Source organism: Streptomyces sp. NPDC058373 (genome assembly GCF_042723275.1).
Classification (GTDB): domain Bacteria; phylum Actinomycetota; class Actinomycetes; order Streptomycetales; family Streptomycetaceae; genus Streptomyces.
In genome coordinates this window covers 6764-62469 of sequence record NZ_JBHXJE010000034.1, presented here as the reverse complement: position 1 = coordinate 62469, position 55706 = coordinate 6764, and the positions used below count along the sequence as shown (strand labels likewise).

Annotated in this window: 49 protein-coding genes and 2 pseudogenes (1 of these 51 cut by a window edge); 20 read left to right on the top strand and 31 right to left on the bottom strand. The window is 73.3% G+C overall.

What is annotated here, in order from left to right; all coding sequences use genetic code 11:
- From ACFWMZ_RS19775 to ACFWMZ_RS19745, 7 genes and pseudogenes are all read right to left on the bottom strand, one after another.
- On the bottom strand, window positions 1–334 hold the beginning of the coding sequence (locus ACFWMZ_RS19775) for a methyltransferase (protein WP_383203107.1). Its footprint begins 437 nt before the window's first position; only the first 334 of its 771 coding nucleotides appear in the window; it begins with the start codon at window positions 332–334; its stop codon lies beyond the left edge, outside the window.
- Between the two features lie 36 nt (window positions 335–370).
- The gene (locus ACFWMZ_RS19770; protein ID WP_383181022.1) at window positions 371–799 is read right to left on the bottom strand and encodes a MazG-like family protein; all 429 of its coding nucleotides are present in this window, start codon (window positions 797–799) and stop codon (window positions 371–373) included.
- A 27-nt stretch (window positions 800–826) separates the two neighbouring features.
- A complete protein-coding gene (locus ACFWMZ_RS19765) occupies window positions 827–1741 on the bottom strand; it encodes a PhzF family phenazine biosynthesis protein (protein WP_383203104.1) in 915 nt (304 codons plus the stop codon).
- 84 nt (window positions 1742–1825) lie between these two features.
- Window positions 1826–2047, bottom strand: a pseudogene (locus ACFWMZ_RS19760) (lamin tail domain-containing protein); the annotation flags it as partial.
- 55 nt (window positions 2048–2102) lie between these two features.
- The gene (locus ACFWMZ_RS19755) at window positions 2103–2882 is read right to left on the bottom strand and encodes an SDR family oxidoreductase (RefSeq protein WP_383181015.1); all 780 of its coding nucleotides are present in this window, start codon (window positions 2880–2882) and stop codon (window positions 2103–2105) included.
- Between the two features lie 64 nt (window positions 2883–2946).
- Window positions 2947–4452, bottom strand: coding sequence for a hypothetical protein (locus ACFWMZ_RS19750; RefSeq protein ID WP_383203101.1), 1506 nt, complete (start codon window positions 4450–4452; stop codon window positions 2947–2949).
- A 1307-nt stretch (window positions 4453–5759) separates the two neighbouring features.
- Window positions 5760–6773 carry a Gfo/Idh/MocA family protein gene (locus tag ACFWMZ_RS19745; protein WP_383203099.1) on the bottom strand — a complete coding sequence of 338 codons (1014 nt, stop codon included), beginning with the start codon at window positions 6771–6773 and terminating at the stop codon, window positions 5760–5762.
- A gap of 226 nt (window positions 6774–6999) precedes the next feature.
- Between ACFWMZ_RS19745 and ACFWMZ_RS19740 the strand changes: the two genes are divergently transcribed.
- The 3 genes from ACFWMZ_RS19740 to ACFWMZ_RS19730 are packed head-to-tail and all read left to right on the top strand — an operon-like array spanning window position 7000 to window position 10603.
- Window positions 7000–8364 (top strand): multidrug effflux MFS transporter, encoded by a 1365-nt coding sequence (locus ACFWMZ_RS19740; RefSeq protein WP_383181003.1) that lies wholly within the window; start codon window positions 7000–7002, stop codon window positions 8362–8364.
- Window positions 8361–9503: a serine hydrolase domain-containing protein gene (locus tag ACFWMZ_RS19735; protein ID WP_383203118.1), complete on the top strand. Its 1143-nt coding sequence runs from the start codon at window positions 8361–8363 to the stop codon at window positions 9501–9503. Before ACFWMZ_RS19740 ends, ACFWMZ_RS19735 begins: the two co-directional genes overlap by 4 nt.
- A gap of 41 nt (window positions 9504–9544) precedes the next feature.
- The gene (locus ACFWMZ_RS19730) at window positions 9545–10603 is read left to right on the top strand and encodes a small ribosomal subunit Rsm22 family protein (RefSeq protein ID WP_383181000.1); all 1059 of its coding nucleotides are present in this window, start codon (window positions 9545–9547) and stop codon (window positions 10601–10603) included.
- 24 nt (window positions 10604–10627) lie between these two features.
- On the opposite strand, the gene ddaH is transcribed toward ACFWMZ_RS19730, so the two are convergent.
- Window positions 10628–11443: a dimethylargininase gene (gene ddaH / locus ACFWMZ_RS19725; RefSeq protein ID WP_383203096.1), complete on the bottom strand. Its 816-nt coding sequence runs from the start codon at window positions 11441–11443 to the stop codon at window positions 10628–10630.
- 141 nt (window positions 11444–11584) lie between these two features.
- Between ddaH and ACFWMZ_RS19720 the strand changes: the two genes are divergently transcribed.
- A complete protein-coding gene (locus ACFWMZ_RS19720; protein WP_383203093.1) occupies window positions 11585–14713 on the top strand; it encodes a Tn3 family transposase in 3129 nt (1042 codons plus the stop codon).
- A 66-nt stretch (window positions 14714–14779) separates the two neighbouring features.
- Here ACFWMZ_RS19720 and ACFWMZ_RS19715 read toward each other — a convergent pair whose 3' ends face one another.
- Genes ACFWMZ_RS19715 through ACFWMZ_RS19705 form a run of 3 tightly spaced genes read right to left on the bottom strand, consistent with a single transcriptional unit; the run spans window position 14780 to window position 15787 of the window.
- Window positions 14780–15106 carry a DUF1048 domain-containing protein gene (locus tag ACFWMZ_RS19715; protein WP_043230017.1) on the bottom strand — a complete coding sequence of 109 codons (327 nt, stop codon included), beginning with the start codon at window positions 15104–15106 and terminating at the stop codon, window positions 14780–14782.
- 1 nt (window position 15107) lies between these two features.
- Window positions 15108–15464: a DUF1048 domain-containing protein gene (locus ACFWMZ_RS19710; protein WP_053711997.1), complete on the bottom strand. Its 357-nt coding sequence runs from the start codon at window positions 15462–15464 to the stop codon at window positions 15108–15110.
- Complete coding sequence (locus tag ACFWMZ_RS19705) at window positions 15461–15787, bottom strand: PadR family transcriptional regulator (protein WP_383180987.1); 327 nt, start codon at window positions 15785–15787, stop codon at window positions 15461–15463. The genes ACFWMZ_RS19710 and ACFWMZ_RS19705 overlap by 4 nt, the downstream gene beginning before the upstream one ends.
- A gap of 373 nt (window positions 15788–16160) precedes the next feature.
- Between ACFWMZ_RS19705 and ACFWMZ_RS19700 the strand changes: the two genes are divergently transcribed.
- The 3 genes from ACFWMZ_RS19700 (at window position 16161) to ACFWMZ_RS19690 (ending at window position 18849) form a co-directional block, all read left to right on the top strand.
- A complete protein-coding gene (locus tag ACFWMZ_RS19700) occupies window positions 16161–17078 on the top strand; it encodes a recombinase family protein (protein WP_383203089.1) in 918 nt (305 codons plus the stop codon).
- Between the two features lie 268 nt (window positions 17079–17346).
- Window positions 17347–17979, top strand: coding sequence for a TetR/AcrR family transcriptional regulator (locus ACFWMZ_RS19695; protein WP_383180981.1), 633 nt, complete (start codon window positions 17347–17349; stop codon window positions 17977–17979).
- Between the two features lie 141 nt (window positions 17980–18120).
- Entirely contained in the window at window positions 18121–18849 is a 729-nt protein-coding gene (locus ACFWMZ_RS19690) for a bifunctional DNA primase/polymerase (protein ID WP_383181049.1), read from the top strand.
- Window positions 18850–19254: 405 nt separating this feature from the next.
- On the opposite strand, the gene ACFWMZ_RS19685 is transcribed toward ACFWMZ_RS19690, so the two are convergent.
- From ACFWMZ_RS19685 to ACFWMZ_RS19670, 4 genes are all read right to left on the bottom strand, one after another.
- On the bottom strand, window positions 19255–20229 hold the full coding sequence (locus tag ACFWMZ_RS19685; protein WP_383181046.1) for a hypothetical protein: 975 nt from the start codon (window positions 20227–20229) through the stop codon (window positions 19255–19257).
- Window positions 20230–20374: 145 nt separating this feature from the next.
- A complete protein-coding gene (locus ACFWMZ_RS19680; protein WP_383203087.1) occupies window positions 20375–21220 on the bottom strand; it encodes a heme ABC transporter ATP-binding protein in 846 nt (281 codons plus the stop codon).
- The gene (locus ACFWMZ_RS19675; protein WP_383180975.1) at window positions 21217–22341 is read right to left on the bottom strand and encodes a FecCD family ABC transporter permease; all 1125 of its coding nucleotides are present in this window, start codon (window positions 22339–22341) and stop codon (window positions 21217–21219) included. Before ACFWMZ_RS19675 ends, ACFWMZ_RS19680 begins: the two co-directional genes overlap by 4 nt.
- A complete protein-coding gene (locus ACFWMZ_RS19670; protein WP_383203084.1) occupies window positions 22338–23381 on the bottom strand; it encodes a hemin ABC transporter substrate-binding protein in 1044 nt (347 codons plus the stop codon). Before ACFWMZ_RS19670 ends, ACFWMZ_RS19675 begins: the two co-directional genes overlap by 4 nt.
- 108 nt (window positions 23382–23489) lie before the next feature.
- On the opposite strand from ACFWMZ_RS19670, the gene ACFWMZ_RS19665 reads away from it, so the two are divergent.
- The 3 genes from ACFWMZ_RS19665 to ACFWMZ_RS19655 all read left to right on the top strand — a co-directional run bounded on the left by ACFWMZ_RS19665 (window position 23490) and on the right by ACFWMZ_RS19655 (window position 27488).
- Window positions 23490–24944, top strand: a complete 1455-nt coding sequence (locus ACFWMZ_RS19665) for an HtaA domain-containing protein (RefSeq protein WP_383203081.1) — start codon at window positions 23490–23492, stop codon at window positions 24942–24944.
- Window positions 24945–25064: 120 nt separating this feature from the next.
- Window positions 25065–26612: an HtaA domain-containing protein gene (locus ACFWMZ_RS19660; protein WP_383203078.1), complete on the top strand. Its 1548-nt coding sequence runs from the start codon at window positions 25065–25067 to the stop codon at window positions 26610–26612.
- 219 nt (window positions 26613–26831) lie between these two features.
- The gene (locus ACFWMZ_RS19655) at window positions 26832–27488 is read left to right on the top strand and encodes a PhzF family phenazine biosynthesis protein (RefSeq protein WP_383203075.1); all 657 of its coding nucleotides are present in this window, start codon (window positions 26832–26834) and stop codon (window positions 27486–27488) included.
- An 88-nt stretch (window positions 27489–27576) separates the two neighbouring features.
- Here ACFWMZ_RS19655 and ACFWMZ_RS19650 read toward each other — a convergent pair whose 3' ends face one another.
- Window positions 27577–28287: a heme oxygenase (biliverdin-producing) gene (locus ACFWMZ_RS19650; RefSeq protein ID WP_383203073.1), complete on the bottom strand. Its 711-nt coding sequence runs from the start codon at window positions 28285–28287 to the stop codon at window positions 27577–27579.
- Window positions 28288–28475: 188 nt separating this feature from the next.
- A complete protein-coding gene (gene map, locus ACFWMZ_RS19645; RefSeq protein WP_383180957.1) occupies window positions 28476–29333 on the bottom strand; it encodes a type I methionyl aminopeptidase in 858 nt (285 codons plus the stop codon).
- 82 nt (window positions 29334–29415) lie between these two features.
- Between map and ACFWMZ_RS19640 the strand changes: the two genes are divergently transcribed.
- The 3 genes from ACFWMZ_RS19640 (at window position 29416) to ACFWMZ_RS19630 (ending at window position 30753) form a co-directional block, all read left to right on the top strand.
- Entirely contained in the window at window positions 29416–29667 is a 252-nt protein-coding gene (locus tag ACFWMZ_RS19640; RefSeq protein ID WP_383180954.1) for a hypothetical protein, read from the top strand.
- 79 nt (window positions 29668–29746) lie between these two features.
- Entirely contained in the window at window positions 29747–30463 is a 717-nt protein-coding gene (gene npdG / locus ACFWMZ_RS19635) for an NADPH-dependent F420 reductase (RefSeq protein ID WP_383180951.1), read from the top strand.
- A gap of 101 nt (window positions 30464–30564) precedes the next feature.
- Window positions 30565–30753, top strand: a complete 189-nt coding sequence (locus ACFWMZ_RS19630) for a hypothetical protein (protein ID WP_383180949.1) — start codon at window positions 30565–30567, stop codon at window positions 30751–30753.
- Window positions 30754–30759: 6 nt separating this feature from the next.
- Here the strand turns inward: ACFWMZ_RS19630 and ACFWMZ_RS19625 are convergent, their stop codons facing one another.
- Window positions 30760–31560, bottom strand: coding sequence for a site-2 protease family protein (locus ACFWMZ_RS19625; RefSeq protein ID WP_383180946.1), 801 nt, complete (start codon window positions 31558–31560; stop codon window positions 30760–30762).
- 224 nt (window positions 31561–31784) lie between these two features.
- Window positions 31785–32651, bottom strand: a complete 867-nt coding sequence (gene panB / locus ACFWMZ_RS19620) for a 3-methyl-2-oxobutanoate hydroxymethyltransferase (protein WP_383203070.1) — start codon at window positions 32649–32651, stop codon at window positions 31785–31787.
- Window positions 32652–32983: 332 nt separating this feature from the next.
- Between panB and ACFWMZ_RS19615 the strand changes: the two genes are divergently transcribed.
- Window positions 32984–34009, top strand: coding sequence for an endonuclease/exonuclease/phosphatase family protein (locus tag ACFWMZ_RS19615; RefSeq protein WP_383180940.1), 1026 nt, complete (start codon window positions 32984–32986; stop codon window positions 34007–34009).
- A gap of 76 nt (window positions 34010–34085) precedes the next feature.
- On the opposite strand, the gene ACFWMZ_RS19610 is transcribed toward ACFWMZ_RS19615, so the two are convergent.
- From ACFWMZ_RS19610 to ACFWMZ_RS19590, 5 genes are all read right to left on the bottom strand, one after another.
- Complete coding sequence (locus tag ACFWMZ_RS19610; RefSeq protein WP_383203067.1) at window positions 34086–35843, bottom strand: NAD+ synthase; 1758 nt, start codon at window positions 35841–35843, stop codon at window positions 34086–34088.
- Between the two features lie 101 nt (window positions 35844–35944).
- Window positions 35945–37552: a multicopper oxidase family protein gene (locus ACFWMZ_RS19605; protein WP_383203064.1), complete on the bottom strand. Its 1608-nt coding sequence runs from the start codon at window positions 37550–37552 to the stop codon at window positions 35945–35947.
- 92 nt (window positions 37553–37644) lie between these two features.
- Complete coding sequence (locus ACFWMZ_RS19600; RefSeq protein WP_383203061.1) at window positions 37645–38211, bottom strand: hypothetical protein; 567 nt, start codon at window positions 38209–38211, stop codon at window positions 37645–37647.
- Between the two features lie 93 nt (window positions 38212–38304).
- A complete protein-coding gene (locus ACFWMZ_RS19595; protein ID WP_383203059.1) occupies window positions 38305–38928 on the bottom strand; it encodes a DUF305 domain-containing protein in 624 nt (207 codons plus the stop codon).
- Window positions 38925–39593, bottom strand: coding sequence for a DUF3105 domain-containing protein (locus tag ACFWMZ_RS19590; protein WP_383180925.1), 669 nt, complete (start codon window positions 39591–39593; stop codon window positions 38925–38927). The genes ACFWMZ_RS19595 and ACFWMZ_RS19590 overlap by 4 nt, the downstream gene beginning before the upstream one ends.
- Before the next feature lie 176 nt (window positions 39594–39769).
- On the opposite strand from ACFWMZ_RS19590, the gene glnA reads away from it, so the two are divergent.
- On the top strand, window positions 39770–41131 hold the full coding sequence (gene glnA / locus ACFWMZ_RS19585; RefSeq protein ID WP_003947745.1) for a type I glutamate--ammonia ligase: 1362 nt from the start codon (window positions 39770–39772) through the stop codon (window positions 41129–41131).
- A gap of 58 nt (window positions 41132–41189) precedes the next feature.
- Here glnA and ACFWMZ_RS19580 read toward each other — a convergent pair whose 3' ends face one another.
- Complete coding sequence (locus tag ACFWMZ_RS19580; protein WP_383203056.1) at window positions 41190–41468, bottom strand: hypothetical protein; 279 nt, start codon at window positions 41466–41468, stop codon at window positions 41190–41192.
- 469 nt (window positions 41469–41937) lie between these two features.
- Between ACFWMZ_RS19580 and ACFWMZ_RS19575 the strand changes: the two genes are divergently transcribed.
- Together ACFWMZ_RS19575 and ACFWMZ_RS19570 are read left to right on the top strand one after the other, a co-directional pair.
- Complete coding sequence (locus tag ACFWMZ_RS19575; RefSeq protein ID WP_383203053.1) at window positions 41938–43191, top strand: helix-turn-helix transcriptional regulator; 1254 nt, start codon at window positions 41938–41940, stop codon at window positions 43189–43191.
- A gap of 14 nt (window positions 43192–43205) precedes the next feature.
- Complete coding sequence (locus tag ACFWMZ_RS19570; RefSeq protein ID WP_383180916.1) at window positions 43206–43580, top strand: hypothetical protein; 375 nt, start codon at window positions 43206–43208, stop codon at window positions 43578–43580.
- Window positions 43581–43644: 64 nt separating this feature from the next.
- On the opposite strand, the gene ACFWMZ_RS19565 is transcribed toward ACFWMZ_RS19570, so the two are convergent.
- Window positions 43645–44268: a TetR/AcrR family transcriptional regulator gene (locus ACFWMZ_RS19565; protein WP_383180914.1), complete on the bottom strand. Its 624-nt coding sequence runs from the start codon at window positions 44266–44268 to the stop codon at window positions 43645–43647.
- A gap of 161 nt (window positions 44269–44429) precedes the next feature.
- On the opposite strand from ACFWMZ_RS19565, the gene ACFWMZ_RS19560 reads away from it, so the two are divergent.
- Window positions 44430–45986: an MDR family MFS transporter gene (locus ACFWMZ_RS19560; protein WP_383203115.1), complete on the top strand. Its 1557-nt coding sequence runs from the start codon at window positions 44430–44432 to the stop codon at window positions 45984–45986.
- A gap of 220 nt (window positions 45987–46206) precedes the next feature.
- On the opposite strand, the gene ACFWMZ_RS19555 is transcribed toward ACFWMZ_RS19560, so the two are convergent.
- Entirely contained in the window at window positions 46207–46803 is a 597-nt protein-coding gene (locus ACFWMZ_RS19555) for a pyridoxamine 5'-phosphate oxidase family protein (protein WP_383203050.1), read from the bottom strand.
- Window positions 46804–47081: 278 nt separating this feature from the next.
- Here ACFWMZ_RS19555 and ACFWMZ_RS19550 point away from each other — a divergent pair, with 278 nt between their 5' ends.
- Window positions 47082–50090 carry a bifunctional [glutamine synthetase] adenylyltransferase/[glutamine synthetase]-adenylyl-L-tyrosine phosphorylase gene (locus ACFWMZ_RS19550; protein WP_383180905.1) on the top strand — a complete coding sequence of 1003 codons (3009 nt, stop codon included), beginning with the start codon at window positions 47082–47084 and terminating at the stop codon, window positions 50088–50090.
- A 693-nt stretch (window positions 50091–50783) separates the two neighbouring features.
- Here the strand turns inward: ACFWMZ_RS19550 and ACFWMZ_RS19545 are convergent.
- The 4 genes and pseudogenes from ACFWMZ_RS19545 to ACFWMZ_RS19530 all read right to left on the bottom strand — a co-directional run.
- Window positions 50784–51228 (bottom strand): annotated as a pseudogene (locus ACFWMZ_RS19545) (TetR/AcrR family transcriptional regulator C-terminal domain-containing protein); the annotation flags it as partial.
- 38 nt (window positions 51229–51266) lie between these two features.
- The gene (locus ACFWMZ_RS19540) at window positions 51267–51680 is read right to left on the bottom strand and encodes a hypothetical protein (RefSeq protein WP_383180902.1); all 414 of its coding nucleotides are present in this window, start codon (window positions 51678–51680) and stop codon (window positions 51267–51269) included.
- A 116-nt stretch (window positions 51681–51796) separates the two neighbouring features.
- Window positions 51797–52849, bottom strand: a complete 1053-nt coding sequence (locus tag ACFWMZ_RS19535; protein ID WP_383203048.1) for a phosphatase PAP2 family protein — start codon at window positions 52847–52849, stop codon at window positions 51797–51799.
- A gap of 68 nt (window positions 52850–52917) precedes the next feature.
- The gene (locus tag ACFWMZ_RS19530) at window positions 52918–53991 is read right to left on the bottom strand and encodes a LacI family DNA-binding transcriptional regulator (protein ID WP_383180897.1); all 1074 of its coding nucleotides are present in this window, start codon (window positions 53989–53991) and stop codon (window positions 52918–52920) included.
- A 328-nt stretch (window positions 53992–54319) separates the two neighbouring features.
- Here ACFWMZ_RS19530 and ACFWMZ_RS19525 point away from each other — a divergent pair, with 328 nt between their 5' ends.
- The gene (locus ACFWMZ_RS19525) at window positions 54320–55600 is read left to right on the top strand and encodes an extracellular solute-binding protein (RefSeq protein WP_383180894.1); all 1281 of its coding nucleotides are present in this window, start codon (window positions 54320–54322) and stop codon (window positions 55598–55600) included.
- Window positions 55601–55706 lie beyond the last annotated feature (106 nt).

Sequence of the window (55706 nt, the reverse complement as noted above, 5' to 3'; positions counted from 1 at the left end):
CGGTGCACAGCACCAGGTCGGCCGGGCCGTGCCCGGTCCCCGCGGCCTGCTCGGCGAGGAACTCCACCCGGCCGGCGAGGCCCCGCTCGGCCGCCAGCGCCCGGCCGCGCGCCAGGTCGTCCTCGTCCAGGTCCAGGCCGGTCCCGGTGGCGCCCGGCGTCGCGGCGAGCACCCGGAGCATCAACTCGCCCCAGCCGCACCCGATGTCCAGCACCGTGGCGGGCTGGTGGGCGGCGAGGCGGGCGGTCAGGTCGGCGGCGCGGGGCTCGCCGAGGGGACCGTGGAAGGTGAGGGCGCGGGGGCGGGGCGGGCCGGCGGGGTCGGTAGAGGTCATGGGCGCACGGTAGTGAGGCGGGGCGGGCGACGCCCCTCATTTACCGGCGGTGGGCGGGGGAGGGGGCGTCCCGGTCGGGGCGTCCGGCGGGCGGGTCCCGGTGCGCGCGGCGGTCCGGGCCAGGTGCGCGGCGAGGACCGTACGGGCGTCGGGGGAGAGGGTGCGCAGCGCGACCATCGCCGTCACGATCACGTCGCACAGCTCCGCCCGGACGTCGTCCCAGTCGTGGCTGACCCCCTTGCGCGGGTTCTGCCCGATCGCGCCGATCACCGCCTGGGCCACCTCCCCGGTCTCCTCGGCGAGCTTCAGCATCCGCAGCAGCAGCGCCTCACCGGGCGGTTGGCGGTTGTGCTGCTCCAGCCAGGCGTACAACACCTCGACGGCGTCCCAGGGTTCGGCGGGACCGGCGACGGCGGGGGAGGGCCGGGCCGCCGGAAGGGGCGTGTCCGTGTCGTGGGCGTCCATGGCCCGACCCTGCCACGCCCCGTCCGCTCAGGCGGCCGGTTCGGGCAGCGGGACGCCCGTACCGGCGACGCGGACGCGGGGGTCGCCCGGGACCAGGGTGACCGTCAGCAGGCCGGGGCGGCCCATGTCCTCGCCCTGGTGGAGGGTGAGTTCGGCGGCGTCGGGGACGAGGCCCGCCTCGCGGGCGTAGGCGCCGAAGGCGAGGGCGGCGGCGCCGGTCGCCGGGTCCTCGACCACGCCGCCGACCGGGAAGGGGTCGCGGACGTGGAAGACCAGCGGGTCCGCGGGGTCACGCCAGACCAGCTGGAGGGTGGTCAGACCGGTGCGCCGCATCAGGTCGCGCAGGCGGGTGAAGTCGTAGTCGAGCCGGGCCAGGCGGTCCCGGGTGGCGGCGGCCAGCACCAGGTGACGGGCGCCCGCGTAGGCGACGCGGGGGGCGAGGGCCGGGTCGAGGTCGGCGCGCTCCCAGCCGAGGGCGGCCAGCGCCTCGGTGAGGTCGGCGTCGGGGTACTCCTCGGTGTGCGGGGCGACGCTGGTGAGGGTGGCGCGCAGCGCGCCGTCCCGCTCGTCGACGGTGACCGGGACCGGCCCCGCCTGGGTGTGGAAGAGGTAGTCACCGGTGCCGTGGCGCTCGCCGAGGGCGACGGCGGTGGCCACCGTGGCGTGGCCGCAGAAGGGCACCTCGGCCTGCGGGCTGAAGTACCGGGCGCGGTAGGCGCGGACGCCGTCCCCGCCCTCCTGCGCACCGGTGGGCGGCGGGGTGAGAAAGGCCGTCTCGCTGTAGCCGAGGCGGGCGGCGACGGCCAGCATCGTGGCGTCGTCCAGCCCGGCGGCGTCCAGGACCACCCCGGCGGGGTTGCCCCCGGCCGGGTCGTGGGTGAAGGCGGCGTACCGCAGGACCGCGGGCTCGGCGGTCGGGGCGGGGGTCTCGGCGAGGCTCATGGCCGTGCCAACCGGGGGCGCCCGGGGGCTATTCCCGGGCCGGGCGGGCCTCCTGAGCCGCCCGCCCGGGTCCCGCATACCGGCTCAGTGGCAGTTCTTGGTGCCCTTGTCCTTCTTCGTCCACGAGCAGGAGCCGCGGAGGGGGCCGCTGGGCTCGATCAGGCGGGCCTCGTCGCCGTCGTTGTTCCACACGTAACTCCTGCGGTTCCAGTACACGGCGCCCGAGACGTCCTTGCCGGTGCCGGTGCGGACCTTGACCGTCTTGCCGGCGCCGATCTTGTAGCTGCCGAAGGTGTGGTGGAGCCCGCCCTGGTGGGCGGCGGCCGGGCCCGCCGCGAGGAGGGGCGCGGTCCCCCGTGGATCAGCCCCGCCCGATGTACGGCATCCCGCTCGCCATCACCGTGGCGAACTGCACGTTGGCGTCGAGCGGCAGCTCCGCCATGTGGCGTACGGTCCGCGCCACGTCGGCCACGTCCATCACCGGCTCGGCGCGCACCGAACCGTCGGCCTGGAGGATCCCCGCCCGCATCCGGTCGGTCATGTCGGTGGCGGCGTTGCCGATGTCGATCTGGCCGCAGGCGATCCGGTACGGACGGCCGTCCAGCGACAGGGACTTGGTCAGCCCCGTCATCGCGTGCTTGGTCGCGGTGTACGCGATCGAGTGCGGGCGCGGGGTGTGCGCCGAGATCGAGCCGTTGTTGATGATGCGCCCGCCCCGCGGCCGCTGCTCCTTGAAGTGCCGGAAGGCCGTCTGGGCGCAGAGGAAGGCGCCGTTGAGGTTGACCTCGACCACCTCGCGCCAGGTCTCGTACGCCAGCTCCTCCACCGGGACGCCCCCGCCGCCGAAGAGCCCGGCGTTGTTGAAGAGCAGGCCCAGCGAGCCGAACCGCACCGCGGCGGAGGCGAAGAGCGCGTGCACCTCCTCCGGCCGGGTCACGTCGGTCGGCACCACCAGGGCCCGCCCGGCGGCCTCGCCCGCCAGCGCGGCGGTCTCCTCCAGCCGCGTCCCGTGCCGCCCGGCCAGCGCCACCGACCAGCCGTGGGCGAGGAGTTCGAGGGCGACGGCCCGGCCGATGCCGGAACCCCCGCCCGTCACGACGGCGGTCCGGCCCGGCTCTGCGTTCTGCTGTGCGTCAGTCATGGGCCGCAGCGTAGGGCGCCGCAGGCCCGGCGGCCGGGGCGGACGGCGCCCCGGCCCCGTCACCTCACCGGTCGCGCGCCCCACCCGGCGGCGGCGTCCAGGCCGCGCCGTCCACCGGCGGCGGGACCAGCCCGCCGAGCCCCCGCACGGTGTAGGCGCAGTCCGTGTACGTGTAGCCCGGCTCGATCCTCGTGCCCGAGGAGTGGCTGCGCACCGCGTCGGAGGTGGAGCCCCGCTTGTACAGGAAGTGGTACGTGCCCGCCGGGAGCGAGAGCCGCTGCTTCGGGTACGAGGTGCCCTTGTCCTTGCAGGCGCCCGCCTTGCCCGCCGCCGCACTGCTGTACGCCTCGCAGCCCGCGCACGCCTTCAGGGTGACGCGGCCGGTGACCGGACCGGTGTAGAGGACCTCCACGGTGCCGGGCCCGCCGTTGGAGACGACCAGCTCCATCCGGGCACCGCCCGGCGTCCCGGCCGGGGGCAGCTTCCGCCCGGCCGCCGGACGCTCCTCGGCGATCTCGGCCGCGATGGCCGCCTTGCGGGCCTTGTCGCGGTTCTTGTTGTCCTTGTAGGTGTCGGCGAAATCGGCGAACGTCTTCGCGGCCTCGGCGAACTCCCCCTCCTCGAACTCCTCGACCCCGCAGGCGTACGTCCCCTTCTCCACCCCCGAGCGGGCCTTGTCCGAGACGCCGGTCACCGACTCGGCGGGCAGCTTCTCGCTCAGCGCGTCGAGGGCGCGCAGCCGGGAGGTGTTGTCGCAGGCGGCGTCGGAGAGCGCGCCGGTCCGCTCGGAGGCCTCGGTCAGCAGCGCCGGACCGACCTGCCCGGCCTCCTTGGACTCGGGGAACTCCGCGAGGAGTTCGGTCAGGTGGTCGCCGCCCGTGCCCGCCTGGCCCTCGCCCACCAGACCCATGCCGCAGGCGTACAGCGAGTCGGCCAGCGGTCTGTCGGGCCAGGTCGCCAGCTTGCCGAGCGCCTTCTCGCCCACCGAGTCGGGCAGGCCGCGCAGGTAGGTCAGCGGCTCGACGGCCTCGCAGTGGTCGTCCTCGCGGTACGGGGCGGCCACCGACTCGTACAGCGCCTCCAGCTTGGCGGGCACCTCCTTCGCGGCGCGCCGCTCCGGGTGGTCCTCGGCCAGCCCGGCGTACCCCTCGACCGCCTTGGTGTAGTCCGCCTTCCCGGCCGCGAAACCCGCGCGCCCGGCCGCCCGTTGGGCCAGCGCGTCGGTCTTCGCCAGTCGCTCCAGCAGCATCTCCTCGACCGCCTCGTCACGGGCGCTCCCGTACGCCACCGTGCCGCCCGCCGGGACCGCCAGCAGGACCAGGCCGAGCCCCAGCACCAGCGCCGGGCGCGGCCACCCGGGCAGCGGCCTGCGCAACGCGCGGCGCGCCCCGTCGGCGGCGGCCAGCACCGCCACGGCGACCCACGCCGCGACCAGCGCGCCCGGCACCCCCTCGGGCCGTGCGGGCAGGGCGGCGAACGCCAGCCCCGCCGTCGCCGCCATGCAGACGGCGGCCAGGGGCCACCGGCGCAGCGCCAGGTAACCGAGGCCCAGCCCGCTGAGGTTGAGCACGCCGACACCGATCGCGCGGACCGCGTCCGGGTCGCCCTGAGGTTCCGGGGGGCCGGGCGGGCCCGGCGGCGGGGCGTGACCGGGCGGCGGGGGCCACGCCCTGGCAGGGGGTGGAGTGGGCGGGGGCGAGGTGGGCCGCGGCGGCAGGGGTGCGCCGCCGTAGGGCGCCGAGCGCGGGTCGGGCGCCCCGCTGCCGCCCCGCGCCGCTCGCTCGGCCGCGTCCTGCGGTTCGGGTCCGTCGTCTCTGTGCTTCTCCGGTGCCACGTGGTCCCCCCGTTCCGTCCGGCGCGGGAGCGCGCGCCGGTACGGAAACGATCGGGCTCTGCGCAGAGGGTGTCAATGTCCCGGCGCTCATGGGTGGCCTCAAGCGCCGGCCGGGCTGTCTTCGGCCGGGGCGCGGCTCGCCCGCGCCGGTCCCTGTTGGCCTCAAGCGCCGGCCGGGCTGTCTTCGGCCGTCTGTCCGTCTCGACCGTGCCGGTCCCTGACTGGCCTCAAGCGCCGGCCGGGCTGGGGTTTTGTCGGTTGCCGCTGGCTATGAGTGCGGCGGCCTTGCCGTGGGGTTCGCGGTTTGTCCGTAGGGGTGGTGTGGGCGGGGCCGCACCGGTGTACCTCCTCACAGACTGACGTGAGGAGCCCGCATTCTCTATTGGCTCCAGCCTCGTCTGTCTGTGAGGAGGTGCCCCGGTGCGGCCCCGCCCCACCCACCCACCGGAGCACCGGCGAAACCCCGTGGAGCGGGGCCGGCACTCAAGACCACCGTCAACCGAGGAAACCCCAGCCCGGCCGGCGTTTGAGGCCATCTGTGACCGGCACGGTCAAGACGGCGCCGCACCCGAACCCCAGCCCGGCCGGCGATTGAGGCCGTCTTTGACGGGGACGGTCGAGCGCCGCTCAGCCACAAAACAGCCCGGCCGGCGATTGAGGCCGTCTTTGACGGGCACGGTCGGGCGGCGCTCAGCTAAAAGAGCAGCCCGGCCGGCGCTTGCGTCCCTCGCCAGCTCGTCGCGGATCAGCGACAGCACCACCACCGGGTCGGCCCCCCCGCTCGGGGACACGCAGTGCCCGCCGGCTCAGCCGCGTGCTGTACACGTCCTGGGTGGCGTCGTCCGTGCCCGCGGCACCGTCCCCCGGCGGCCGACCGGCACACCTGATGCAGCGCCACGGTGCTCCTCCTCGGGGACGGGGCGGCCGGGCGCGCGCCCCACGCCGCTCGAACGTAGGCCGCGCGGCGCCGGGCCGCACCAGCAGCGGGCAACCGGAGGACGGGGGGGTACGGCCCCGGTCCGTACGGGCGGTCGGCGGCGGGCCTACTCGCCCGGGTACCGCACGCCGACCACCGCGCGGGCCGCGTCCACCGTCCGCAGCACCCCCAGCGTCGCCCCCAGCGGCACCAGCGGTGACTCGCGCTCACCGGCCCGCAGGCAGCGCATCACCTCAGCCGCCTGCGGGGCCCAGGTGTCGTCCAGGCCGCCCGCGCTGCGGAAGACCTCCGGCTCCCGGCCCGTGCGGTGCAGCACGAAACGGTCCGGGCGGAAGAAGCTTCCCGGCACCTCGATCCATCCGCCGGTCCCCGCCACGGACGCGGCCCGCGGGGTGTCCGCCGTCAGTGAGCAGTGCAGCAGCCCCTGCGCCCCGCCCGCCCACTCCAGCAGCATCGCGGTGTGGGTGTCGACGCCCTCGGCGGAGAGCGTGGCGCGCGCCGTCACCCGCTCCGGCTCGCCCAGCAGCGACTGGGCGAAGGCCACCGGGTAGACGCCCACGTCCAGCAGGGCGCCGCCGCCGCGCGCCGGGTCGAGCAGCCGGTGGCCGGGCGGGAACGGGCCGGGCAGTCCGAAGTCGGCGGTGACCGTGCGCACTTCGCCGACGGCCCCGTCCGCGACCAGCGCCGCCAGCCGCCGGATCAGCGGGTTGCACCACATCCACATGCCCTCCATCAGGAAGACGTCCCGCTCCCGGGCGAGCCCCACCAGCTCCCCGGCCTGCCGGGCACCGAGCGCCAGCGGCTTCTCGCAGAGCACCGCCCGGCCCGCCTCCAGGCACATCCCGGCCGCCCGGCGGTGCTCGCTGTGCGGTGCCGCCACGTAGACCACGTCCACCTCGGCGTCGGCCGCGAACTCCGCCCAGCTGCCGTGCGCCCGGGGTATCCCGAAGCGGTCCGCGAAGGCCCGGGCCGACCGCGCGGTGCGCGAGCCGACCGCGACCACCTCGGCGTCCGGCAGCCGCCGCAGGTCCTCGGTGAACGCCGCCGCCATCGCCCCGGTCGCCAGCACCCCCCACCGCACCGGCGCCTCGGCCCCGCCGCTCTCCACCGTCTCCGCCATGCCCCACCCCTTGCCTCGGCGCGGCGCCCGTGCGGCGCCGCCTCGTCGTGTGTCGGCGTACAGATCCGGACAGCGTCGTCCGGGTCCGTACCGACCGCCGGCCAGGCCCGGCCGAAAAGGTCTCGACCATCCTCACCGAGCTGAGAGCATAAGGAGCCCGAACGACCGAACGACCGCGCCCGCGTGCCCGAACAAGCCCCGCGGGCCCCAGTACAGGAGAGGCAGCATGCCGGACGGCGGCCCGACCACCCACGGGGAGCAGCACCCCCCGACGGCCCCCACGCGGACGAGTTCCGGGGAGACCCCACCGCCCCGCGGACCGGCCGCCTCCGCCTCGGTCCGGTCCACCCCAGCGCTGCGCCGCACCGGCTTCCTGGTGACCCTGGTCCTCGGCGGCCTCACCGCCGTGCCGCCGCTCTCCATGGACATGTACCTCCCGGCGCTGCCCGCGGTCACCACCAGCTACGGCGCCTCCGCCGCCACCGTGCAGCTCACCCTCACCGCCTGCCTCGCCGGCATGGCACTGGGCCAGCTCGTGGTCGGACCGATGAGCGACAAGTGGGGCCGCCGCCGCCCGCTCCTGGCCGGTCTCGTCCTCTACGTCCTCGCCACCGCCCTGTGCGTCGTCGCCCCCGACGCGGCGCTGCTGGTCACCTTCCGGCTGGTCCAGGGGCTCGCCGGGGCGGCCGGCATCGTCATCGCCCGCGCCGTCGTCCGCGACCTGTACGACGGCCTCGCCATGGCCCGGTTCTTCTCCACCCTGATGCTGATCTCGGGCGCCGCCCCCATCGTCGCCCCGCTGATCGGCGGCCAGTTGCTGCGGTTCACCGACTGGCGCGGCGTCTTCGGCGTCCTCACCCTGATCGGCCTCGGCCTGTTCCTCCTCGTCCACCGCGTGCTGCCCGAGACCCTCGCCCCCGAGGACCGGCACTCCGGCGGCTTCCGCGCCACCCTCACCACCATGCGCGGCCTGCTCGCCGACCGCCCCTTCACCGGCCACCTGCTCACCGCCGGCTTCGCCTCGGCAGCGCTCTTCGCGTACATCAGCGCCTCCCCGTTCGTGGTCCAGGAGATCTACGGCGCCTCCCCGCAGACCTTCAGCCTGCTCTTCGGCCTCAACTCGGTCGGGCTGGTCGGCGCCGGGCAGCTCAACGGCAAGGTCCTCGTCGGCCGCGTCAGCCTCGACAAGGTCCTCGCCACCGGCCTGACCCTGATGACCGCCGCCGCCCTCGCCCTGCTCCTGATGACCCTCGGCGTCTTCGGCGAGGTCGGACTGGTGCCCGTCGCCGCCGGACTCTTCGTGCTGGTCTCCGCGCTCGGCCTGGTCACCCCCAACACGACCACCCTCGCCCTGATGCGCACCCGGAACGCGGCGGGCTCCGCCTCCGCCCTCCTCGGCACCTCGTCCTTCCTGGTCGGCGCCGTCGCCTCCCCGCTGGTCGGCGTCGCCGGGGAACACACCGCCGTGCCGATGGCGGTCCTCCAGCTCACCTGCGCCCTCCTCGCCGCCGCCTGCTGGGCCGCCCTCGCCAGGCCCCGCCGCACCCAGCCCCCGGCCGGTGCGCCGCACACGGGAGGAGCGGACAGCTGAGCGCCCCCCGCCTGCGCCCCGGCACCCCCGAGAGAGCCGGGCTCGACCCCCGCGAGCTGCGCACACTCGTCCGGGGCGTCCGCCGCCTGCCGCAGGGCCGCCGGCCCTGGTGCGCCGGGGCGGTCGTCGTCGCCGGGCGCGGCCCCTACGTCGCGGTCGAGGAGGCCACCGGCTGGGCCGTGCGGTACGAGGGGTGGGACACCGAGGCCGACGCGCCGCGCGAACTCCCCGAGGAGCGGCGGGTGGCCGTCACCCTCGACACCCCCTTCGACCTCGCCTCCCTCACCAAGCTCTTCACCACCGTCGCCGCCGTCCAGCAGATGGAGCGCGGCACCCTCGGCATCGACGCCCGCGTCGCCGCGTACGTCCCCGAGCTGGCCGCCGCCGGCGACGCCCGGCTCACCGTCCGCCACCTGCTCACCCACACCTCGGGCCTGCGCCCCGAACTGCCGCTGTACGCGCTGCCGGACCACGCCGCCCGCCTCGACGCGCTCCGCCACGAGAAGCCGCTCGTGGCGCCCGGCGGCCCGCCCCGCTATTCCGACCTCAACCTGCTCCTCGTCCAGCTCGTGCTGGAACGCCTCACCGGACGCGGTCTGGACCGCCTGATCCACGACGGCATCACCCGGCCGCTGGGCATGACCGCCACCTCCTTCGGCCCGCGCCCCGAGGCCGCCGCCACCGAGGACCAGCGGCTGCCCTGGGCCAAGTGCGACCGGGGCATGGTGCGCGGCACCGTCCACGACGAGAACGCCTGGGCGCTCGGCGGCGTCGCCGGGCACGCCGGGCTCTTCGCCACCGGGGGCGATCTCGCCGTCTTCGCCCGCACCCTGCTCGGTGGCGGCGCCTACGGCCAGGCACGCATCCTCGGCCCCGACTACGTCGACCTGATGCTCCGCCTCGGCCTCGGCTTCGGCATCGACCAGCGCTGGTTCATGGGCGGCCTCGCGGGAAACGGCGCCGCCGGGCACACCGGGTTCACCGGCACCTCCCTGGTCCTCGACCGGGCCACCGACACCTTCCTCGTCCTGCTCGCCAACACCGTCCACCCCCGCCGCCGCCCCGCCGACTCCGCCCCCCGCGCGGCCGCCGCCACCCTGCTGGCCCGCGCCGCCCGCACCCCGGGGCCCGGCGTCTAGGTGGTGTCCGGAAAGTCCCGCCCGCCTCGTAGACTTCCCCGGTGCACGCCCCACTCTCCCCCCAGGCCCCCGCCGAGGCGCTCCGCGCCACCCTCGCGGAACTCGTCGACGGGCTCCCGCCCCGGCAGGCCGCCCAGGCCACCGCGCGGCTCATCGCCAACTACCGGGGCGCCACCCCCACCGACGTCCCCGTCCTGCGCGACCGCTCCGACGTGGTCGCCTACGCCGCGTACCGGATGCCCGCCACCTTCGAGGCCGACCGGCACGCCCTCGGCGCCCTCGCCGGCGCCGCCCCCGGCTGGACGCCCACCAGCCACACCGACATCGGCGGCGGCACCGGCGCCGCCGTCTGGGCCGCCGCCGACATCTGGCCCGACGTCTCCGACGACTCCGGTGAGCAGGACGGGCCCGGTGCACCGGGCGCCCGGCACGTCACCGTCCTCGACTGGGCCGAACCGGCCCTCGCCCTCGGCCGCGAACTGACCGCCCGCGCCCCCTCGGCCGCGCTGCGCGGCGCGCGGTGGCGCCGGGCGCGGATCGACGCGGCGCTCGACGTCCCGCCGTCCGGCCTGGTCACCGTCTCCTACGTACTCGGCGAGCTGACCGCCGCCGACCGCACCGCCGTCGTGGACGCCGCCGCGGGCGCCGCCGAGGCGGTCGTCGTCGTCGAACCCGGCACCCCCGACGGCTACCGCCGCGTCATCGACGCCCGGGACCGCCTGATCGCCGCCGGGTTCCACGTCGCCGCGCCCTGCCCGCACAGCGCCGCCTGCCCCATCGAGGAGGGCACCGACTGGTGCCACTTCGCCGCCCGGGTCAGCCGCTCCTCCCTCCACCGCCAGGTCAAGGGCGCCTCCCTGGCCTGGGAGGACGAGAAGTTCAGCTACGTCGCCGCCACCCGTTTCCGCCCCGGGCCGGCCGCCGCCCGGGTCGTCCGCCGGCCGCAGACCCGCAAGGGCCAGGTCCTCCTCGACCTCTGCCGCGACACCGGGGAACTGCGCCGGGAGACCGTCACCAAGCGGCAGGGCCCGCTCTACCGGGCGGCCCGCGACACCGCGTGGGGCGATGCGTGGCCGCCCCGCGAGGACCCCGCCGACTGACGCGGGCGGGGTCCCTGGGGCGGGTCAGCCCCGCAGCTCCTGGGTGCAGCACTTCACGCTGCCGCCGCCTTTGAGCAGCTCGCTCAGGTCCATGCCGACCGGCTCGAACCCGCGCTCCCGCAGCGGCCCGAAGAGCCCCTGTGCCGCCTGCGGCAGGAAGACCCGCGCCCCGTCGGAGACCGCGTTGAGCCCGAGGACGGCGGCGTCCGCCTCCGAGGCGGTCAGCGCGTCGGGGAAGAGCTGCCGCAGCACTGCCCGGCTGCCCGGCGAGAAGGCCTGCGGGTAGTACATGATCTCGTCGGTCCGGTCGTCCAGGACGGCCAGCGCGGTGTCCAGGTGGTAGTAGCGCGGGTCGACCAGGTCGAGCCCGATCACCGGCCGCCCCAGCACCTCCTGGGCCTGGGCGTGCGCCAGGGGACTGGTGCGGAAGCCGCGCCCGGCCAGCAGCCAGGACCGGGTGACGGCGAAGTCCCCCTCGCCCTCGTTGACGTGGAGCGGCTCCACCGGCTCGCCGAAGCCGTGGCCGCGGAACCAGGCGGCGTGCGCCTCCGCCTCCGCCTCCCGTTCCGGATGGGCGAAGCGGGCGCCGAGCACCCGGCCGTCCACCACGGTCGCGCCGTTGGCGGCGAAGACCATGTCGGGCAGGGCGGGGTGCGGCTCCAGCTCCTCCACGGTGTGGCCGCAGGCGCGGTAGCGGTCGCACAGGTCCTCCCACTGGGCCACGGCCAGCGGGACGTCGACCGGCTTGCCCGGGTTCATCCAGGGGTTGATCGCGTAGGCGACGGTGAAGTACTCCGGTCGGCACATCAGGTAGCGGCGGGCCGCGGCATGACGAGGCAAGGGGACTCCGGCCTCGGGGAACATCGGTACAGCGGTTATCGGTGAGAACGATCATGGCCGTCTAGCACAGTGATCCACTTCGCCGCTGGGGTTCGATGAAACGCCTCCGGGCCCGGTCCGGGGCTGGCTACGGTCCGGCTCGTGCCGGTGGAATTTCTGAGCGATGAGCAGGCCGAGGCGTACGGGACGTTCGCCGAGGAGCCGACGAGGCCCGAGCTGGAGCGGTTCTTCTTCCTGGACGACGTGGACCGGGACCTGATCGCCCTGCGGCGGACGGAGCATCATCGGCTCGGGTTCGCGCTCCAGATGTGCACGGTTCGGTATGTCGGGCTGTTCCTGGAGGACCCGCTTGCGGTGCCGTGGCCGGTGGTCGAGCACCTGGCCGTGCAGCTCGGCATCGAGGACCCGTCGGTGGTCAAGCGGTACACGGAGCGACGTCAGACGCTGTACGACCACGCGTGGGAGATCCGGGACGCCTACGCCTACCACCCCTACGAGGACGCCGAGTGGGGCCGGCGGTTCCGTACGTTCCTGCACGGGCGGGCGTGGACGCACGCCGAGGGCCCGAAGGCGCTGTTCGACCACGCGGTGGGCTGGCTGCGCCGTCACCGGGTCCTGCTGCCCGGGGTGTCCGTGCTGGCCCGGCAGGTGGCGGAGGCGCGGACGGTCGCGGAGAAGCGGCTGCACGCCACCGTCGCGGGCGCCGCCCGCCGCGCGGACCCGGCGCTGCCCGGGGATCTGGTGGCGACGCTGAAGACGCCGGAGGGCTCGCGGTTCTCGGAGCTGGAGCGGCTGCGCCGGCCGCCGACGCGGACGACGGGTACGGCGTTCGCCCGGGCGCTGGAGCGGGTGGACGAGATCGGCGCGTACCGGCTCGGGCGGCTGAGGCTGTCGCAGATCCCGCCGAACCGGATGGCGGCGCTGGCCCGGTACGCGCTGGGGTCGAAGGCGCCGCTGCTGGAGCGGGCGGCGGAACCGAAGCGCACGGCAATGCTCACCGCGGTGATGCGGCACCTGGAGGCGAAGGCGATCGATGAGGCCCTGGACCTGTTCCAGGTCCTGATGGCCACCCGGCTGCTGAACACGGCGAAGCGCAAGACGGAGAAGGAGCGGCTGTCGACGCTGCCACAGCTGGAGAAGGCGTCGCGGGTGCTCGCGCGGGCGGCGAAGGTGCTGTTCGAGGAGCTGGAGCTGGTTGAGGAGCAGGAGGCGGACCTGGACGTGGCCGCGCTGTGGGCGGCGGTGGAGGAGGTCGCCCCGCGCGCCGCCGTGATGACCGCGGCGGCCACAGTGGTCTCGCTGGTGCCCGAGGACGAGAACTCGGCCGAGGTCGCCATGCGGGCCGCGCTCGCGAACCGGTACGCCACGGTGCGTCCGTTCCTCGCGTTGCTGGGTGAGTCGAAGGCGCTGGACGCGGCGAGCGCGGGCAAGCGGGTCCTGGCCGGGGTGCGCGGCCTTCCGGCGCTGGCCCGGCGGAAGGTGGGGGTCAAGCCGCTGCTGCCGCGCGAGGTGGACGACAAGCTGGTGCCGCCGGCGTGGCGCAAGGCGGTGTACGCCAACCCCGATCTGCCGCAGGGTGCGGTGGACCGGGACGCGTACGTGGTGTGCGTGCTGGAGCAGCTGCACCGGGCCCTGAACAACCGCGACGTGTTCGCCGCACCGTCGCACCGCTGGTCCAACCCGCGGGCCCGCCTGCTGGACGGGGCCGACTGGGACGCGGTTGAGGAGGACGTCCTGGCGGCCCTGAGCCTGGACATGCCCGTCCAGGAGCACCTGGCGGAGCTGGTGCGGGGCCTGGACGCCGGATGGAAGCAGCTCGCCGAACGTCTGGAGGAGGCGGGGCCGACGGCGAAGGTCTCCATCGAGGTGCAGGACGACGGGCGGGTGAAGCTGAACGTCGACAAGCTCGGCGCGCTTGGCGAACCGAAGTCCCTGACCTGGCTGCGCAAGCGGGTCGAGAAGATGCTCCCGAAGATCGACCTGCCGGACCTGCTGTTCGAGGTGAACGCCTGGACCGGCTTCCTCGACGCCTTCGTACACCTCGGCGACGGCACCACCCGGATGAAGGTCCTGCCCACCTCGGTGGTCGCGCTGCTGGTGTCCGAGGCGTGCAACATCGGCCTGGCCCCGGTGGTCAACCCCGGGTACGAGGCCCTGACCCGGGCCCGGCTCGTGCACGTCGACCAGTACTACCTGCGCGCCGACACCATCGCCGCGGCGAACGCGCGGCTCATCGCCGCCCAGGCCGGCATCCCGATCGTGCGCCACTGGGGCGACGGGCTGCTCGCCTCCGTGGATGGGCTGCGCTTCCAGGTGCCGGTGCGCACCATCAACGCCGCCCCGTCGCCGAAGTACTTCGGGTTCAAGCGTGGCATCACCTGGCTCAACGCGGTCAACGACCAGGTCGCGGGCATCGGGCAGATGGTCGTGCCCGGCACCCCGCGCGACTCCCTGCACATCCTGGACGCGCTGCTGAACCTGGACGGCGGGGTGAAGCCGGAGATGGTGGCAACCGACAACGCTTCGTACTCCGACATGGTGTTCGGCCTGTTCAAGATCCTCGGCTACAACTTCAGCCCGCGGTTCCGCGACCTGGACGACCAGCGGTTCTGGCGGGCCACGATGCCCGGCGTCCAGACCGGCACGTACGGCGCGGTGGAGGACCTGGCCCGCAACCGCGTGAATCTAAACAAGGTGATCACGCACTGGCCGGACATGCTGAAGGTCGCCGGTTCCCTGGCCACCAACCAGGTCCGCGCCTACGACCTGCTGCGGATGTTCGGCCGCGACGGGCGCCCGACGCCGCTCGGGGCGGCGTTCGCGGAGTACGGGCGAATCGCGAAGACCGAGCACCTGTTGCGGGTGGTCGACCCGGTGGACGACACCTACCGCCGGCAGATGAACCGGCAGCTCACCGTGCAGGAGTCCCGCCACAAGCTGGCCCGGGACGTGTGCCACGGCAAGCGCGGCACCATCCACCAGGCGTACCGCGACGGGATGGAGGACCAGCTTGGAGCGCTCGGCCTGGTCCTCAACGCCATCGTGCTCTGGACCACGAAGTACATCGACGCCGCCGTCGCCCAGCTCCGCGCCGAGGGCAACGAGATCCGGGAAGAGGACATCGCCCGGCTCTCCCCGCTCAAGCACCGCAACCTGAACCTGCTCGGCCGCTACAGCTTCACTGCCAGCGTTCCTGCCGCCGGTGCCCTGCGTCCGCTGCGTGATCCGGAGGCGCCCGAGCTGGATGAGGACGAAGAGGGCGATGAGTGAGCGCCAGGGGGCTGCTCGACGGTTACGCAGTGCCCTCGATTTCGGCCCGCACCCGGGCGGCGGGCGTCACTTCTCGTCAGTGCCGGGTTCCGCGTTGATGGATGCCTGGTAGATATCGGCGTAGGTAGGGGAGTCCTTGACCAGGTCGTCGCAGAACGCGGCGACGTCGGTGCCGATGAGTTCCACAACTCCCTTGCCTCCGGCGACGCCCTCCTCGAAGAAGTCGACGATCCCGGGGAGCAGGGGCCCGTCAGGCAGGCTGATCGGTCCGACCTTGAACAGGTACTTCTGCATCTCCTTGTAGACGATCTGGTAGTCCGGCGGGAGTGCCTTGACCCGAGCCACGTGCGCCCGCCACTGTTTCTTGCCTTCGATGATGTCCTGAATGCTCACGTCAGCCTCCCAGCCGGCTCAATTTCCTCGCGACGTTCCTGTTCAACTGCTCGCGCCACCGGTCGCGATAAGTCCGGGCCCCTGCTCCGCCGGCCAGCGCGGTGCAGAAGCCTTGGATGTCCTCGCCGAGCACCTCGTGGACGCTCTGGCCGTCCGCCGCTGCTACTTCGAGCAGCCCCAGGGCGGAGTCGAGGATCGGCATCAGGTTGCGACCGGTGAAGTCCCCGTAGGGGAAAAGGTGGGCGATGATCTGCCCCCACGCCGCCCGGTAGTCGTCCGGCAGGACATCGACCCGGGCCTCGAACGCCTTCCATTCCCTGGTGAGATCGCTGCCTGTGACCTTCTCCCAGAAGTTCATCTCCCGCCCTCCTTGAGCCTGTCGATGCGTGATGAGAGGTACTGCCACTTCGCCCAGAACTTCGCGAGTTCCTCGCGTCCGGCGTCGTTGAGCGCGTAGAACTTGCGCGGCGGACCGACCCCGGATGGCCGTTTCATCACCTGGACGAGCCCGTTCCTCTCCAGCCGCAGCAAGATGGTGTACACCGTCCCCTCGATGACGTCGGTGAAGCCGAGCTCGTTCAGCTGACGGGTGATGGCGTACCCGTAGGTTTCCTCGCTGCCGATGATTTCGAGCACGCACCCTTCGAGCGTGCCCTTCAACATCTCCGTCAGGTCGTCCATCGCGGGTGCTCCTCAGCCTGTCAGTACTACGTGCTACCGAGTACCGCTATACGGTATCACCGAGTAGCGGAGGGCGGCAGTATCGATCGAGGAGCGGGGCATTGCGGAGCCGGTCCGATGAGTGGCCGCCGCTGTGGAGCCCGGGGCCTCGCCGACCGGTCCTGGATTTGCGTCTACCGGATCCCCAGGTTCCTTGTCGGCCAGCTTGTGCCTGTCGTCAAACGATCGTTTGACGACAGGCGGCTGACGCGTCCAATGAACCCGGGAAGTCCGGGGGTTCGCGGCGGCGCGAATCCAATCAGATCCGATGGCGATTGCTGACAGGGTTTGACGACAGATAGGGTCCGATCCTCCGTACGGAAGGGGCCCCTCGGTGGCGAACCTGGTCTACAAGCGGGTCTCGACCGACCAGCAGTCCACCGCCCGCCAGGACCTCGTCCTCGTCGAGGCCGGGATCGAGGACCCGATCGTCTTCGAGGAGGACCCGGGCACCTCCAGCCGCCTCCACCCGCTCCAGCGCCCGAAGTTCCGCGAACTGCTCACCTACGCGCGACCGGGCGACACCGTGCACATCTCCGAGATGTTCCGCCTCGTGCGCGGCAACCAGCACATCCTCGACGTCCTCGAAGTCCTGCACCGCGACCAGCTCGCCCTGCGCATCCACGACGGCGCGTTCTCCGCCATGGACCTCACCGCCCGCCACCCCCGCACCGGCGAGCTGCTGTCCACCGTGAAGTTCATGGTGCAGACCCTCGCCGCCGCAGGCGAACTCCAACGCGACCTCCAGCGCGAGCTGACCTACGACGGGCTGCGCGCCGCCGAGGCCAAGGGCGCGAAGGGCGGGCGCCGCCCCGCCGTGGCGGCCGCCCAGACCGCCGATGTACGCACCGCGTACCTGGAAGGCCGCTCCATCGCGGCCCTCGCCCGTGACCACGGTGTCAGTCGCGGCGCCATCCGTACCGCCGTCGCCGACCTCCTGCCCGACCACACCGACAGCGAGGAGGGCCCTCCCGTCCTGGAGCTGCCGGTCACCCTCGACATGCCCGGCAAGGTCGCCGACTACCTCCGCACCACCGAACTGGAGCCCGCCGAGCGCGCCGCGCTCGACCAGGGGGTGACCGTACGGCGCGGCCAGGGCTACACCCTGCGCGTCAGCGCCGTCCCCGCCGTGCACCGCCAGCTTCTCGCCCGCTGCCAGCCGCTCGGCGGCGGCCAGGGTCTTCCCGCAGTGCCAGCCCAGCGCAAGGCCCGCCGGGAGTACGAGAACAGGGTCAGCGCACTCGCGCCCTGACCATGATCGTTCTCACCGATAACCGCTGTACCGATGTTCCCCGAGGTCGGACTCCTCTCCTCACGGGCGAAGGGCCCGCCCGGTCGGCGGCCCCTGCCGCTCATGCTCCGCCCGGAACATCCCCTCCGGTACCCAACGCGCCGAAATCCCCCCTTCTCCCTGTCGGCTCGACGCGGCTCCACGTGGCTTCGCGCGCCTTGCTGTGGCTTCGTGCCGACGGTCGCGAGACGGTACGTTGCGGTTCGCGCCCGCTGCTACATTGGCGGGTATGTCTGAGAAGGCCGCCCCCACCACGACCCCCGACCCCAGCCGCCGCAGCGACCGTTCCCGCCGCGCGATCTACGAGTCGGCCCTCGCCCTCGTCTCCGAGTCCGGGTACGCCAAGCTCACCATCGAGGCCATCGCCGCCCGCGCGGGCGTCGGCAAGCAGACCATCTACCGCTGGTGGCCCTCGAAGGGCGACGTCGTCCTCGAAGCCTTCCTCGATCTGGCCCAGCGCTCCGCCGTCGTCCCCGAGGGCACCCCCGACGCCCCCGCCTTCCCCGACACCGGCGACCTCGCCGCCGACCTGAAGCTGGTCCTGCGGGCCACCGTCGACGAGCTGAACGAGCCGTCGTACGCCGACCCGGCCCGCGCGCTCGCCGCCGAGGGCATCCTCAACCCGCAGCTCGGCGCCCGCTTCCTGGAACACGCGCTCGCCCCCGGCCTGCGGCTCTACGGGACCCGGCTGACCGCCGCCCGGGAGCGCGGCGAGATCGTCCCGGACGCCGATGTGCCGATCGCCACGGACCTCCTGGTGGCCCCGCTCACCTACCGCTGGCTGATGGGCACCGGCCCGCTCGACCACGCCTACGCCGACGCCCTCGTCGACCACGTCCTCGGCGGCCTCGCGATGCGCTGACCGCGCGCCTCCCCGGCGCCAATCTGCGCCGTCGTGCGCCCCCCGCGCCTCCGTTCCCGGTACCCCCCGGGCGTCCCACCGGCCTCCCCGGGCCGGGGAGAGTGGCACCATGGAGCGCACGATGTCGAGGTGAGGGGATCGATGGGCGCGGAGTTCGGCCGCCGCACCGGCGGACAGAGCAGGATTTCCCAGTGGCTGCACCGTCGGCCGAAACAGGACCCGGGCGACCAGGCCGCCCAGCGCGAAGAGCTGCTGCTGGCCGCCGCCAGGGCCGGGCTGCCCCTGGCACCCGCCGCCCACCCCGAGGGTTACCTCTGCTCGTGCGCGCGCATGGGGTGTCCCACCCCCGCCCGCCACCCGGTCTCCTTCGCCTGGCAGACCCAGTCGACCACCGACCGGGGCCAGGTCGAGCGCTGGGCCCGGCATCAGCCCGAGGCCAACTTCATCACCGCCACCGGCATCGTCCACGACGTGCTCGACGTCCCCCTCCAGGCGGGCCGCGAAGCACTGGAGGCGCTCCTCGCCGCCGGGGTCGAGGTCGGCCCGGTCGCCGAGACGGGCGACGGCCGGATGCTCTTCTTCACCATGACGCGGGGCACCCCCGAGGAGGAGGACGAGTGGTGGCCCTGCGAGCTGGACTGCCACCCCGACACCGACGACGCCTCACCCGGCCTGCGCTGGCACTGCCGGGGCAGCTACGTCCTGCTTCCCCCGGCCCGCCTGCCGGGTGAGGGCCCCGGCGTCTCCTGGGTACGCGGCCTGGAACACCCCCTCCCCGACCCACTGACCCTGCTGGAACGCCTGACCGACGCCAGCGCCCGCCACACCGGCGAGCACGACCCGACTACAGCCTGGCCCCTGGGCCGCTGACCGCCCCCACCCACCGAACTGCGCCACCGCGACGACCCAACCCCAGCCCGGCCGACGCGTGAGACCAGCGCGAGCCCAATCTCAGCCCGGCCGGCGGTTGAGGCCATCTGTGACGCGCGCGGGAAACTGCGCGAGCCCAGCCCCAGCCCGGCCGGCGTTTGAGGCCATCTGTGACGCGCGCGCGGGAAACTGCGCGAGCCCAACCCCAGCCCGGCCGGCGTTTGAGGCCATCTGTGACGCGCGCACGGGAAACTGCGCGAGCCCAACCCCAGCCCGGCCGGCGCTTGAGGCCATCAGCGGCGCGCGCGGGGAACAGCGCGAGCCCAATTTCAGCCCGGCCGGCGCTTGAGGCCATCAGTGACCCGCGCCGCCGACCGGCGCACCCCACCCGGCGAAGCCCAACCCCTATTGGCCGACCGCCCCGGTCAACCCCTCGATCCGGTTGAGAAACCCCACCCGCCCGTCGGACTCCCGCTGATCACGAGCAGGCACCGTGACAACCTGGTTGGAGACCCGCTCCAGGGTCACCGACTGCTTGATCTCGCCCTTCAGCAGCGCCCCCACCTCGGGCCGGACGGTCAGCGGCACGCCCCGCGCGGCCGTCTGCTTCTCGAAGTGCCGGGTGGTGAAGAGCACCATCGCGCCGCCGTCCTCGGTCCGCAGCGCCAGCGGCGCGAAGTCGCCCTTGTCCAGCGGCTGGTCGACCCACTGCGTGGTCCGGCCGGGCCGGTCGGCGTTGGCCTCGCGCTGCGCCCGCCAGTCCGAGGTGTGCTGCCCGTCGGCGAACAGCTCCCCGCCGTTGCCGAGGAAGTCGGCGTACTCCTCGCTCAGCCGCCCGGGAGCCACGGCGAGGTCGTCGGTGCCCGGCGGCACCGGCACCGCGTGCCCGTCCGCGCCCTTGGCGAACTCGGGTATCTCGTCCGGCGTGAGGATGGAGAGGTAGGCGGCCTCCCACCGGGCGTCCGGGCCGCTCCGGACGAAGGCGACGAACCAGCGGGTGTCCTGCTTCGGGTCGTCGTCCACGTCCCGGTTGCTGTCGGTGTCCGCGACGAACCAGCGCGGCCAGCCGGCCTTCGCCGGGATGAGGAACCGCGCGTCGGTCAGCTCCAGCGGCGTGTGGCGTGGATTGCCGCCCGGCGTGTTCTTCCCCTTGGCCCGCAGACTGGCCTGGTTGATCTCGCCCAGCGCCCCGGTCACCTGATCCGCGCTCAGCTTCGGGTCGTACGCCTTGTCGGCGGCGTTGTACGCGTCGGTGAACTCCGCCAGGACCCGGGCCGCCTCGCCCTTCGTCGCGGCGGGCACGACCTCCAGCTCACCGTGTACGGTGACGCATCCGCTCGCCGCCAGCGCCAGCGCCGAAACCGCCGCCGACAGAGCCAACCCCCGCCGCCTGCTCATCCCTTGCGACCGCCTTCCCTGCTCCACGTCCGGGCCCGAACACTATCGGGACGGCGGCCGTCCGGCGTACACAGGCCGGGCGCACCTCCCCGGCGGGGAGGCGCGCCCGGCGTCCCGGTGCCAGGGCTCAGCGGTCGCGCACCGGGACGACCAGGGGAGCGCCGCCCGCCGGATGCGGGACGACCTCGACGGGCTGGCGGTAGACCTCGCCGATCAGCTCCGCGGTGAAGACCTCGGCGGGCGGCCCCTCGGCGGCGATCAGGCCGCCGTGCAGGACGGCGGCGCGGTCCGCGTAGGCGGCGGCCAGCTGCAGGTCGTGCAGGACGACCACGACGGCGTCGCCGGCCGCCGCACGCTCGCGGCAGATCCGCAGCACCAGTTCCTGGTGGCGCAGGTCGAGGGCGGCGGTCGGCTCGTCGAGGAGGAGCAGCGGGGCGCGCTGGGCGAGGACCCGGGCCAGGGCGACGCGGGCGCGTTCGCCGCCGGAGAGCGCGGAGAACGGCCGCCCGGCGAACTCGGCCACCTCGGTCGCGGCCATCGCGGCGGCCACCGCCTGCTCGTCCTCGTCCTCCCGTTCGGTCCCGGCCCAGGGGGCGCGCCCCATCCGGACGACCTCCTCGACCGCGAACGGGAAGGAGAGCGTGGCCGCCTGCGGCAGCACCGCCCGGCGCAGGGCCAGTTCGGCCGCGCTCCATCCGTCGGCCGGGCGTCCCGCGATCCGTACGGTGCCGTCGGCGGCCGCGGTGTCGGCGGCGAGCGCGGCCAGCAGGGTGGACTTGCCCGCGCCGTTCGGGCCGACCAGGGCGAGGACCTGCCCGGCGCGGACGGTGAGGTCGACCCCGTCGAGGACCGTGCGCTCCTTGAGCCGGATCCGCAGCCCTTCGGCCTGGGCGAGGACGGTGCCGGGCGCGGGCGCGGCGGGCAGGTCGCGGACGGTGCGCGCGGTGCCGAGGAGTGTGCCGATCAGGCTCATGCCCAGCCTCCCTGCCTGCGCCGGGTGCGGCGCAGGAGCCAGAAGAAGAACGGACTGCCGAACAGGGCGGTCAGGACGCCCAGCGGGAGTTCGGCCGGGGCCGCCACGGTGCGGGCGGCGAGGTCGGCGGCGACCAGGACGAGGGCGCCGCCCAGCGCGCTGCCCGGGACCAGGAAGCGGTGGCCGGGTCCGGCCGCCATCCGCAGCAGGTGCGGGACGAGCAGGCCGACGAAGGTGATGATCCCGGCGACCGCCACGGCCGCCGCGGTGAGCAGGGCGACGACCAGGACCAGCACGATCCGCAGCCGCTCCACGTCGACCCCGAGGTGCCGCGCCGGGCGCTCGCCGAGGGCTAGCAGGTCGAGCTGGCGGGCGTAGAGCGGGGCGGCGATCAGTCCGGCCAGTGCGCACGGCAGGACGGCGAGGACCTTGGGCCAGGTGGCCTGGGCCAGCGAGCCGAGCTGCCAGAAGGTGATCTGGCTGACCTGGGCGTTGTCGGCGAAGAAGATGAAGAGGCCGATGAGGGCTCCGGCGAAGGCGTTGACCGCGATGCCGGTGAGGATGAGCGTGACGACCTCGGTCCGCCCGCCGGAGCGGGACATGACGTAGACGAGGAGGACGGTGGCGAGTCCGGCGAGGAAGGCGAAGACCGTCACCGTCCAGTTGCCGAAGAAGGTCAGCCCCAGCGCGATGGAGGCGACCGCGCCGACGGCGGCGCCCGAGGAGATGCCGATGACGCCCGGTTCGGCCAGCGGGTTGCCGAAGACGCCCTGCATGAGGGCGCCCGCGCAGCCGAGCGAGGCGCCGACCAGCAGGGCGAGGACGACCCGGGGGAGCCGGATGTTCCACAGCACGCTCTCCCCGACCCGGTCCAGCTCCGCCCCGCCGAGGCCGGTGCGGTGCAGCAGGGAGCCGAGGACGTCGCCGATCGGGATGCGGTAGGCGCCGATCCCGGCGGAGAGGAGGCAGAGCAGGACGAGGGCGGCGACGAGACCGAGGGTGAGGCCGGCGGTGAGCGGGAGGCGGGGGGCGCGGCCGGTCGGTGGTGTGCCCTGCTTCACCGGACCGCCGTCGGCCGAGGCGCCCTTGGTGAGATCGGTACGGGATGCGGTGGTGGTCACTCGGCGCCGTCCTGCCCGGCGTAGAGCTGGTCGACCAGGTCGGCGAGGACCTGGTCGGTGCGCGGGCCGTAGTTGAGCAGTACGCCGTCGTCGATGGAGACGACGCGGCGGTCCATCCCGGCAGGGGTCTCGGCGACGCCCGGGATCTCGACCAGGCCGTCGACGCCGTCGACCGACTTCAGCCCCTTTGCCATGACGAGGATCGCGTCGGGGGCGGCCTTGGCGAGGGCTTCGCTGGTGATGGCGGTGAAGTCCTTGCGCAGCCCGGACTCCTTGCCCGCGTCCAGCGCCCCGGCCGCCTCCAGGAGGGAGCCCGCGCCCGAGTCGCGGCCGCCGAGCAGGTAGACGGAGGCGGAGCCGCGCAGGTACAGGAAGGCGACCCGGGGCCGGTCGGCGGCGGGCAGGTCGGGCACGTCGGCGCGGACCTCCGCGATGCGCTGCTCGGTCCGCTCGACCAGGTCCTTGCCCGCGTCCGCCACGCCGAGGGCGCCCGCGACGGCCTCGATCCGCGGGCCGATGTCGTCGAGGCTCTTCGGCGGGTCGAGGACGAGCAGCGGGACGCCCGCGTCTCGGATCTGGCTGATGGCCTCGGCGGGTCCGGTGGTGGTGTCGGCGAGGACGACGGTCGGCTTGAGGGAGAGCACGCTCTCCGCCGAGACGTCGTGGGCCCGTGTCACCACCGGGAGGCCGGCGGCCTGTTCGAAGGTGGCGGTGATGTCCCGGGCGACCACCTGCTCGCCGAGGCCGAGGGTGAAGACGATCTCGTTGAGGCTGCCGGTGAGCGGCACGACGCGGCTGGTGTCCTCGACGGTCACGGTGTGGCCGTCGGCGGAGGTGGCCTGGGCGGGGAGCTTCGGCTCGGGGGCCGGTCCGGCGAGTGGCTCGATCCGGTCGGTCCGCTCCTCGGCGGCCGGGGCGGCGTCCGCCTTCCGCTCGGGGCCGCTGCCGCCCCCGGTTCCGCCGCCACCGCATGCCGTGAGGGCGAGCGCGAGTCCCGCCGCCAGTGCACCGGCCCGAACTGGGATACGCACCGAGTCCACCGTCCTGTCGTGCTGTTGAGGTTCTGGCTCCCGGGGGTTCCGGAGAGACAGGAGATAGCTTAGGTTAGCCTTACCTAAAATCACCAGCCTGCCCGAAAGGGAAGTTTCATGCTGTCTGCCAGACGTACCGCCCGAGCGGGTACCGTCACCGTTCTCGCGGCATTCCTGGGGGCACTGCTTCCCGCCACCACGGCCCAGGCCGCCGACCGCACCGTGCAGGGCGGCCGCCTCGACTGGGGGGTGAAGTCCTCGTTCCAGTCCTACGTCACCGGCCCCGTCGCGCAGGGCGGTTACACCCTCCAGGGCGGCGCGGCCACGGTCGGCTCCAGCCAGTTCCGCTTCCACTCGGCGACCGGCTCGTACAACCCGGACACCGGCGCCTTCTCGGCCGGGTTCGCCGGCGGCGTCCGCTTCCTCGGCCACCCGAAGAACGGCGGCCACGAACTCGACCTCACCATCGCCCGCCCCACCGTCCGCATCTCCGGCGGCAGCGGCACCCTCTACGCCGACATGACCAGCAAGGCCAAGGACACCGGCCAGGTCACCACCTCCGCGCAGGTCCCGCTGGCCACGCTCAACGTCTCCGGCATCGACATGCGCGGCGGCGGCGGGCCGATCGGCCTCAGCAACCTCCCCGCCACCCTCACCTCGCAGGGCGCCCGCGCCTTCGCCGGGTACTACACCGCCGGGACCGCGCTCGACCCGGTCAGCCTCTCCGCCGACCTGCTCGCGGCCGCCCAGCCGGAACCCTCCAAGTCCCCCGACGACAAGGGCGGGAAGAAGGACGACGGCAAGGACGGGAAGAAGAAGGCCCAGAAGAAGCAGAAGGCCGCCCGCATCGAGGACGCCGCCCTCGACTGGGGCGTACGCCGCACCTTCCGCGAGTACGTCACCGGCTCCATCGCCCAGGGCGAGTGGAAGCTCGCCGACGGCGCCGAGGACGGTGGCGCCCTCTTCCGCTTCACCTCCGGCGAGGGCACCTTCGACAAGAAGGAGCAGCGGCTCGACGCCGCCTTCGACGGCAGCGTCCGCTTCACCGGTGAACAGGGCCTGGACCTGAAGCTGAGCAAGGTCACCGTCCGCGTCGAGGACGGCAAGGGCACCCTGCGCGCCGACGTACGCGACGCCGACAAGACCGGGAAGGACGTACCGCTCGTCACCTTCGCGGTGAAGGAACTCAAGGCCGAGGACGGCCTGATCGCCCTCACCGAGCTCCCCGCGAAGCTCACCGCCGACGGCGCCGAGGCGTTCGGCTCGCTCTACAGGAAGGGCACCGCTATGGACCCCGTCTCCCTCGCCGTCGCCCTCGACGAGAAGGCCGGACTCCCGGCCCTGCCCGACCTCGGCTCCGCCGACACCCCGACCGCCTCGCCCGAGCCGGAGAAGGCCGCCGCGAAGGACACCGCCGAACCAGCCGCAGCCGAGAGCTCCTCCCCGGCGCTGCCACTGGCCGTCGGCGCCGGTGTCGTCGTGCTGGCCGCGGCCGGCGGCGGGCTGATGATCGCCCGCAAGCGCCGTACGGCGGCGGACACCGCAGACCGCCCCTCCCCGCACGACGACTGACCCGCCCCCGGGCCCGTCCAGCGCCCCCACGCAGTACCTCCCCCCATGCACGGCTCCCCGTCACACCTCCGGCGGCGCACGACCAGCGCCCACGGTCCTCACCTCAGGAGACCTTCCGTCATGACCCCCAACCGCCGACCCGTCGCCCTGGCCGCCGCCGTCGCGACCGCCCTGGGCCTGGGCGCGACCGCCCTGACCCTGCCCGCCGTGGCCGCCGACGCCCCGCGTGCCGGCGCCCCCGTGATGGACCTGACCGACGGCACCCTGGACTGGGGCCTGAAGGAGTCCTTCCGCCGGTACGTCAACGGCGGCGGCACCATCAGCACCTCCGACGGCGCCACGCAGGCCGAGAACAACGGCGTGTTCACCTTCGGCAACGGCGCCGGCACGTACAACGAGGCCGGTGACCACGGCGTGAACACCGCCTTCGACGGCACCGTCAAGTTCGCCTACCCGGCGCACGGGTTCACCATCACCGTCGCCGACCTGAAGATCGTCACCTCCGGCACCAGCGGTGTCATCAAGGCCGACGTGACCCTCAACGACGCCACCCAGGACGACGTCGACCTCGCCACCGTCGACCTCGCCGGCGCCACCAAGGGCGACAGCCGCACGGAGATCGTCTACAAGGACATCCCCACCAAGCTGACCGCCGACGGCGCCAAGGCGTTCAACGGCATGTACAAGGAGGGCGACGCGCTCGACCCGGCCACCCTCTCCGTCACGGCCGTCCCCCCGACCGCCCCGCCGACCGACGAGCCCACGGACGAGCCGACGGACGAGCCGACGGACGAGCCGACGGACGAGCCGACGGACGAGCCGACGGACGAGCCGACGGACGAGCCGACCGGGGAGCCCACGGGCGCACCCACCACGGAGCCGACGCGGAAGCCCTCCCCCGGTGAGACCCAGGCGCCCGGCCAGGTCGCCAAGGGCACCCTCGCCTGGGGCCTCAAGGAGTCCTTCCGCCGCTACATAGCGACCGGCGGTACCGCCGCCGTCGCGGACGGCGCCAAGGAGAACGGCGACGGCTACGACTTCCCGTACGCCAAGGCCGACCTGGACGCCGACGCCCGCAAGCTCTCCGCCTCCTTCGACGGCAGCGTCCGCTTCTCGTACCCGTCGCACGGCATCGACATGAAGTTCGGCGACGTCAAGGTCGAGACCGCCGGGAACAAGGGGACCCTCTCCGTCGACGTCACCACGCCCGAGGGCACCGAGGACGACGTCGCCTTCGCCACGCTCGACCTCTCCGGCGTCTCCTACGAGGCCGAGGAGGACGTGGTCCGGCTGGAGAAGATCCCGGCCGCCTTCACGGCCGACGGGGCCGCGGTCTTCGCCAACGACACCACCGGCTCCATGTACAAGGAGGGCGAGGCGATCGACCCGGTCACCATCGCGCTCGGCCTGAGCGACGACGCGCGGCTCCCCGGCGCGGGGGGCAGCGGAGGGTCCGGGCCCGGCTCCGGCGGAGCTGGTACCGGGGGCACCGGTACGGTCGGCTCCGGCACCGTCGGCGGTACGGGCGGGACCGGGGCGCTTGCCTCCACCGGGTCCGAGGTGCCCGCGGGGGCCCTCGCCGGGGCGGCTGCCCTGGTGGTCGCCGCCGGCGCCGGCGTGGTGGTCGCGGCTCGGCGCCGCGACGCCGCCGGGGACGCGGCCGGCTGACCTCGGCGCAGGCACCGGTCACCGACGGCCTCGAACGCCGGCCGGGCCGGAAGGTGGCCTGAGCGGTGAGGCGGGGGTCCAAGGGCGCGCGAGGGCTCCGGTGACGGAGCTTCACGCGCCCCCCGTACCCCGGGCCGCGTCGCCCGCCGGCGGCGCGGCCCTCTGTGCGCCCCCCGGGGCGCGGCGCTGGTCAGGGGGTGGCGGTGTTTCAATGCCGGGGTGACGCATATCGACGTACTGAGGGTCTTCTGCGGACCCGACGGCCGCCACGGGAACCGGCTCGGTGTGGTCCGGGACGGCTCCCGGTTCCAGGGGGACGAGGCCCGGCGCGCGCTGGCTGCCCGGCTGGGCTACAGCGAGACGGTGTTCGTGGACGATCCCGAGCGCGGCCTCGTCGACATCTGGACGCCCAGCCTCCGCCTGCCCTTCGCCGGGCACCCCTGCGTCGGTGCCGCCTGGCTGCTGGACGTACCGGAACTCGTCACCGGGGCCGGGGTGGTGGCGGCGCGCCAGGACGGCGAGTTCACCTGGATCGAGGCGCGGCCCGAGTGGGCCCCGCCGCGCACCCTGCGGGCCTGTGCGGACCCGGACGAGGTCGACAAGCTCCTGGTGCCGTCGCCGGGGGAGTGGGTCTACGCCTGGGCGTGGAGCGAGGAGGCGGCGGGGCGGGTCCGCGCCCGCGCTTTCCCCGGCCGGGGCGACGGCGTGGACGAGGACGAGGCCACCGGCGCCGCCGCCCTGCTCCTCACCGCCCGGCTCGGCCGCGCCCTCAACATCAGCCAGGGACGCGGCTCCCAGCTCCTGACGGCCCCCCAGCGCGACGGCACGGTGGAGGTCGGCGGCCGGGTCGAGATGGCCGGCACCGTACGGCCCTGAGCCCGCCACCGCCGGGTACTCGCCGCACGCCTTCGGGCCCGCTCCCCTGGGAGGGTGGAGCGGGCCCGAGGCGGATCGTGGGCGCCGGTCAGGCGGCGCTGAGCGGGAACTCCTGGCCGAGCTCGCGGAAGACGGCCGTGTTGAGCGCGAAGGCACGCTTGCACTCGTCGACCACGCGCTGCTTCTCCAGGTCGTCGACGGGCAGGGCGTCGAGCAGTTCGCGGTAGCCGCGCTTGAAGGCGGCCGGGTTGCTTATCTCCTCGAAGACGTAGAACCGCACGCCGTCGCCCTTGCGGGCGAAACCCCAGGTCTTCTCGGCGGTGCCGCGGATGATCTGGCCGCCGGAGAGGTCGCCGAGGTACCGCGTGTAGTGGTGGGCGACGAAGCCGCCCGGCCAGGTGCGCACGCACTCCGCCACGCGTTCGGCGTAGGCGCGCGTCGCCGGGAGGGCCGTCGCGCGCTCCTGCCAGCCCTCGCCGCGCAGGTGGACCAGGTCGCGCTCCAGCTCGGCGGCGCGCGCCAGTTCGGGCTTGATGAAGGGACCCGCCACCGGGTCGTCGGCCAGGGCGGCGCTGCCGTCCTCCAGGGCGCGGTACACGAACCAGAGCTGCTCGGTGTAGCGGGCGTACGCCTCCACGCCGAGCCTGCCGCCGAGCATGTCGCTCATGAACGTGCTGGTCTCCGCCTCGGTGTGCTGCTCGTGCGAGGCGGTGCGGATGAGCGTCGAGAAGGGGACGGGCGGGGTGTCCACGGCGGACCTCCGAGGCGTGGTGAGGGGGTGGAAGCTGCGCCCCATCATTCAACTTAGGCTTACCTAAGTCAACAGCTTGCCGACTGCTCGTCGGTAAAGTTCCCGACAATGGGTCGGCAAAACCTTTCCGAGGAGATCCGAGGGGAACGGGAGCCGCCCCGCTGCCCGGGCACGCAGAAGGGGCGGCCCGGCCTCGCCGGAACCGCCCCTCACCGCGCCGTGTCCGCGCCGCCCGCTCAGGGCAGCGTCAGCACCTCCGCGCCGGAGTCCGTGACCACCAGGGTGTGCTCGAACTGAGCCGTCCGCTTCCGGTCCTTGGTCACCACGGTCCAGCCGTCGTCCCACATGTCGTAGGTGTGCGTCCCGAGGGTGAGCATCGGCTCGATGGTGAAGGTCATCCCCGGCTCGATCACCGTGGTCGCGTTGGGGGAGTCGTAGTGCGGGATGATCAGGCCGGAGTGGAACGAGGTGTTGATCCCGTGCCCGGTGAAGTCCCGCACCACCCCGTAGCCGAACCGCTTGGCGTACGACTCGATGACGCGGCCGATGACGTTGATCTGGCGGCCCGGGCGGACCGCCTTGATCGCGCGGTTCAGCGACTCCCGGGTCCGCTCCACCAGCAGCCGCGACTCCTCGTCGACCTCGCCGACCAGGTACGTCGCGTTGGTGTCGCCGTGCACGCCGCCGATGTACGCGGTCACGTCCAGGTTGATGATGTCGCCGTCCCGCAGCACCGTGGAGTCGGGGATGCCGTGGCAGATGACCTCGTTGACCGAGGTGCAGAGCGACTTGGGGAAGCCCCGGTAACCCAGCGTCGACGGGTAGGCGCCGTGGTCGACCATGTAGGCGTGGGCGATCCGGTCCAGCTCGTCGGTGGTCACCCCCGGCGCGATGGCCTCGGCCGCGGCCGCCATGGCCCGGGCCGCGATCCGGCCCGCCGCCCGCATCGCCTCGATCGTCTCGGGACTCTGCCGTTCGGGCCCCGTGTACGGCGTGGGCGCGGGCCTGCCCACGTACTCGGGGCGCCGGATGTTCCCGGGCACGGTGCGGATGGGAGAGAGCTCCCCTGGTACGAGCGTCGACTGGCCAGACATGCCGACGAGTGTAGCCAGCCCGACTCGGGCAACATGGCCCTCACGGAAGCCGTACAGCAGCGGCGGAGTGAGGGAGCCCCCCATGGCACTGTTCAGGAAGCGCGCGGCAGGCAGGCCCGGCGAGTGGTACTACTGCCTCGAACACGGCACGGTCGAGGAGGGCCCGCAGTGCCCGGCCAAGAACCGCCTCGGCCCCTACCCCACCCGGCAGGAGGCGGAGAACGCCATGAGCACCGCCGCCGAGCGCAACCAGAGCTGGGAGAACGACACCCGCTGGCGCGACCGGGGCGACGACGACGGGGACGGCGGCGGCAAGGGCCCGGCGGCCGCCTGACCGAGCCACCGGGCGGCCCCGGACGCCAGGTCCGGGGCGTACCGCCGTCCCCCTCCTACCAGCAAGTAGGGTCGCTCCCATGACAACTCACGACTCCTCGGGCGACGCCCCCAAGAAGGCCCCCGCCAAGGACCCCTGGGACCTCCCGGACGTCTCCTCGCTCGTCGTCGGCGTCCTCGGCGGCACCGGCGACCAGGGCCGCGGCCTCGCCTACCGCCTCGCCCAGGCCGGCCAGCGGGTGATCATCGGCTCCCGCGCCGCCGAGCGCGCCCGGTCCGCCGCCGCCGAACTCGGCCACGGCGTCGAGGGCGCAGACAACGCCGAGTGCGCCCGCCGCAGCGACATCGTCATCGTCGCCGTGCCGTGGGACGGCCACGCCAAGACCCTCGAAGGACTGCGCGAGGAGTTGGCGGGCAAGCTCGTCGTCGACTGCGTCAACCCGCTCGGCTTCGACAAGAAGGGCGCCTACGCCCTCACCCCCGAGGAGGGCAGCGCCGCCGAGCAGGCCGCGGCCCTGCTCCCCGAGTCGCGGGTCACCGCCGCCTTCCACCACCTCTCGGCCGTCCTCCTCCAGGACCCGGCCGTCGCCTCCATCGACACCGACGTGATGGTCCTCGGCGAGTCCCGCGCCGACACCGACCTCGTCCAGGCCCTCGCCGGGCGCGTCCCCGGCATGCGCGGCGTCTTCGCCGGCCGCCTGCGCAACGCCCACCAGGTCGAGTCGCTCGTCGCCAACCTCATCTCGGTCAACCGCCGCTACAAGGCGCACGCCGGGGTCCGCGTCACCGACATCTGACCGGCGCGCCCCGCCCGGCGGGTCCGGCGAACGGGGCACAGAGGGCATGGGGGACACTGGTCGGGCGCCCGAACCACGCTCGTCCGACAGGAGCCGCCCCCATGCCCCGCCTCGCCCTGTACGCCCTCGCCGTCTGCGCCCTCACCGTCGTGGCCGCCGTCGTCTCCTTCGTCCAGGGCCACTGGATCGGCATCGTCTGGGTGCTGATGGCCGGGCTCTCCTCCAACATGGCCTGGTTCTACCTGCGCCGTGCCAAGGCCCAGCGGCAGCAGCGGGCCGCGAGCCTCTGACCCCGCTCAGCCGCCCGGCACCTCGGCCGTGCCCAGCCAGAACCGGTAGAGCCGCCGCCCCCAGTACGTCTCCCACTCGCTCACCCCGAGCGCCCCGAGGATCGTGTCCACCAGGCCGAAGAAGGCCCGGTTGACCTCCGGGATCCACAGCAGCGCGAAGACGGCGAGCAGGCCGTACGGCGCGAACGGCTCGACCTGGCGGCGCACCTTCGGCGACAGCCACGGCTCCAGCACGCCGTACCCGTCCAGCCCCGGCACCGGCAGGAAGTTCAGGATCGCCGCCGTCACCTGGAGCAGCGCCAGGAAGCCGAGCGCGTACCGGAAGTAGGGCGGCACCCCGTCCAGCGCGCCCAGCCAGAACGGCGCCGCGCAGACCACCGCGAAGACCACGTTGGTCAGCGGGCCCGCCGCCGAGATCAGCGAGTGCCGCCACCGGCCCCGGATGCGGCCCCGCTCGATGAAGACCGCCCCGCCGGGCAGCCCGATGCCGCCGAGGATGACGAAGAGCACCGGCAGCACGATGCTGAGCAGGGCGTGCGTGTACTTCAGCGGGTTCAGCGTGAGGTAGCCCTTGGCGCCGACCGAGATGTCGCCGCTGTGCAGCGCCGTGCGGGCGTGCGCGTACTCGTGCAGGCAGAGCGAGACGACCCAGGCGCCGGTCACGAAGAGGAAGACGGCGAGCCCCACCGCCGGGACACCCGCCCACACGCCCCACCCCGCGACCGCCGTCACGGCCGTGATCGCGAGGAAGACCGGGCTGACGCGCCGGTCGGCGGAGCGGACGGGGGCGGGAAAGGACGTCGGCACGCGGCACTCCTTCTCGGCTGCCCGGACACGGGGGGCGCCCGGGCGCCCCACCGTACGGGCCGGGCCGCGCCGCGCGAAACGACGGCAGCCCGACACCGGGGGAGGGGTCGGGCTGCCGCCGGGGCCGCGGGCCGGGCGGGCGCGTGGGCGGGGCCCGCCCGGCGGCGGCACCGGAACCGCCCGGCACCGGCGGAGGGACACCGGGGCCGGGCGGAGGTACCGGATCAGTGGAAGGTGTGCTCCTCCGCCGGGAAGGCACCGCCCACGACCTCGTCGGCGAACTCCTTGGTGGCCGCCGTCATCACCGCGCGCAGGTCGGTGTACTTCTTGCTGAACCGGGGCGCCTTGCCGGGGGTGAGCCCGAAGGCGTCGGTCCACACCAGCACCTGCGCGTCGGTCCCGGCGCCCGCGCCGATGCCGACCGTCGGGATCTGGAGCGTGCCGGTCACCTCGGCGGCCAGCTCGGCCGGAACCGCCTCCAGCACCACCGCGAACGCGCCCGCGTCCTGCACCGCCTTGGCGTCCCGGAGCAGCTGCTGCGCGGCCTCCTCGCCGCGCCCCTGCACCCGGTAGCCCATGGCGTTGACGGACTGCGGGGTGAGGCCGATGTGGGCCATCACCGGGATGCCGGCCTCCACCAGCATCCGGATCTGCTCGTACGAGCGCTCGCCGCCCTCCAGCTTCACCGCGCTCACACCCGCCTCCTTGACCAGCCGGGTCGCGGAGCGCAGGGCCTGCACGGGGCCCTCCTGGTACGACCCGAAGGTCAGGTCGGCGACGATCATGGCGCGCTTGGTGCCGCGCACCACGGCCGCGGAGAGGAAGGCCATCTCGTCGAGGGTGACCGGCACCGTGGTGTCGTACCCGAGGTGGCAGTTGCCCATCGAGTCGCCGACCAGCAGGACGGGGATGCCCGCCTCGTCGAAGACCGACGCGGTCATCGCGTCGTAGGCGGTGAGCATGGGCCACTTCTCGCCGCGGTCCTTCGCGCGGGCGATGTCGTGGACGGTGACCCGGCGGGTGGAGGTCCCGCCGTAGAGCGCCTTGGGGTCGGCGGTGGACTGCGTGGGGGCAGCCGGAAGCTGCGTCATCGCAACGGCTCCTTCTGTCATCTCGAGGCGCCCTGACGGCGTCCCCGGACTCTCCTCCATGGTGGCACCCGATCAGGGCGGACGGGAAGACGTGGAGGCCGGGCGGGGGACGTGACGTGACAGACAGTGCGCGGCGCGCTTGCCACTACCGGCGGTAACTGTGCCCGTTCTGTCACAGCCGCCCCCGACCCGCCGACGGCCGGAACTACGCGGCGGGTGCCGTCCGTCGTGCGGAGAGGAAACCGCCGTCGTGGACGGCACGGAAGGGCACCGCTCATCCCCTAAGGTCGGGGTCCGAGACGGTGTGGAACAGGCAGCGAGGCGACGAAGGTATGGCGCAGGCGTACAGGACGGACCCGGACAGCGACGGCAGGGAGCACGGGCGCCCCGAGCCCCGCCTCCGCTCCTTCGCCCGCCGTCTCAGACACCATGCGGGGCCCTGGCGGCGCGGGCTCGTCCTCGCCGCGATCGCCGTCCTCCTCGCGCTGGTCATGGTCGGCCACGCGCGCATCCCCAACTCGGTCGGCAGCCTCGGCAGCCTCGGCGAGACCTTCCTGCCGTGGCTCGGCCTCGCCCTGCCGGTGCTGCTGGTGGCGGGGCTGGTGCGCCGCTCGGCCACCGCGCTGATCGCGCTGCTGCTCCCGTCGGTGGTCTGGTTCAACCTCTTCGGCGGCCTGGTCACCGACAAGTCCGCCACCGGCGGCGACCTCACCGTCGCCACCCACAACGTCAACGCCGACAATCCGGACCCGGCCGCCACCGCCCGCGACGTGGCCGCCTCCGGCGCCGACGTGGTCGCCCTGGAGGAGCTGAGCCCCGACGCGGTCCCCGCTTACCGCGAGGCGCTCGCCACCGCCTACCCGCACCACGCCGTCGAGGGCACCGTGGGCCTGTGGAGCAAGTACCCGCTGAGCGGCACCGCCCCGGTCGACATCAAGCTCGGCTGGACCCGCGCCCTGCGCTCCACCGTCGACACCCCCTCGGGCCCCCTCGCCGTCTACGTCGCCCACCTGCCCTCGGTACGGGTCAAGGTCGACGCCGGCTTCACCGCCGGGCAGCGCGACAACAGCGCCGAGGCGCTCGGCCTCGCCATCCGCGCCGAGAAGCTGGACCGGGTGGTCCTCCTCGGCGACCTCAACGGCACCATGAACGACCGGGCGCTCTCCCCGGTGACCTCGCAGATGCGCTCCACCCAGGGCGCCGCCGGGAACGGCTTCGGCTTCAGCTGGCCGGCCTCCTTCCCGATGGCGCGGATCGACCAGATCATGGTCCAGGGTGTCGAGCCCGTCTCCTCCTGGACCCTGCCGCGCACCGCCAGCGACCATCTGCCGATAGCAGCGCGGGTCAGCTTCTCCTAGGGGCTGCCGGGAGACGTGATCTCCCGGCAGCCCCTCGGCCATGTCCTGCCCGGGCCCGCGCGGCGGTGTGCCGTCCTCAGCCCGACTCGCGCCAGCGGCTGGTGATCGGCAGGCGCCGGTCCTTGCCGAAGCCCTTCGCCGAGATCTTGGTGCCCGGCGGGTACTGCCGCCGCTTGTACTCGGCGTTGTCGACCAGCTTGAGCACCCGGGTGACGGTGTCGGCGTCGAACCCGGCCGCCAGGATCTCGTCGCGCCCCTGGTCCCGGTCGACGTACCGGGCGAGGATCGCGTCGAGCACGTCGTAGTCGGGCAGCGAGTCGGTGTCGACCTGGCCCGGTCGCAGTTCGGCGCTGGGCGGCTTGGTGACGGAGTTCTCCGGGATCGGCGGGGTCTCGCCGCGGTCGGCCGCCACCCGGTTGCGCCAGCGGGCCAGCCGGAAGACGGTCGACTTGTAGACGTCCTTGATCGGCCCGTAGGCGCCGACCGAGTCGCCGTACAGCGTCGAGTAGCCGACGGCCAGCTCCGACTTGTTGCCCGGGGCCAGGACGATCTGGCCCTCCTGGTTGGAGATGGCCATCAGCGTGGTGCCGCGCAGCCGCGACTGGAGGTTCTCCTCGGCCAGGCCGGTCAGCTCCAGCCCGTCCATGTAGGCGTCGAACATCGGCGCGATCGAGACGGTCCGGTAGTGCAGCCCGGTGCGTTGCGCCAGCTCGGCGGCGTCGTCCTTGGAGTGCTCCGAGGAGTACTTCGAGGGCATCGAGACGCCGTACACGTGCTCGGCGCCGATCGCGTCGACGGCGAGGGCCGCGGTGAGCGCCGAGTCGATGCCGCCGGAGAGCCCGATCAGCACGGAACGGAAGCCGTTCTTGCGCACGTAGGCGCGCAGGCCGGTGACGAGAGCGCGGTAGACCTCCTCGTCGTCGTCGAGCGGCGGGACGGTCGTCCCCGGGTACTCCACCGGGCCCGGGTCGGCCACCGGCTCCTCGGAGAGGACCACGCGGTCGATGCGCAGCCCGTCGTCGACCACGCCGGCCGGCGCGTCGGCCGCGGCGGCCGGGAGGTCCAGGTCGAGCAGGAGCTGGGTCTCCACGAACTGCGGGGCACGGGCCACCACCGCGCCGGAGGCGTCCACCACGATCGTGTCGCCGTCGAAGACCAGCTCGTCCTGGCCGCCGGTCATCGCCACGTAGGCGGTGGCGCAGCCGGCCTCCTGGGCGCGCTTGCGCACCAGCTCCAGACGGGTGTCGTCCTTCTCCCGCTCGTACGGTGAGGCGTTGACGGAGAGCAGCAGCCCCGCGCCGGCCGCCCGGGCCGCCGGGACCCGGCCGCCCTCCTGCCACAGGTCCTCGCAGATGGCGAGGGCGACGTCGACGCCGCGCACCCGGACCACCGGCATGGTGTCGCCGGCCACGAAGTAGCGGAATTCGTCGAAGACGCCGTAGTTCGGCAGGTGGTGCTTGGCGAAGGAGAGGGCGACCTCGCCCCGGTGCAGCACCGCCGCCGCGTTCTGCGGGGCGCCCGCGGGCTGGCCGTAGCGGGGCTGGGCGGTACTGGAGCGGTCGAGGTAGCCGACGACGACGGGCAGGTCGCCGAGGCCCTCGTCGGCGAGGCGCGCGGCGAGCGCGACCAGTGCCGACCGGGAGGCTTCGACGAACGACGAGCGCAGCGCGAGGTCCTCGACCGGATAGCCGGTGAGGACCATCTCGGGGAAGGCCACGAGGTGCGCGCCCCGCTCGGCCGCCTCGCGGGTCCGGTGGACGACGGCGTCGGCGTTGCCGTGGAGGTCGCCGACGGTGGCGTCGATCTGGTTCAGGGCGAGTCGTAGTCGATGCACGTCCGCCAGTGTAATCGTCACAACGACACGATGTCGCGAGAGCGCGGCGGCTCCCCGGGCCCTGGCGGGCGCGGGGGGCCGCCGCGTGCGGTCCGCGCAGGTCAGACGCGGTAGCCGAGGACCGTCATCATCCCGGCCTCGGCGTGGTACACGTTGTGGCAGTGGAGCATCCACAGCCCCGGGTTGTCCGCGTCGAAGTCGGCGGTCAGGGTGCGGTGCGGCAGGATCACCGCGGTGTCCTTGCGCGGCGCGCCCTTCGCCGAGGAGAGCGCGAAGGTGTGTCCGTGCAGGTGGAGCGGGTGCCACATGTCGGTCGCGTTGCTGAAGACCAGCCGCACCCGCTCACCGGCCCGCACCGGGTACCGCTCGGTGGACTTGTACGGGCGGCCGTTGAACGCCCAGTCGTACCTGGCCATCCCCCCGGTCAGCTGGAAGCGCACCGTCCGGTCAGGGGCACGGGCGGGCAGCGCCGCCGACTCGTCCGCGGTCAGCCGGTCGGCCGTCACCACCTTCCCCTCCAGCTCCTTCGGGCGTGCCCCGGCCTTCGGCGCCGCTCCGCCGCCGGTCCGCAGCAGGGCCCGGGCGGTCGCGTCCTTCCCCTCGGCCAGCGCGGTCAGCGGGAAGACCCCGTCGCCCGCCGTCACCAGCACGTCGTACCGCTCGCCCATTCCGAGCAGCAGCGCCTCCGTCTCGGCGTGCTCCACCGGGAACCCGTCGGTGTGCGTCACCGTCATCCGGTGCCCGCCCAGCGCCACCCGGTACGCGGTGTCCCCGCCGGCGTTCACCAGCCGCACCCGGATCCGGTCGCCCGGCCGCGCCCGGAACACCTCGGGGTCCTCGGCGGGCCGCCCGTTGACCAGGTGGTACGGGTACTTCACGTCCCCGGCGTCGCCGCCCAGCAGTTCGCTGCGGGCGCCCGTCATCATCCGCGAGGGCCCGGGCGGCTCCTCCTTCCGCGCCCCCTGCGCCGACACGCCGTGCCCGCTGTGGCCGCCCTCGTCACCGCCGCCGTCCCCGCTCCCCGAGCCATGGTCCATGCCGGGCGCCATGCCCCGGCTCAGCTCGGCTAGGACACCGTCGGGCGTGGAGCCGTCCACCCCGTCGACCCAGTCGTCCACCACGACGACCCACTCGTGGTCGTAGGCGAGCGGCTCCCTCGGGTCCTCGACGACCAGCGGCGCGTACAGGCCCCGGTCCTGCTGCGTCCCGCTGTGCGGGTGGAACCAGTACGTGCCCGGGTGCGGCACCTTGAAGCGGTACGTGAAGTCGGCGCCGGGGCGCACGTCCTGCTGGGTCAGCCCCGGGACGCCGTCCATGTCGTTGCGCAGGGCCAGCCCGTGCCAGTGCAGGGAGGTCGGTTCGGGCAGGTGGTTGGCGAGGGTGAGCGCCAGGGTGTCCCCGGCGGTGACCCGCACCTGGCGGCCGGGCAGCCGGTCGCCGTAGGCCCAGGTGGGGACGGTGGTGCGGCCGAGGTCGAGCCGGGTCTCGGTGGCCGTCAGCCGGACCTCGCGGACCCGGCCGCCACCGGCCCGGGCCTTCTCGGCGGCCGCGACCTCACGGCCCGTCGGATCGGTCCAGTCGGCGGCGCCGGTCGTGGACCCGGAGCCGTGGTCGGAGCTGGTGCGCCCGGAGGAGCAGGCAGCCAGCAGGCCGGTCCCGGCCAGGCCGAGTCCGGCGCCGAGGAGGGAGCGGCGCGTGGGTGTACGCATGGGGGAGTCACCTTCGTCGTCGGTGGAGGTGCGTGGGGCAAGGCGTGCGGAGACGCGCCTCCCGCGTGGCGGAAGGCGGGGGTTCCGGCGGCCTAGATCCGCAGGACCGACAGACGGGCGAGGGTGAGGCGGGTGGGCGGCGCTATGGGCCACTGGGGGCCCCGGCGGCCGGTGAGCAGCACGCGCAGGGCGGCGCCCAGGGCGGTGCCGCGCGGCAGCAGGCCCCCCGCGCGCAGCAGCAGACCCAGGGTGAGCGCGGCGAGCACGGCCAGGCAGACGGAGAGGGGGTCCGTGCCGGGCAGCGGGGCGGGCTCGTCGGCGGCACCGGTCCCGGCTCCGGCGGCGGGGGAGTGGGCGTCCAGAGCGGCGGCGGGCCGGGGCTCGTGTGCGCCGGGGGCCGGGTGACCCGCCTCGGCCTGAGGCGGGGTCGTCCCCGCCTGTACAGCTTGTACGATTCGCGCGGCGGGCTGCGCGAGCGGTGCGGCCCCGCCGCCGGGCGCCGGGCCGGCCGCGGCCGCCGCTGTGAGCGGGCCGGCGGTGTGCGTTCCGCTGTGGTCCCCCGTCGGGTGGCCGAGGCTGTGCATGGTGAGGACGCCGAGGAGCAGGGCGGCGAGCAGCAGCAGGCGTCCCGCCCGCTCGGCCGTCATCCGCGTCCTCATGGGCGGCAGCCTACCCCTCCCGGGTATGCGGGCGGGAACCCGCCCCGGCCCTGCCCGCCCCCGCCGGGCAGGGCCGGGGCGGCCGGGCGCGGGCTACTCCCGTACCCCTCGCTTCCGCAGCAGCTCCGCCATCAGGTCGATCTCCGACTGCTGGGCCTCCACCATGCCCTTGGCCAGCCGGTGCTCGGCCTCGACCTCGCAGGCGCTGACGCACCCCTCGGCCATGTGGATGCCGCCCTTGTGGTGGGCGGTCATCAGCCGCAGGTAGAGGATCTCGGCGGCCTCACCCTCGGTCTTGCGCAGCCGGTCCAGCTCGGCCTTGGTCGCCATCCCCGGCATCAGCGCGCCGTCCTTCCCCGGCTCCGAGCGCATCCCCATCCAGGCCATCGGCCCGTCCGATGAGACCTTCGGCAGCCCCCACAGGTCGAGCCAGCCCAGCATCATGCCGCGCTGGTTGGCCTGGGTGTTGGCGATGTCGTAGGCGAGGGTGCGGATCTCCTCGTCGTCCGTGCTGTCCCGGACGAGGAACGACATCTCCACCGCCTGCTGGTGGTGGACGGCCATGTCCCGTGCGAACCCGGCGTCCGCCGAGTCCGCCGCCGGGACGGCGGGCGCGGCGGCGGACTCCCGGCCCCCGGCGGCGGCCACGGTGACCACCGAACCGAGGGCGATCAGCACCGCCGCCGCCCCCGCCGCGAGCGCCGTACGGGTCCTCACGAGGAGAGGCCCCCGGTGCAGGCGGCGCCCGGCTCGGGCGTCTGCGGGCCCTGCACGTACTTGGTGAAGAACTGCGCGACGCGCGGGTCGTCGGCGCCGTCCACGGTGACCTGCTTGCCCCAGGCGCTCAGCATCAGCGCGCCCTTCTGCTTCTCGACCGGGCTCATCAGCGAGTACGGCGTGGACTTGACGCGCTCGGCGAGCTTGTCGACGTCGGCCGGGTCGGCGTCGCCGTTGTGGGTCACCCAGACGGCACCGTGCTCCAGCGAGTGGACGGCGTTGACCTCCGGTATCGCCTTCTCGTAGACGTCGCCGTCGCAGTTCATCCAGACCTGGTTGTGGTCGCCGCCCACCGGCGGGGTCATCGGGTAGGAGACCGGGGTGGAGACGTGGTCGCGGCCCAGCTCCTCGGCCTTCCACGACTTCTCGCCCTTGACCGGCTTCTCGGCCTGCTCCTGCTCCGCGGCCTGCGCCTGCTCCTTCTCGTCGGCCTTCTGGAGGTAGAGGTATCCGCCGCCGCCTATCAGCCCGACCACGACGAGTGTGCTGACGCCTATGGTGAGCAGGCGGTTGCGGCGGTCGCGCGCCTGCTCGCTCGCGCGCATGCGCTGGATACGAGCACGGCGGTCCTCCGCGGACCCGGGGGTGTTCCTGGTCGAACCCATGGTGTGTCCTTTGCGCAGTCTTGGGGCGGGCGGGCCCGCTGATCGTAATGGGGAGCGGGGTGTCCAGGGCCATACCGCTGCCCGTAATCTGGCCGAAACCCCTGGCCGTGATACTGGTGGGGCACCCACACTCTGGGCGGTGGCGCGCAGACCGTCTGAACTGCAAGGATGTAGCTATGGACAAGCAGCAGGAGTTCGTGCTTCGTACGCTGGAGGAGCGCGACATCCGGTTCGTGCGCCTGTGGTTCACCGACGTCCTCGGCTTCCTCAAATCGGTCGCCGTGGCCCCGGCCGAACTGGAGCAGGCGTTCGACGAGGGCATCGGCTTCGACGGCTCCGCCATCGAGGGCTTCGCGCGCGTCTACGAGTCCGACATGATCGCCAAGCCCGACCCGGCCACCTTCCAGGTCCTGCCGTGGCGCGCGGAGGCCCCCGGCACCGCCCGCATGTTCTGCGACATCCTGATGCCCGACGGCTCGCCGTCCTTCGCCGACCCGCGCTACGTCCTCAAGCGCGCCCTGGCCAAGACCTCCGACCTGGGCTTCACCTTCTACACCCACCCGGAGATCGAGTTCTTCCTGCTGAAGAACAAGCCGGTGGACGGCTCCCGCCCGGTCCCCGCCGACAGTTCCGGCTACTTCGACCACACCCCGCAGAACGTCGGCATGGACTTCCGCCGCCAGGCGATCACCATGCTCGAATCGATGGGCATCTCCGTCGAGTTCAGCCACCACGAGGGCGCCCCCGGCCAGCAGGAGATCGACCTCCGCTACGCCGACGCGCTCTCCACCGCCGACAACATCATGACCTTCCGCCTGGTCATGAAGCAGGTCGCGCTGGAGCAGGGCGTGCAGGCGTCCTTCATGCCCAAGCCCTTCTCGGAGTACCCGGGTTCGGGCATGCACACCCACCTCTCCCTCTTCGAGGGAGACCGCAACGCCTTCTACGAGTCGGGCGCCGAGTACCAGCTCTCCAAGGTCGGCCGCTCCTTCATCGCGGGCCTGCTCCGCCACGCCGCCGAGATCTCCGCCGTCACCAACCAGTGGGTCAACAGCTACAAGCGCATCTGGGGCGGCTCGGCCCGCTCGGCCGGCGCCGGCGGCGAGGCCCCCTCGTACATCTGCTGGGGCCACAACAACCGCTCGGCCCTGATCCGCGTCCCGATGTACAAGCCCGGCAAGACCGGCTCGGCCCGCGTCGAGGTCCGCTCCCTGGACTCCGGCGCCAACCCGTACCTCTCCTACGCCGTCCTCCTGGCCGCGGGCCTCAAGGGCATCGAAGAGGGCTACGAACTCCCCCCGGGCGCCGACGACGACGTCTGGGCCCTCTCCGACGCCGAACGCCGCGCCATGGGCATCGAACCCCTCCCCCAGAACCTCGGCGAGGCCATCTCCCTCATGGAACGCAGCGAACTGGTCGCCGAGACCCTCGGCGAGCACGTCTACGACTTCTTCCTCCGCAACAAGAAGCAGGAGTGGGAGGAGTACCGGTCAGAGGTGACCGCCTTCGAGCTGAAGAACCTGCTGCCGGTGCTGTAGAAGCGCGCCAGCCCTGTTCCCGGACGACACTGAGGCCCGTGCTTGTCGAGCACGGGCCTCAGTGGTGCGCGGGCGGCTCCGCCCGGTGGGCGTCTTCCCAGGTGTGGCGGCCGGGGTGCCCTGCGAACAGGCAGCAGGCGTCCCCGCAGGGAAGCGGGCCGGTGTCGGGGCAGTCGGGGCGGGCGATCAGGGCGACCTGATCCGCTCCGCTCCAGCGCAGCCACAGGGCGGCACCGCGATCCGCCTCGTCGAGGAAGCCGTAGTGCTCCCGGCCCTCGTGCGAGGCGGCGAGTTGGCACCGTACGGCAGCGTCGACACATCCTGACGCGGACCTCACCCGCGCCTCTCGGGCCAAGTCCGACGGCACACGCCGCCAGTGCGGGCACCTCGTCACGACGCCTGCCCGGGGGAGTCGGCCGAGGCCCGTCCGTCGTGCGCCGTGCACCGACGGCACGCGCACGGCGGGAAGGCGCTGACGACGACCGGAGCATTCGCTTTCTGTTCGACCTGCACCAGCGTCACCGGTCCCCATGTCCGCCCGGAGTCCGAAGACACCCTGAGCGTCATTACCGTCCGCCGTTCGGCGTCCGGGCTGACCCTCCGTAGGTTCCCGCCTTCGCCCTCCGTGAGCGTCGGCATCCGCTTCCTCGCGGTCATGGCCAGTCCCTTCACGTTCCTGGATCTCTTCCGCTGAGTGATCAGGAAATCGCGCGGAGTACGAGACCACCACGGCACTCCTGCGGCACTCTTGACGCAGATCGGTGCACGCCGCTCGAGAACGTCGGATTCGGGGGAAGGGTGGCCGCATGGGACTGGCGAAGCGACGTAGGGCCATGGGCTACAGCCAGGAGAAGTTGGCCCACTTACTCGGCGTGGACCGTACGACGGTGGGCCGTTGGGAAAGTGGCAGGATCTCTCCTCAGCCACCGCAGCGGAGGAGGCTCGCGAACGCCCTCGAACTCAGCCTGGACGAGTTGGACTGCCTCTTGGCGACGTCTGCCGCTATGGTCCAGGAGACCGCTCGGTGCCAGGCCGAGGAATCCCCGACTCCGGGAGACCCCGACGAGATGATGCGTCGCGCCTTTCTCCGCGTGCTGAGCGTCAGCGGTGCGTTGGCGGCTCTGCCTGTCGACGAGGCCGAGGCCCTCAAGGAGGGGGCCGGCCTAGGCGGTCCGGCTGACTTCGACCGCATGAACGGCCATCTCTGGCAGGTCTACCAACTGGCCCGCTCCAAGAGAGCCGTCCACCCCGTCATTCGTGACCAGTTGACGACGCTGAACGAGGCCCTTGCGAGCGGCCGAGGCCCTACTCGCCCCCTGATGAGCGCTGCGGCCGACCTCTTCCAATTGGCCGGTGAGGTGGCCTTCGACAGCAATCTCTACTCCGAGGCGACGTCCTCCTACGCCCTCGCCGCTTCCGTCGGAAGGGATGCCGGAGCCTACGACCTGTGGGCCTGCGCCCTCGTGCGCCATGCCTACGTGGAAATGTCGGAACGACGGCACCGGCAGGCAGCGGAGTTGCTCGGGGTGGCCGCGCGGCTGGCACGCCGGGGAGACAGCGCCTTGTCGACCCGGCAGTGGGTCGCGTCGGTGCAAGCCGAGGCGTATGCGGGGCTCGGAGATCTGGGGGCCTGCGAGCGAGCGATGGATCAGGCGGAGACCGTGCGTGAGCTGGGCGGCGACAGCGCCAATGGTGGCTGGCTTCGGTTCGACGGTGCGCGGCTCGCGGAGGAGCGGGGGGCGCGCTACGTCCAGCTCGGTCGCTTCGATCTTGCTGAGGAGACGCTGACGGGAGCATTGAAGCAGACCGCCTTGTCGGCCGGGCACTCGTACCGGAGGCGGGGGGCGGTGCTCACCGATCTCGCGGTGATCGGCGTGCGGCGCGGTGACACCGAGCAGGTGGTGGCGTACGGCGGGGAGGCCGTCGGCCTGGCTCGTGCGACGGAGTCGGGTTACGTCGGCCGTAGACTCCGCTCTCTGCATGGCGAGTTGGGCCCGCTGAGTTGGGACCGCCGAGTGGCCGAACTGGGAGCGGAGATCGCGGCGCTGAGCACGTCGTGACGAGAGAGGTAGGCATGTCGCAGAGCGAAGGCGCACGACTGTTTCGGGAGAGCTGGATCGCGGGGGTGCGGCGGCATTTTCCGGGGGAGCCGAAGGCCGGTTACGTCACGCCGTGGGAGGACACCCCGGAATGGGAGCGGGAGGCCGCCGGAGCCGTGTTCGCACAGGTGCGGCAGTTCCTGGAAGTGAGCGGCGGAAAGGCGGCACGGCTTTCGCGGGAGCAGAAGAGCCGGTTCGTCGCGACGTGCTGGACGGCTCAGATGTACAAGCATTTTGAGGAGCCGAAGCCCGGGTATGTCGCCGACTGGCCCGACCTTCCGGAGTGGCAGCGGGAGACCGACGCCGACATCTTCGAGGCGATCGAGCAGGCCGCCCCGGCCTCGCGCTGAGCTGAGTCCCGGGCGAGAACGGGGTGTGGGGCGCTGTTGGGCCCCACACCCCGTTCTCGCGCCCTCACTCGAACTTCTCGCCCATCTCGTCCAGCGTGATCATCATCAGCTCCATCGGGTCCTCGGACTGCTCGTTCTCCTCGATCCAGAGTTGCATGGCGATGCGGAGGGCCACGAGGAAGGCGGCGGCCATGACGCGGGCGCGGACCGGGTCGGTGGGGTGGCGGGCGGTGAGGGTGGCGGCCAGGTCGCTTTCGAGGGTGGCGAGGGTGCTGAGCTGGCGGCCGAGGAGGGAGGGGTGGCTCATCGCGAGGCGGGTCTGCTGGGCCCATTCGCGGCGCGGGGGATCGAGGCGGGGGCCGCGCAGTACCTGGGTGGCGGCGCGCAGGGCCTGCCAGTTGGTCTCCTCGGCGGGGCGGTCGCGTACCGCGTCGAGGAGGCGCTGGATGTACTGCTCCTTGCCGTAGAGGAGGGCGTCCTCCTTGCCGGCGAAGTAGTTGGAGAACGTGCGCCGGGAGATGCCGGCGGCGTCGGCGATGGCCTCCACCGTGACGTGGTCCAGGCCGTGCTCGCGGGTGAGCCGCATGGCCGCCTCGTGGACGGCCTGACGGGTGGCGGCCTTCTTGCGTTCGCGCAGGCCCAGTGGTGCGTCGGGGGTGGCCGCCGGGGTCTCCTCGGTGCTGTCCATGGGGCAGATATTACTCGCTCATTACCCAGTGGGCATTATTGCAGGGCGAGCAAACTTGCCCAGTGTGCATGTATGGTGAATCAGTCACCTCATCTGCTCATCACCTCCGGAGGTTGCGCGTGAGCGCACACACGGCCGCCCCGCCGAAGGCCGCCGCCCCGATGGACCACCAGCACGTCATGCGCGCCTTCCGCGGTCTGCTGGTCGTCCTGTTCGTGGCGATGATCAGCGGCACCGTGGTCTCCGTCGCCCTGCCGCAGATCATCGGCTCGCTCGACGGCACCCAGTCGCAGTACACCTGGGTGGTCACCGCGACGCTGCTGGCCTCCACGGCCTCGACGCCCATCTGGGGCAAGCTCGCCGACCTGTTCAGCAAGAAGTTGCTGCTCCAGATCGCCATCGGCCTGTTCATTGTCGCCTCGCTGGCCTGCGGCTTCGCGCAGAACACCGGTCAGCTCATCGGCTTCCGCGTCATCCAGGGCCTCGGCATGGGCGCCCTCCAGGTCCTGGTCCAGGTGATCATCGCCGCGATGATCAGTCCCAAGGAGCGCGGCCGGTACAACGGCTACCTCGGCGGTGTCATGGCCGTCGCCACGGTCGGCGGGCCGCTGCTCGGCGGCTTCATCACCGACACCTCCTGGCTCGGCTGGCGCTGGTGCTTCTTCATCGCGGTGCCCTTCACCCTGATCGCCTTGGTGATGCTGGCCCGCACCCTGCACCTGGACGAGATAAAGCGCCCCGACACCAAGGTCGACTACCTGGGCGCCGCGCTGATCGCCGCCGGGGTCTCCCTGCTGCTGCTCTGGGTCACCTTCGTCGGCAACAACTTCGACTGGGTCTCCTGGCAGACCCTCGCCATGGTCGCGGGCAGCGTCCTCCTGCTGGGGGCCGCCGTCACGGTCGAGGCCAAGGTCGCCGAGCCGATCGTGCCGCTGCACGTGGTGCGCCGCCGCGACCCCGCGCTCGCCATCGTCGCCTCCCTCGCGGTGGGCATGGCGATGTTCGGCGGGGCCGTCTTCCTCGGCCAGTACTTCCAGATCGGGCGCGGCTACTCGCCGACCGAGGCGGGGCTGCTCACCATCCCGATGATGGCGGGCGTGCTGATCTCCTCCACCGTGGCCGGGCGGCTGGTCTCCAAGTCCGGCAAGGTCAAGCCGTACATCATCACCGGTGTGGTACTGCTGACCGCCGGTTTCCTCGGGCTCTCCCTGATCGACCACAAGACCTCGCTGATCGGGGTCTCGCTGGGGATGCTCGCGGTCGGCGCCGGTGTCGGCATGTCGATGCAGAACCTGGTGCTGGTCCTCCAGAACACCGTGCCGCTCTCCGAACTGGGCGCCGCCAGCGGGGCCATCACCTTCTTCCGGTCGCTCGGCGGCACCGTCGGCGTCTCGGTGCTCGGTGCGGTCCTCGCCAGCCAGGTCTCCGGGAAGATCACCGCGGGGCTGAGCGGGCTCGGTATCGACCCGGCGGCCGGGGGCTCCGGGAGCGGGACGCTCAACATCGCGGCGATGCCTCCGCAGATCCAGGAAGTCGTGCGGGCCGCCTACGGGGAGGCGACCGGGCACATCTTCCTGATCTCGGCCGGGATCGCGCTGATCGGCGTCGTCGCCACGCTCTTCCTCACGCCGACCCGGCTTCGCGACAGTGTGGATCTTGCCGAGGGCGGGCAGGGGGGCGGGGACCGCGAGGAGCCCGTCGCGGTCGCCGCGGGGTAGGGCGCTGGTGCGCCCGCCGTCACGTGTAAGCGCGGTGGTGTTCCTCGCCCCTGCTGGGCGGGGCGGGGTGGCCTCAAGCGCCGGCCGGGCTTGATTTGGCCTCAAGCGCCGGCCGGGCTGGATGGGGCTGAGTTCGGCCTCAGGCGCCCGCCGGGATGAGTTTGGGTTCAGGCGCCGGCCGGGCTGTTTTCAGCCCGGTCGGCGTTTGAGGCCGTTCGCCTCAGCCGAACTCCCAGCGGGTCTGGCTGAACGGTGTGCCCTTTCCGAAGCCGAAGGCTCGGTGGGGGGCGACCGCGAAGACCAGGGCGCTGCCGCCGTCGGGGTGGTGGAACGCGCCGTCGGCCGCCTCGAACCGCCACTCCTCGCCGTACTTCTCAGCCCATGCCGCGGCCAGCGAGGTCAGCCGTTCCGTGTCGCTGACCAGTGCCGCCTCGCCTTCCACCACCAGGTCGCAGCCGTCGGCCAGGGTGTTGGTGCCGGTGGTGAGGATGACCTGCTGGTTCCGGGCGAGGTTGCGGGCCTTGCGCTCCTCGGCGCCGGTGGCGAAGTGCAGGGCGCCGCGCTGCCAGACGGCCAGCAGCGGCGTCACGTGCGGGCGGCCGTCCGGGCGTACCGTCGTCAGCCAGAAGACCTCCGCCCGGCGCAGCAGGTCCGCCGCGACCGGCCAGGGGACCGCCTCGGCGGACGGGTCGCTGTAGCGGGCGTCCAGCGTGGCCGACACGGGGTCCCGGTCCGCCGCCGTCCCGCCGAGCCGGTCGGCGGGTCCGTCTTGCGGGCCTCCCGTGTGCCGCGCGTTCGTGGTGTTCGTCGTGTTCATCGGTCCCACACTCCTCGTCCCCCGCTGCCCGGTACGCCCCGTCCCGTCGCGCGGCCCGGGCGAACCGTGCGGCGGAGCGGGGCCGTCACCCTTACGACCGGGTGGCGCCCCGGAACTCATCGGCGCTCCGGGCTTTCTTTCGGCGGCGACCTGGCCCGGCGGCCCCCGGCGCCGCGGGGGCGAGGCGCTAGGCTCGGGTCCTGCCGGGCGTGTCCGACCCCGAGGGCCCGCCCCGACCAGCACATTTCCGGCACGCGGGCAGGCAGGGAGACGGGCGCATGACCATCCCGCAGGGACGACGGAGCAGTACGTTCACCCGGCTGCTGCGGCACGGTTTCACCGACCCCTCCAGTGCCGAGGGGCTGCTGCGCTCCGAGGCGCTCACTCCGGTCGCCGAGGACTCCGTCCTGCTCGACGCGCTCGCCGCCACCGCCGACCCCGACCTCGCCCTCTTCGGCCTGGTCCGTCTCGCGGAGGCCGAGCCCGAGGAGGAGCGGCAGCGGCTGCTCTCCACCGTGGTCACCGCGAAACCGCTGCGCGACCGGCTGCTCGGGGTGCTCGGCGCCTCCGAGGCGCTCGGCGACCACCTCGCCCGCCACCCGCAGGACTGGCGCGCCCTCGCCATCTACGAGTCGGCCGACCTCCACCCGGGCGTCGAGGAGTTCACCCGCGGCCTCGCCGACGCCACCGACCCGGACTCGCTGCGCGTCGCCTACCGCCGCAGCCTGCTCTCCATCGCCGCCCGCGACGTCTGCGGCACCATCGACATCGCCGAGACCGCCGCCGAACTGGCCGACCTCGCCACCGCCACCCTCCGCGCGGCCCTGCGCATCGCCGAGGCCGCGGCGCCCGACGACGCCGCCCGCTGCCGCCTCGCCGTCGTCGCCATGGGCAAGTGCGGCGGCCACGAGCTGAACTACGTCTCCGACGTCGACGTCATCTTCGTCGCCGAACCGGCCGACCCCGCCGAGGGCGCCGACGAGGCCCCCGCCCTCCAGGCCGCCAACCGGCTCGCCGCCCACCTGATGCGGATCTGCTCCGAGACCACCGTCGAGGGCACCATCTGGCCGGTCGACGCCAACCTCCGCCCCGAGGGCCGCAACGGCCCGCTGGTGCGCACCCTCTCCAGCCACCTCGCCTACTACCAGCGCTGGGCCAAGACCTGGGAGTTCCAGGCGCTGCTGAAGGCCCGCCCGGTCGCCGGGGACGCCGAGCTGGGTGCCGCGTACGTGGAGACCCTCGCCCCTCTGGTGTGGCAGGCGGCCGAGCGGGACAACTTCGTGCCCGACGTGCAGAAGATGCGTCGCCGCGTCGTCGACACCATCCCGCCCCACCAGATCGACCGGGAGCTGAAGCTGGGCCCGGGCGGGCTGCGCGACGTGGAGTTCGCCGTCCAGCTCCTCCAGCTCGTGCACGGCCGCAGCGACCCGTCCCTGCGCTCCGGCACCACCCTGGACGCGCTCGCCGCCCTCGCCGCGGGCGGTTACGTCGGGCGGACCGACGCCGCCCAACTCGACGAGGCGTACCGCTTCCTGCGCTCCATGGAGCACCGTATCCAGCTCTACCGGCTGCGCCGCACCCACCTCGTCCCCGAGGACGAGGGGGACCTGCGGCGGCTCGGCCGTTCGCTGGGCCTGCGCACCGAACCGGTCGTCTCCCTCAACCGGGCCTGGCGCCGCCACGCCGGGGTCGTCCGCCGCCTGCACGAGAAGCTCTTCTACCGGCCGCTGCTGGACGCCGTCGCCCAGCTCGCCCCGGGTGAGGCGCGCCTGTCCACCGAGGCCGCCCGCGAACGCCTGGTCGCCCTCGGCTACGACGACCCCACCGACGCCCTGCGCCACCTGGAGGCCCTCGCCTCCGGCGTCAGCCGCAAGGCCGCCATCCAGCGGACCCTGCTGCCGGTGCTGCTCGGCTGGTTCGCCGACTCCGCCGACCCGGACGCCGGCCTGCTCAACTTCCGCAAGGTCTCCGACGCCCTCGGCCAGACCCCGTGGTACCTGCGGCTGCTGCGCGACGAGGGCGCCGCCGCCGAGAACCTGGCCCGCGTCCTGTCGGCCGGGCGGCTCGCCCCCGACCTGCTGATGCGCGCGCCCGAGGCGGTCGCCCTCCTCGGCGACGTACGCGGCCTGGAGCCGCGCGGCCGGGCCCAGTTGGAGCAGGAGGTGCTGGCCGCCGTCCGCCGCTCCGACAGTGCCGAGAACGCCGTGGCCGTCGCCCGCGGTGTCCGGCGCCGCGAACTCTTCCGCACCGCCGCGGGCGACCTCATCGGCTCGTACGGCACCGAGGAGAGCCCCGCCGAGGCCGACCCCGGCGCCCTGGTGGACCGGGTCGGCTCGGCCCTCTCCGACCTCAACGCCGCCACCATCGCCGGGACGCTGCGCGCCGTGGTCCGCGACGGCTGGGGCGACACGCTGCCGACCCGCTTCACCGTCATCGGCATGGGCCGCTTCGGCGGCCACGAGCAGGGGTACGGCTCCGACGCCGACGTGCTCTTCGTCCACGAGCCGCGCGAGGGCGTGGACGAGCAGGAGGCCGCCAAAGCGGCCGGCCGCGTCGTCTCCGAACTCCGCCGCCTGCTGGAGATCCCCACCGCCGACCCGCCGCTGGTCATCGACCCCGACCTGCGGCCCGAGGGCAAGACCGGCCCGATGGTCCGCTCGCTCGCCTCGTACGCGGCGTACTACCGGCGCTGGTCGCAGGTGTGGGAGGCGCAGGCGCTGTTGCGGGCCGAACCGGTCGCGGGCGACCTCGAACTGGGAGCGCGCTTCGTGGAGCTGGTCGACCCGCTGCGCTACCCGGCGGAGGGCATCGGCGAGGACGGAGCCCGGGAGATCCGCCGCCTGAAGGCCCGGATGGAGTCCGAGCGGGTGCCGCGCGGCGCCGACCCGACCCTCCACACCAAGCTGGGCCGGGGCGGCCTCTCCGACGTCGAGTGGACGGTGCAGCTCCTCCAGATGCGGCACGGCTGGGCCGAGCCCGGGCTGCGCACCCCCAGTACCCGGCCCGCCCTCGCCGCGGCCTGCGCCGCAGGGCTGATCCCCGCCGAGGAGGCCGCCATCCTCGACGAGGCATGGGTCCTCGCCACCCGCGTCCGCAACGCGGTCATGCTGGTCCGCGGCAGGCCCGGCGACACCTTCCCCGCCGACGGCCGCGAACTGGCCGCCGTCGCCCGCTACCTGGGGTACGAGCCGGGCCACGTCGGCGACATGCTGGACGACTACCGGCGCACCACCCGGCGGGCCCGGGCCGTGGTGGACGAGGTCTTCTACGGGGCCGCCGCCCACTGAGACGCCGCTGAGCTGGGGCAAAGCGGGAGCGGGGGTGATCGTTCCGTCGGGGGAGCGGTGCGGTTCTCCGCTTCCGGGCGGGGCGGGGAGGGCGTAGACAGGGAGGGTCCGCCCGTCCTGACCGCCTGTCACCTCCCCCCACCTGCGCGGTGAGTCCTGCAGAGGGAGTGCTGTGCCGTCCGGCGCCGAGAGGGGCAGGCCGCGGCCTGGTCCCCTGGAGCCGTCCGCCCCGCTGAGTCCGGCGCCGAGCCTCGACTTCCGCCCGACGGTGCCTGCGCCGGAACGTGCCGAGGACCCGGCCACCCCTGAGGCGGCGGCGAAGCCCCCGCCGGCGGTCACCGCCGCCCCCGCTCAGGACCGGAGGCCTTCAGCCGGGTGAGCCTGCTGGGGACGTCCGCCGAGAACGAGGACGGCACTTTCCGCGGCCGTGCCCAGGCCGAGGACGCCGCCAGGATCGCCTGTGCCGAGGAGTTCGCCGACGAGGCGGCAGATCCTTGCAGTCACGACTTCACCGTGCGGGTCCTCCATCCGGCGACCGGGTGGGACTGGGTCCTCCGGGACACGGCCGTCTGCTGGGCAGTCCGCGCGCGGACTGCCCGAGCACTGCCTCTTCTGCGACGCGGACCTGTGGTGCGGGAGGTGGTCGCGGGCGGCCGGTGCGGCCCCGAGCGGCATCCGGAAGGCCCCCGCCTCACCCTCGTACCCCTCCAGCACCCCCCCGCGCATACGCCATGAACGCCCCGAGGGCCACCTCGAAGGCGGCGTCCGCGCGGCCCTCGCCGATGGCGGCCAGGGCCTGGCTGAGGCGGGGGGTGGAGTCGTCGTCGGCCGGTTCCCACATGGTCTCGGGGGTGGCGAGGTCGAGGGCGGAGCCGAGGACGGTGTTCTCCGGGGCGGTGATGAGCGGCATGACGTCGACCGCGGCGAACCCGGCGTCCATCATCACCCGCACCACCCGCTCGTACTGGTCCCGCATCCCTGGAGCCCGCACGGGGTGGGTGGTCAGGAGCGGGATGACCTTGGGGTGGGCGGCGAAGGCGGCGCGGTAGGAGCGGGCCAAGACCTGGAGGCCGGTGTCCCAGGGGACGCCGTCGAGGGTGTCCGCGTCGATGGCGCGGGTGACGCGTTCCCGGATCAGTCACGCACCGCGGCTGACCGCTCCGGGCAAAGCCCCGCTCACGACCGCCGCCGCTGCTTCAGCTCCGCCTCGTAGAGGTGGCGGCGGCCCTGGGCGAGCCGGTCGGTCAGCTCGGCCTCCAGGGCGGCGAAGGGGCGGTAGTAGCCGTCGTCGTACTCCTCGACCAGCTGGAACGTCCAGTGGCCCGGGGTGACGTTCCGCCCCACCAGCTCGGTGCGGACCCGCTCGGCCTCCTCGGGATGACCGGCCTCGCGCAGCAGGCGGACCGCCTCGTCGAGCTGGAAGTCGGCGGTGCCGGTGAGCTGGTGGAAGGCGTACAGGTGGCCGCGGGCCCGCTCGGTGGTCTCCAGCGCCTTGGAGAGCGCCCCCAGCGCCTCGACCGCCGTGTCGCTCATGCCCTCCGGGCGCCGGTGCGCGGGGTCCGGCGCCCCGTCGTCGTGATTCTTGGTCATGCATGGCCTGTGCCCGGCCCGGACTCCGGCATACCGCCGGGGGCGCCCGTTCCCGGCGAGCCTCGCCCGACTGGCCAGGCGTCCGGGTGGCGGGCCGGCCGGGCCCGCGCCGCCGGTCAGGTCTCGGAGGCGGGTTCCGGGGTGGCGTGGGTCAGCGCGGTGGCGCCCACCGGGCCGGGCCCGGCCGTGGGGCAGGTGAGTGGGGGCCCGGCGGTACGCGACGCGCCGGCCGGGGCCGCCTCGGCCGGCGCGGACAGGGCCGGTTCGGCGGCCGGCGGCGCGGGCTCCCCGGGAGCGGGGTCGCCCGGGGGAGGAGCGTCCCCCTGCCGCGAACGCCCGACGTGACGGGGCAGCCCGTGCGGGTGCGCCCCGTAGCAGAGGCGGGCGACGAGGAAGCCGAAGGCGAGGCAGGCGAGGCCGCCGACGGCGTCGAGCCAGAAGTGGTTGGCGGTGGCGACGATGACGACCAGGGTCAGCGCCGGGTAGAGCAGGCCGAGCACCTTGGCCCACGGCACCGAGGCGAGCGCGAAGACCGTCAGGCCGCACCAGAGCGACCAGCCGATGTGCATCGAGGGCATCGCCGCGTACTGGTTCGACATGTGCTTCAGGTCGCCGGAGGCCATCGAGCCCCAGGTCTGGTGGACCAGGACCGTGTCGATGAAGTTCTGCCCGTTCATCAGGCGGGGCGGCGCCAGCGGGTACAGGTAGTAGCCGACCAGGGCGACGGCGGTGGTGGCGAAGAGGACCGTGCGCGCGGCCGCGTAGCGCCCTGGGTGGCGGCGGTAGAGCCAGACCAGCACACCGAGGGTGACGACGAAGTGCAGCGTCGCGTAGTAGTAGTTCATCCCCACGATCAGCCAGCTCACCGAGTTGACCGCGTGGTTGACGCCCTGCTCGACGGCGATGCCCAAACGCTGTTCGGCCGCCCAGATCCAGTCGGCGTTCGCCATCGCCTGGGCCTTCTGCTCGGGGACCGCGTTGCGGATGAGCGAGTACACCCAGTAGCTGACCGCGATGAGCAGGACCTCGAACCAGATCCGGGGGCGCCGCGGAGTGCGCAGCCGGCGCAGCGGCCCCGAGGCCGGCGCGGCGCCGCCTGCCGGGCCCATGGGCGAGGCGGCGGGGGCCGTTCCACGGCCTTCAGAAGTCGTCACTGTGCTCTCACCCATAGGGAGGGATTCTGTCAGAATCACGCCTACCGACCGATCATCCCTCGGACGGGTCAGGCCCGCATTCTCTACGCCTTGCGGACGATCTCCTCCTGGGGGACCTCACCCAGGGCGGGGGTCGCCGGGGCGGGTGCGGAAGCGGTCGAACCGCGCACCACGAGCTCCGGCATGAAGACGAACTCGCTGGGCGGCGCGGGCGTCCCGCCGATCTCCTCCAGCAGCGCGCGGACCGCCGCCTGCCCCATCGCCGTGACCGGTTTGCGGACGGTGGTGAGCGGCGGGTCGGTGAAGGCGATCAGCGGGGAGTCGTCGAAGCCGACCACCGAGACGTCCGCCGGCACGTCCAGGCCCCGGCGGCGGACCGCGCGGATCGCGCCGAGGGCCATCATGTCGCTGGCGCACACCACCGCCGTGCACCCGCCGTCCAGCAGGGAGTCGGCGGCGGCCTGGCCGCCCTCCAGCGTGTAGAGGGAGTGCCGGACGAACTCCCGCTCCGCCTCCTCGGCGTCCAGCCCGAAGGTGTCCCGCAGCGCCCGCGTGAACCCCTCCGTCTTGCGGACGACGGGCACGAACCGCTTCGGCCCCAGCGCCAGCCCGATCCGGGTGTGGCCGAGCGAGGCGAGGTGGGTGACGGCCAGCCGCATCGCCGCCCGGTCGTCGGGGGAGATGAACGGGGCCCGCACCTGGTCGGTGAAGCCGTCGATGAGGACGAACGGCACGCCCTGCCCGCGCAGCCGGTCGTACCGGGTCATGTCGGCGGTGGTGTCGGCGTGCAGCCCGGAGACGAAGATGACGCCGGAGACGCCCCGGTCGACCAGCATCTCGGTCAGCTCGTCCTCGGTGGAGCCGCCCGGGGTCTGGGTGGCCAGCACCGGCGTGTACCCCTGCCGGGTCAGGGCCTGCCCGATGACCTGGGCCAGCGCCGGGAAGATCGGGTTCTCCAGCTCAGGGGTGATCAGGCCGACCAGGCCCGCGCTGCGGCGGCGCAGCCGTACCGGGCGTTCGTAGCCGAGGACGTCGAGCGCGGCGAGGACGGATTCGCGGGTGGCCGCGGCGACCCCCTGCTTGCCGTTGAGGACCCGGCTCACGGTCGCTTCGCTGACCCCCGCCTGGGCTGCGATGTCAGCGAGTCGCGCGGTCATGACACGGGACTGTACCGGCCGGGTCCGCGCTTGCCCATCGCCCCCGTGCACCGCACCGGTTTCCGGAGATGTCAGGAGCTGGCGGCGGTCCGGGACGGCAACGCCTTGCAAGCTCTTTCAACCACGAAGATCACCCTCCCGGTCGGGATCGGTGCACCGAACGGACACACGGAGGTAACAATCAGCTCGCCTTGCAGAAATTTCCCGCAAGGTCTTTCGGACAGTTTTCAGGCCTGTTACGTTCCTGCCGACCCGGAGCCGCGAAGGAGCGGCAGGCACGGCTGCCCTCAGCCCTCGCCGGATCGGGACCGTGCTTGAAGGAGTACAGATGCGACGTGGCATAGCGGCTACCGCGCTCGTGGCGGGCCTGGCGCTCGCGGCGACGGCATGCGGCGGGGACACCACCGACGAGAGCGGCTCGGCCGGCAAGAGCGGCGGGGAGCTGTCCGGCACGGTGACCTGGTGGGACACCTCGACCGTCGGCAGCGAGGACAAGGTCTTCAAGGCGCTGGCCGAGGGCTTCGAGAAGGAGCACCCGAAGGTCGAGGTCAACTACGTCAACGTGCCCTTCGCGGACGCCCAGAACAAGTTCAAGAACGCCGCCTCCTCCGGCTCCGGCGCCCCCGACGTGATCCGCTCCGAGGTCGCCTGGACCCCGGACTTCGCTTCGCTCGGCTACCTCGCCCCGCTCGACGGCACCGCCGCCCTCGACAAGGAGGACGACTACCTCAAGCAGGCCGCCGCCTCCACCAGGTACGACGGCAAGACCTTCGGCGTCCCCCAGGTCATCGACTCCGTCGGCGTCTTCTACAACAAGAAGCTGCTCAAGGAGGCCGGCGTCGAGGTGCCCACCAGCCTCGACGAGCTGACCGAGGCCGCCAAGGCGATCAAGTCGAAGACCGGCAAGGCCGCCCTGTACCTGCGCGGCGACGACGCCTACTGGTTCCTGTCGTTCCTCTACGGCGAGGGCGGCGACATGATCAACACCAAGGACAAGTCGGTCACCATCGACGACAAGCCCGCCGTCGACGCGTTCAAGGCCGTCAAGGAACTGGTCGACTCCAAGGTGGCCGTCACCGACGCCACCAACGGCTGGGACAACATGCAGAAGGCCATCAAGGACGGCGAGGTCGCCATGGCGATCAACGGCCCCTGGGCCGTGACCGACACCCTCGCCGGTGACGCCTTCAAGGACAAGGCCAACTTCGGCGTCGCCCCCGTCCCGGCCGGCTCCAAGACCGCCGGTTCCCCGCAGGGCGGCCACAACTACGCCGTCTACGCCGGGTCGAAGAACCTCGACGCCTCCTACGAGTTCGTCAAGTACATGAGCTCCGCCAAGGTCCAGGCCGAGGTCACCGAGAAGCTCAGCCTGCTGCCCACCCGCTCCTCGGTCTACGGCGACCCGAAGGTCGCGGACAACGAGATCGTGCAGTTCTTCAAGCCGGTCGTCGAGACCGCCGTCGAGCGCCCCTGGGTCCCCGAGGGCGGCAGCCTCTTCGCCCCGCTCCAGACCCAGTACACCAAGGTCCTCACCGGCCAGGCCACGCCCGAGCAGGCCGCCAGGTCCACCGGTGACTCGTACCGCAAGCTCCTGAAGGACTACAAGTAACCGACCCGGCCGCGGGGGGGCGCCGCCGGGGGACGGGGGGGTGGACCGACGCCCCCGTCTCCCACACGTACAGCCTCGGACTCGCGATCGCCTCCCAGAACACCCG

What these genes read in the sequence shown, in the direction of transcription:
- ACFWMZ_RS19770 (WP_383181022.1), bottom strand. Translation starts at nt 799, where the DNA reads ATGGACGCCCACGACACGGACACGCCCCTTCCGGCGGCCCGGCCCTCC.
- ACFWMZ_RS19765 (WP_383203104.1), bottom strand. Translation starts at nt 1,741, where the DNA reads ATGAGCCTCGCCGAGACCCCCGCCCCGACCGCCGAGCCCGCGGTCCTG.
- ACFWMZ_RS19755 (WP_383181015.1), bottom strand. Translation starts at nt 2,882, where the DNA reads ATGACTGACGCACAGCAGAACGCAGAGCCGGGCCGGACCGCCGTCGTG.
- ACFWMZ_RS19745 (WP_383203099.1), bottom strand. Translation starts at nt 6,773, where the DNA reads ATGGCGGAGACGGTGGAGAGCGGCGGGGCCGAGGCGCCGGTGCGGTGG.
- ACFWMZ_RS19740 (WP_383181003.1), top strand. Translation starts at nt 7,000, where the DNA reads ATGCCGGACGGCGGCCCGACCACCCACGGGGAGCAGCACCCCCCGACG.
- ACFWMZ_RS19710 (WP_053711997.1), bottom strand. Translation starts at nt 15,464, where the DNA reads ATGAACTTCTGGGAGAAGGTCACAGGCAGCGATCTCACCAGGGAATGG.
- ACFWMZ_RS19705 (WP_383180987.1), bottom strand. Translation starts at nt 15,787, where the DNA reads ATGGACGACCTGACGGAGATGTTGAAGGGCACGCTCGAAGGGTGCGTG.
- ACFWMZ_RS19695 (WP_383180981.1), top strand. Translation starts at nt 17,347, where the DNA reads ATGTCTGAGAAGGCCGCCCCCACCACGACCCCCGACCCCAGCCGCCGC.
- ACFWMZ_RS19690 (WP_383181049.1), top strand. Translation starts at nt 18,121, where the DNA reads ATGGGCGCGGAGTTCGGCCGCCGCACCGGCGGACAGAGCAGGATTTCC.
- ACFWMZ_RS19680 (WP_383203087.1), bottom strand. Translation starts at nt 21,220, where the DNA reads ATGAGCCTGATCGGCACACTCCTCGGCACCGCGCGCACCGTCCGCGAC.
- ACFWMZ_RS19665 (WP_383203081.1), top strand. Translation starts at nt 23,490, where the DNA reads ATGCTGTCTGCCAGACGTACCGCCCGAGCGGGTACCGTCACCGTTCTC.
- ACFWMZ_RS19660 (WP_383203078.1), top strand. Translation starts at nt 25,065, where the DNA reads ATGACCCCCAACCGCCGACCCGTCGCCCTGGCCGCCGCCGTCGCGACC.
- ACFWMZ_RS19650 (WP_383203073.1), bottom strand. Translation starts at nt 28,287, where the DNA reads ATGATGGGGCGCAGCTTCCACCCCCTCACCACGCCTCGGAGGTCCGCC.
- map (WP_383180957.1), bottom strand. Translation starts at nt 29,333, where the DNA reads ATGTCTGGCCAGTCGACGCTCGTACCAGGGGAGCTCTCTCCCATCCGC.
- ACFWMZ_RS19640 (WP_383180954.1), top strand. Translation starts at nt 29,416, where the DNA reads ATGGCACTGTTCAGGAAGCGCGCGGCAGGCAGGCCCGGCGAGTGGTAC.
- npdG (WP_383180951.1), top strand. Translation starts at nt 29,747, where the DNA reads ATGACAACTCACGACTCCTCGGGCGACGCCCCCAAGAAGGCCCCCGCC.
- ACFWMZ_RS19630 (WP_383180949.1), top strand. Translation starts at nt 30,565, where the DNA reads ATGCCCCGCCTCGCCCTGTACGCCCTCGCCGTCTGCGCCCTCACCGTC.
- panB (WP_383203070.1), bottom strand. Translation starts at nt 32,651, where the DNA reads ATGACGCAGCTTCCGGCTGCCCCCACGCAGTCCACCGCCGACCCCAAG.
- ACFWMZ_RS19615 (WP_383180940.1), top strand. Translation starts at nt 32,984, where the DNA reads ATGGCGCAGGCGTACAGGACGGACCCGGACAGCGACGGCAGGGAGCAC.
- ACFWMZ_RS19605 (WP_383203064.1), bottom strand. Translation starts at nt 37,552, where the DNA reads ATGCGTACACCCACGCGCCGCTCCCTCCTCGGCGCCGGACTCGGCCTG.
- ACFWMZ_RS19600 (WP_383203061.1), bottom strand. Translation starts at nt 38,211, where the DNA reads ATGAGGACGCGGATGACGGCCGAGCGGGCGGGACGCCTGCTGCTGCTC.
- ACFWMZ_RS19590 (WP_383180925.1), bottom strand. Translation starts at nt 39,593, where the DNA reads ATGGGTTCGACCAGGAACACCCCCGGGTCCGCGGAGGACCGCCGTGCT.
- glnA (WP_003947745.1), top strand. Translation starts at nt 39,770, where the DNA reads ATGGACAAGCAGCAGGAGTTCGTGCTTCGTACGCTGGAGGAGCGCGAC.
- ACFWMZ_RS19575 (WP_383203053.1), top strand. Translation starts at nt 41,938, where the DNA reads ATGGGACTGGCGAAGCGACGTAGGGCCATGGGCTACAGCCAGGAGAAG.
- ACFWMZ_RS19570 (WP_383180916.1), top strand. Translation starts at nt 43,206, where the DNA reads ATGTCGCAGAGCGAAGGCGCACGACTGTTTCGGGAGAGCTGGATCGCG.
- ACFWMZ_RS19565 (WP_383180914.1), bottom strand. Translation starts at nt 44,268, where the DNA reads ATGGACAGCACCGAGGAGACCCCGGCGGCCACCCCCGACGCACCACTG.
- ACFWMZ_RS19560 (WP_383203115.1), top strand. Translation starts at nt 44,430, where the DNA reads ATGGACCACCAGCACGTCATGCGCGCCTTCCGCGGTCTGCTGGTCGTC.
- ACFWMZ_RS19555 (WP_383203050.1), bottom strand. Translation starts at nt 46,803, where the DNA reads ATGAACACGACGAACACCACGAACGCGCGGCACACGGGAGGCCCGCAA.
- ACFWMZ_RS19550 (WP_383180905.1), top strand. Translation starts at nt 47,082, where the DNA reads ATGACCATCCCGCAGGGACGACGGAGCAGTACGTTCACCCGGCTGCTG.
- ACFWMZ_RS19540 (WP_383180902.1), bottom strand. Translation starts at nt 51,680, where the DNA reads ATGACCAAGAATCACGACGACGGGGCGCCGGACCCCGCGCACCGGCGC.
- ACFWMZ_RS19535 (WP_383203048.1), bottom strand. Translation starts at nt 52,849, where the DNA reads ATGGGTGAGAGCACAGTGACGACTTCTGAAGGCCGTGGAACGGCCCCC.
- ACFWMZ_RS19530 (WP_383180897.1), bottom strand. Translation starts at nt 53,991, where the DNA reads ATGACCGCGCGACTCGCTGACATCGCAGCCCAGGCGGGGGTCAGCGAA.
- ACFWMZ_RS19525 (WP_383180894.1), top strand. Translation starts at nt 54,320, where the DNA reads ATGCGACGTGGCATAGCGGCTACCGCGCTCGTGGCGGGCCTGGCGCTC.